A 56098-nucleotide genomic window follows, 5' to 3' on the forward strand; every position below is an offset into this window, starting at 1 on the left:
CTCAGTCGACAGTTTCTCAGCCTGCTCGCGGCTTTGCTTGTGGGTCGTTTCGCGCCCCTCCTTGCGTGTCGACTCCAGCCCGAAGCTTGCAGACACCGTGCCTTGGTAGACGCCGAATTTCACGGTATTGGTATTCGACACGCCAAGTTTGGTGCTGCTGGTGTTTTCTTCCTTAACAGCGTCGCTGAGTTCGTCCTTTGACGTCTCGCTCAGCTCGCTGCGGGTCGTGGACTCTTGGGAGATCTCGTCGGTGCGCTCGAGCACCGTCTTTCGCGTGCTGACCTCGATCAGCTCGATTGTCGTGGCTGGCGCCAGCCAGACATGTTCGACCGGTTCGCCGATGAATGTCCCGAGGTCGAAGAAGTACTGTCTGAAGAGGTGCACGAATCCGACCGGTGCCAGTGCTCCCGTGCGATCCGCGGGGTCGATGTTAGCCAGCGGGTCGGTGGGCAGCAGGATGTCGCTCAGGGGCGGTGCTTCGTCGACCGAAAAGAGCTTGCGCAACTCGTCCGGATTGACACCAGCCTGGCCTTCGGCGAGGGCTAACAGAAGGGTCGCGATCTGTGATTCGTACTGCATCGTCACCAAGAAGTCGCGCCGCGACTGTTCTATCATCGCCTTGGTTGGCGATTGCCCAGCGGACTGCAACAACTGCTGATTGGCCAAGGCGCGCGCTGCGTCGTTAGCCTTGCGCAGATCGCCCTTATCCTTGTCCAAGAGGTTGTTGATTTCAATCAGTTGGCCCCATTCCGGACCGGCGGGGAGCTTGCCAGCGTGCGCGTCGACGAAAGCTTGGACCTTGGCCAGCACGATGAGGACCAACTGGCTGCCCAGGTCCTTTGTGAGCCGCACCTTAAAGGGTGACTTACCCGCGCCGGGCTCCAGCGGGTCGGCTATGAACTCCAGTGTGGGGGAGTTGTTGACGCTCGTCGGTCCGGGTGTGATACGACCGTCGAGGATGCGCTTTACGCGCGGATCGACCAAGATCCCGCCGCGCTCGATCCACTTCTTGCTTAGCTTCGATTGCCAGCCCAGTAGCGGCTGGTACACACCGTAGTGCTCGCTGGCATAAGGTGGAATTCCGCCGTAAGTGGCAAGATCCTTGGTTAAGTCGAACATGGCTGTCTCCAGAGAGCTACCAGTTGGGTCTCAATCGAAGGGTGGGGCTGAAGGTACGATCACTTGCGTAGATACAAGAAAAATCTGGCCACAAGTAAAATCACATCGCAATCCTGCATAGCAATCCCGAGGCACTACTGTTGACCGACTGTTACCGGCCCTCGATCGCGTTTTTACGTGGCCGTGTCGTTTCACAATTCTCTATGTAACGTCGAAGGCCAGCGCGACCCTAGTGTGCTATGCGCATGGGGTTGAGCCGATCAAGCGATCTTAGATCTACTTCCAGCAACTTAATGGATACTGCTGACCGTTCCAAGTCGTCCATCCCGTAGTTTTATTACCTATAGGTTTGGGTAAATACCATCGATTACCATCAGCGTGATTGAAGTACATTCCTCCTTTATTGCCAAGGCGAGGATTGGTCAGTGCCACCCACTTCGAACCATTGTCGGAAAAACTGCCCTTCCAGCGGACGCCGGAGGTACTGGTCGCTGTGCCATCACCGTTGTCTGTCGTTTGGCTAGCCTCGACCACGGTCCACTTCATTTGAGCCGCCCGCCCATCGATAGTGCAGGACCAAGAGCCACCCCACCAGCCCGACGCCATGCCTGCGTATGCCGGGCCGGCAACGACGAGACAAAATAACGTCAGGTTGCAGGAAGCTGTAAGTAGCGAATGATACTTTGCGGTCATAAGCGCATACTCCTTGGGAAAAGATATGGACTGAATAACAGCAAAAAGTGAGCTTGGACGTTTGTTTGTTTCGGTCTCCAATGCTGGGGCATCATTACTTTGGCCAAGGACCAGATGTCGTCCTGCAATGATAGACAGTACGACGGCATTCGTCAGAGCAATTGGAAGCCAAGGCGGCGCCAGTAATCGCAATTAATCAGACTGTAGTTTGAAGGGCTAGGAAATCGCTGAAAAAATGATTCGCGTTATGCTCCTGCAATTCGACAACGTTCTCATCGCAATCGATTCGACCGAAACCCATTGGTATTAGGACAGGACCGGCCCAGCGTCGTCCAGCTTACCCCAGACTTCTTAGTTGAAAATTGCACAGATTCCACCCACGGTGTTGTCGCAGCTTTAGATTGTAAGCGGTATCTCGTGAGTGGCTGTTTCTGGCCGATTCTGTTGAAAACAGTCGGTTTTCTGAAACGGCCAGAAGATTGACCGGTGAAAGCACCTTTTTAGCACGCTGATACGTGAAATCTGAGTCCGCTAACCTTTGCCGAAAGTGAAGATTTCAATCTCAGAAGCATTCTTTTCTGCTGCGGAAACCATGGCCGACTTTTTCAACAGAATCGGCCACTCTCTGCCAATCATGGTTACAAAGCGTGCTGGTCAAATCCGATGCAATCGGAGGTCAGAACGAATGCAAATGACTGGTCAGGTCGAATGCAAACGGGCGGTCAAGTGGAGTGCAATTTCGCACGCTAATGGAAATCGCTGGGGTACTTTTCGAACCACCCGAATTAGCTTGCGAAGTCAGAATGGCGCGGATTGTCGCCAATTTACGGACTTTCATCCAATGGCTGCATTTGGCCGATTGCGGCCCCTGGCGTGAGACCGCTAACACCCCAACTCAGACATTGCGAAAGGACAAGCCCTCGGATAGCTACGTCTCCCTGAAACGGCTTGAAGCCGCCATTACAACTGCGGCTCTTCCGTGCAAGAGCAGCCACCGACCGTATTGTTTTCCCCGCTCATCCAGTGCGAGTATTTCCCTTTGTGCACCAAGCAATATGGAGGATTCGCACATGAGCGTTACTTCTTCGATCTGGTTTTTTGTCGTTCCATTCGCGATTGCAGCCGCCATTCCCGGGCCCGCCCAGGGCGCTCTTCTAGGGCAGGTGGTGTCGCGCGGGGCACGGTCTTCGATACCCTTTATCGCAGGCATGGTGCTGGGCAATGCTGTCTGGCTGTTGGTCGCAACCCTTGGTCTTGCAGCTCTGGCGCTGCAGTTTGAGCAAGTGTTCATCGCGGTGAAATGGCTCGGTATTGCCTTCATCCTGTTCATCGCATGGAACCTATGGTCGAAGAACACCGAATCACCTCAAGAACCGCCGGAACGCTCCGCCAGCCGGGGCCTTCTTGCAGGAGCCGTGCTCACCCTGAGTAATCCGAAGGCCGTGGTATTTTTCGGCGCAGTGCTGCCACATGCATTCGATCTGACGGCCCTGTCCTGGCCGGAGGTCGCCTTCATTACCGCGCTTGGCATTGGAATCGATCTCACCATCCAGTCGGCTTATCTCATCACCGCGTCCCGAATCAAACGCGCCATCCGGTCTTCGAAGGCAATGAAGCGCTTGAACAGGACGTCAGCGGGTGTAATGACCGGTTGTGCCGGCTGGATGGCCGTTTCTCGCTAATCCTTTCTCCTGTGAAGGCTTTGCGCACCTGCAACGCCTTCACTTTGTACCGTTCCGGCTACACCACCCCATCAGTATCCGGCTTGCCGCTCACGCGGGGAATTGGCTTATCCAGTGCCTGGCAATTTCTTCGCGCCGGCAGATCCACACCGCGTCGTGGCCTTGCACGTAATCGAGGAAGCGCGCCAGCGCCATCGCTCGGCCAGGGTGGCCACTGATCCGGCCAGGGTGGCCACTGATCCGCCCATGCAGGCCGACGCTCATCATCTTCGGGGATTGCGCGCCCTCCTGCCACAGCAGGTCGAAAGCATCCTTGAGCAGCTGGAAGAAGTCGTCACCGCAGGCGAAACCGTTCGGCAGCAGATAGCGGGCGTCGTTGTTGACCAAGGTGTAAGGGATCACCAGATGAGCGGGCGAGCCGGGGAGCCAATAGGGCAGATCATCGTTATAGGCGTCCGAGCTATAGAGAAACCCGCCCTCCTCGCGCAACAGGCGGCGGGTGTTCTGGCTGACCCTGCCGGTGTACCAACCTACGGGGCGTTTACCGCAGATCTTTTCGATAATGTCGCGGGTGAGCTGGATGTGGTGCCGTTCCTGGTCTTCAGGCATGTCGCGATAGTCCAGCCAACGGTAGCCATGCCCGGCAATCTCATGCCCGGCGGCGCAAAGCGCATGGCCAATCGCCGGGGTGAGTTCCAGTGCCCGGCCGACGGCGAAGGCGGTCAGCGGCAAGCCTCGGGCGTTGAACAGTTCCAGGATGCGCCACACACCTGCGCGCGATCCGTATTCGTACATGCCCTCGACGCTCAAGTCCGGTTCCCCCACACGCGGGGGGCGGCCGGGTAGCTCGTGAAGCCAGGCCTCCGACTGTGCATCGCCATTGTGGATGCATGACTCTCCGCCCTCTTCGATGTTCAGTACGAACTGGACCGCGACCCGCGCATCACCGGGCCATCGCGGGTGGGGTGGGCAGCCGCCGTAACCGATGAGGTCGCGAGTGGCCATCAGCCCAGCTCGAAGGTCGTGACGCCGAACACACGTTCGTGCGCGATCGCCGGAGGTGGCCCGAGGTACATGCGTGCGCAGCCGAAAACCTCGCTCATGCCCTGTTGGCGCACCAGCGCCATGGCGGCGGGGTTATTCTCCGGGGCATCGAGAAACAGCGGGCCACCCTGCGCAAATTCCGCCAGGCGCGCGTAAAGGGCATTGGCGGCCTGGGCGTCATCGGCGAACAAGGGGCCGATTTTGCAGCCTTCGCGGCAGCGTCTTATTACACCGTAGCCACTTAGCCTGCCCTCGCGCCGGCAACCCACGGCGAGTGCATCGCCCTGGGCTATCCACCCGCTCAGGAAGGTTTCCCGCGCGGCGGGGAAGCAGGTGCGGTCGTAATCGACAACCTGATCGAACGGCACGGAGGCCAACGGGACAATGTCCTCGGAGTCTATCGGCCAGGGCGCCCGGCGCTCGGTGAGCTCGGCACGAAAACGCAGGTTGCGATGGGAGAAGACGAAACCACCCTTGGCGTAGTAGTCCTGCATCGCAAAGACGCCGTCCATGCCGATGCTCGCGCCTGGGCGCAGGCGGGCAAGGAGCCGCTCGCGGCGTGCATGCCAGAGAGTATTGCCCAGGCCTTGACCGCGATATTCAGGCCGGACGATGAAAAAACCCATGAAGCCGAATTCGCCGTTGTAGGAGGTGATGGCACCGCCGCCGATCAATTCGTCACCCCGGGTCGCTGCGATAAAGGCTGCTGGGTCCGTAGCCCAGAACAGCTCGGCATCGTGAAAGCCGGGATTCCACCCCTCACGGGCAGCCCACTCGACGAGCCCGTCCAGCTCGGGACGGGTCATGTTGCGTATGACCAGCTCATTCGACACCGCGAAGTTCTCCTGCGCCGCTAACCGGGCATGTGGTTCATCCCCACTGCGAACCCTTTCGGTATAGCTTCAAGCCGAGTGTTGAGCCAGGGCCTCCCGTCGTACCTGGACACGACGTTCAACAGCCCTGATTGCCTTTCCATAGCGTGCGCGGAACACAGACGGCGCCGTCCAACAACAATCGGGCCGTTCTCAGCAGGCCGCAGCTCACCAGACGATCGTTGTTCAGATGCAACGCAACGGTGAACTCTCCCGTGGGGTGTTCGACCGAGAGTTGCTTGATGTCGCCCTCGACGACACAGGCCACGCCCACTGCCACGCTGCCCTCGATCAGGCAGGCAACGGCCACGCTGACCGCTCCGAACACGCCGATGCTGGTGTGGCAGCGATGCGGGATGAAGCTGCGAGTGCTTAATGCCCCTCCCCTTTGAGCCGGCGCAATCAGGCACATCTTGGGCACATTGCGCTGACTCACGTCGCCCAGGTTCATGCGCGTTCCGGCCTGCAAACGGATCGATTCAAGCCGGGCCTTCAATGGGATGTCGCCGTCCAGTTGTGCCGGGGGCTCATAGCCACTGAGCCCGAGGTCTTCGGCACGGATAAGCACGACCGGCATGCCGTTGTCGACGCAGGTGACCTCCACCCCATCGAACACATCGACCACCTTGCCGGTGGGCAGCAATGCTCCGCAGCTGGAGCCGGCGATGTCCTCGAACTCAACCACCAGTGGCGCACCGTAGCCGGGCACTCCGTCAATCCGTGCCTGACCCGAATAGCTGACGCTGCCGTCCGGTGTCGGCACCTGGGCAATCGCGATCTGCCCGGTGTTTTCCATGAAAATGCGCACCGGGGTGACATCCCCCGACGCCGCCACCAATCCGCGCTCAATCGCAAAGGGCCCGACAGCGGCGAGAATGTTGCCGCAGTTCTGGCCGTAATCGACGCGCGGTTCATCCACCAGCACCTGGGCAAACAGGTAATCCACGTCAGCATCGGCGCGGGTGCTGGGCTTGATGATTGCCACTTTGCTGGTCAGCGAGTCGCCGCCACCGAGACCGTCGATTTGCCGCGCATCCGGTGACCCCATGACCGCCAGCAGCACGCGGTCTCGAAGCGCCGGGTCGCCGGGCAGATCGCCGGCCAGAAAGTACGCGCCTTTCGACGTTCCACCACGCATCAACAAGCATGGAATACGTGTCTGGCCCATGCTCAGTCTCCGAGCTCGTCAAGGCTGTCGACATAGCGCAAGCCCTTTTCCGCGAGCCGCTGGCGCATGTTGTAGATGTCCAGCCCCAGTTCGCCCCTGGCCAGGCGCAACGCCTTCTGCTCTTCCAGATCGGCGCGTGCGCGGCTGGCCTCGACAACCTGCGGCACCTCGCCCCGACGCACGACGACCACGCCGTCGTCATCGGCGACCACCACATCGCCAGGGTTGACCAGTTGATCGCCGCACACCAGCGGCAGGTTCACCGACCCCAGGGTCTCCTTGATAGTGCCTTGCGCGCAAACGGCGCGGGACCAGACCGCAAAGCCCATCTCCCGCAGGGTATGGGTGTCACGCACGCCGGCATCGATCACCAGGCCCCGCACGCCATGGGCCTTGAGCGAAGTGGCGAGCAAGTCGCCGAAGTAACCGTCGGTGCAAGGTGAGCTGGGCGCGACCACCAGGATATCGCCGGGGCGGCATTGCTCCACCGCCACATGGAACATCCAGTTATCGCCAGGAGAAACCAGCACCGTGACCGCCGAACCACTGATAGCGGTGCCGCGCTGGATCGGTGTGATCGACGATGACAGCAGGCCCTTGCGACCCTGCGCTTCATGAATCGTGGCGACACCGAAGCTGCGCAGCTCATCGACCAATGACTGCTCGGCGCGGTCGATGTTGCGCACGACGATGCCGATTTTTCCGATCAACATGCTCATGCCAGATTCTCCGTGACGCGCGGGAAGATGCTCTGGTAGCCCTCGCCATAAATGATGTCGCGGCTGGAGGTGATACCAACGTTGCGCTTGGCCTGTACGCCGCGCTGCAAGGCAACGCGGGTGTAGTACTCCCACAGGTGTTCCTGGCCGGCCATGCACTGGATGGCGGCGTACTTCTTGTCCCACACTTGAGTGATGTCCAGCAGCACGTCTGGACGCCATTCGCATTGCTCGGGCTGGTGCGGTTCGAAGCTGTACACCGGTGGCGCGCCGACGATTTTCTCGCCCGGCTTGTAGCCTTCGGCCTGGGCAATGATGCGCGCCTCTTGCGTCAGGTTCATGGCCAGCGGGTGGTCGTAGTTATAGGGGTCTTTAAGCGAATGGCTGAGGACGAATTCCGGCTGGACCCGGCGAAACACATCGGCCAGGCGAAACAGGGTTTCCTTGTCGGCGCGCATCGGATAGTCGCCGATGTCAAAGAACTCGACGCTGGCGCCCAGGATATCGGCAGCGGCCTGGGCCTCTTCACGGCGGGCGGCTTTGACTTTCTCTTCGCTCATCTCGCCCTTGCGCCACAGCTTGGCCGACTCGCCGCGCTCGCCGAAGGACAGGCAGACGATGTGCACGTTGTAGCCCTGTTGCGCATGCAGCGCGATGGCGCCGCCTGCGCGCCAGACGAAATCGGCTGAGTGGGCGCTGACAACCAGCGCATTTTTCGGTGATTGGATCATTGCGGATACTCCTCCTGCGGTTGCAAAGAGCATCGCACCGCGACCCGCCGGCGCAGTAATGCGTTGCGTTGCTGGAGGTATGCGTTTTTTTTATTGCTACCCAACAATGGGAGATGCATAGTCCGGCCCAGACACCGATTTGCAGAGCCCCCCATGGAACCCACAGATCTCTCTAACCCAATGCTCTCGAACCTGATGAACGTGCGCGCCTTCGTCAGGGTGGCCGATCACGGCAGCGTTTCCAAAGCTTCCGTGGCTCTGTTCCGGGCGCAGTCGGTAGTGACCCGATCGATTGGCGAACTGGAAGCCCGACTCGATGTGCCGCTGTTCGAACGCCATGCCAACGGTATGCGCCTGACTGATTACGGTGAGCGCTTGCTGCCGCGGGCGCGACGGGTGCTGGCGGAGCTGGAGAGCGTGCCGCGACTGCTCGGCGGCGGGGACAAACGCGCGATTGAACCGCTCTACCTGTTCCAGGCCCGACGCCTGCAAGTGTTCGTCAAACTCTGCGAAACCCAGCACATGCAGACCGTCGCCAGCCTGCTCGGCCTGAGCCAGCCGGCGATCAGTTCGACCATCAAGGTCATGGAAAGCGGCTGCGGGCAAACACTCTTCGAGCGCACGCCCCGTGGTTTGCAGCCGACCCGCGCCAGCCAGGAGATCCTGTTCCCGATTCGCCGGGCGCTGAATGAGTTGCGCCACATCGAAACGGACATCACCGCCATCCGCGGCACCCTGCAAGGCGTGGTGCATGTCGGCGCCCTGCCCCTGGGACGCACGCGCATATTGCCCGAAGCCATCGTGCGCCTGATGGCCCAGCACCCCGCTATCCAGGTGATCACCAATGAAAGCCCGTTCGATCTGCTGGCGAGCGAGTTGCGAGCCGGCGATGTCGATTTCATTTTCGGTGCCCTGCGCGCGGACACCTACGCCAGCGACCTGACCGGCGAGGCGTTGCTCACGGAAGAAATGGTGGTGTTGGCGCGGCGCGATCATCCGCTCTGTTCAAGACAGGTCCCGCACGATGAGCTCGGCGCAGCCCGCTGGGTGTTGCCTCGTGCCGGCTCGCCAGCCCGCAGGATGCTCGACGAGTGCTTCACCCGGTTCGGCATTGCACCACCCCGGCCGGTCGTGGAAAGCGGCGACATGGCAATCATCCGTGGGCTGTTGCTGCGCTCGGACATGCTCGCGGCCGTCTCCGCCCACCAACTGGAACCGGAGATTGCCTCGGGCGAGCTGTGCATCCTGCCGCTGGAGCTGAAACAGACCACCCGGGCCATCGGCCTGACTTATCGCAATGGCTGCCTGCACTCGCCGGTGGCGCAGGCCCTGTTGGATGTGATTCGCCAGGTGATTCGCGAAGCGGCCGCGTGACTGACACGCTGCCAATCCCCTGTAGGAGCGAGCCTGCTCGCGATAAACGTCAGGGCAACGCGTTCATTCAGACAGCACGCGTTATCGTTGACGTCCATCGCGAGCAGGCTCGCTCCTACAATGGGTCTTCGATGAACACAAAAATGTGGCCAACCACGATCCCTGTGGGAGCAAGGCTTGCCCGCGATCGCGGTGTGTCAGTCACCATTGATGCTGGATGTGCCGGCCTCTTCGCGGGCAAGCCCGCTCCCACAGGGGCAGCGCCGGTAAAGTGGCCAGGCCTCAAAGCAAGCCGAAGGGATAGCTGACAATCAAACGGTTTTCGTCGAACTCGTTGCTGCTGTAGTCGCGACGGATGCTGGAGTTGCGCAGGCGCATGTTCAGGTTCTTGAAGGTGCCGCTCTGCACCGTGTAGCCCAACTCGGTCTCACGGCCCCACTCCTTGCCATCGGTGACGCTGCCGGTGTGTACGTTATCGCCGCTGATGTAGCGGTTCATCAGGGTCAGGCCGGGAATTCCCAGGGCGACGAAGTTGTAGTCGTGGCGCAGTTGCCAGGATTTTTCCCGGGCGTTGTCATAGCTGCTGTTGTAGCTGTCGTTGGCCAAGGTGCCGCCGCTGGTGCCGTTGACTCGCATCCACGCATCATCGCCGGTGAGCTTTTGCAGGCCGACGTAGAAGGTGTTGCCGCCATAACGGGCGGACAGCAGTGCCGAGATGGTGCGGTTGTCCAGGTCGCCGGCACGGGCGCTGCCATCCTCGCGGCCCCAGAAGTAGCCAAGGTTCGCGCCCAGGGTCCAGGCCCCCAGCGGTTGGCTGTGAACCAGTTGCAGGTACTGTTGCTGGTAGATGTCCTTGAGCTCGGCATTCCACAGACCGATCATCGTGCGTTTCTCGTTGAAGCTGTATTCGCCCCCGACGAAGTTGAAGCGATCGGAGGTGAACGCAGTTTTGCCCTGCATGAACATGTCGTCCATGCTCGAATCGTTGCGCGGGCTGTTCTGCCGGAACTGGCCACCGTAGAGGGTCAGGCCAGCGATATCCTGCGAAGTGACCTGGCCGCCACGAAAGGTTTGCGGCAGCGAGCGGCCATCGTCGGAACGCAGGATCGGCAGCACCGGCATCCACTCACCGACCTTCAGTTCGGTTTTCCCCACTTTCATTTTCCCGGCGACGGCCAGACGGCCGAAATCATCGGCAGGACGACCATCGCTATCCACCGGCAGCAGTTGCGTACCGCCGGTGCCCTTGCCACCGTCCAGCTTGACCGAGTAAAGCCCCAACACATCCACACCAACCCCCACCGTGCCCTGGGTGAAACCGGATTTGGCATCCAGAATGAAGTTCTGCGTCCACTCCTCGGCCTTGCCTTGCGGGTAGGCCGGGTTGGTGAAGTTGCGATTGATGTAGAAGTTGCGCAGGTTCAGGTTGGCGCTGGCGTCCTCGACAAACCCTTCGGCCTGAACGTCCAGGGGGGCCACGCAAATAACGACCAGCGAGCAAGCGATTCGAGGATTGACGGTGATTTTCATTGTTATTGTTTTCCGGTTTTTGGGTAAGGGAATGCCCTGCGCCCTCAAATGCGGGCACAGTGAGATCGAACAGAAAGGGTGAAGGCGACCCGGTCAGGGTCGCCGAAAACTGACGGAGCGGTCGCTCCCGAAGATCAGCGAGGGGCCTCGCCCGCCACCGAGTAGAGCACCTGCTGATTGCGGGTCTTCATGAACTCTTCCAGGCTCTGCCCACGCATCGCCGCGTAGACCTGCAAGTTGGGAATCCCGAGTACCGCCGCGAGTTTCTCCAGCACGAAGAAAATCGCCCCGTACTGGATCAAGCCGCGCCAGTCACGGCGTCGCAGCAGTTCGCGTTCCTCTTCGCTCAAGCCCCCCTCCTCGAACAGCGCCTCGGGCGCCTCGAGAAAACGCAGGCGCCATTGCGGCTCGATCATGCGATGCAGGAACTTGTTCAAGCGATAACCCTTGGCACTGCGCTCCAGGGTGAACGGATAGGTCCCTTCCAGTTTCTCGATACCGGCCAACTGGTGCTGCATGTGCTGCAAGTGGCGTGCGTTCACATCCGCCGGAACCGGACGATCCTGGTTTTCCAGCAGCAGCGTGGCGATGCCGGTCATGGACGGCAGGTAGTAGTCCTGATGCAGGTTTTTCACCGTGGCGGACAAGGCGCCCCGCATGATCAGCCAGGTGATCACCTCCGAGCCTTCCATCCCGCCGAGGGTGGCGTACTCGGCATGGGTCATTTCAGTCAGGCGCTGCGGGTCGTTGACCAGCAGATCGATGAACTGCTCGTCCCACTGCGGATTGTTGAAACCGCAACGCTCGCCATGCACCTGATGGGACACGCCACCGGTGGCGACAATGGCCACCTTCAGGTCTTCGGGATAGCTTTCGATCGCCCGGCGCAGGGCCTGTCCCAACTTATAGCAACGCAAGGCGCTGGGGATCGGGAACTGCAACACCCCGACCTGCAGCGGCACGATTTCCACCGGCCACTCAGGTGTGCAAGGCAACAGTGCCGACATCGGCGAGAAGAAGCCATGGTCCAGCGGCTTGTCGCGGAAGAAACTCATGTCGAACTCATCGGCCATCAGGCTCTGGCCAATGTGTCGCGACAGCGCCGCATGCCCGCCGACCGCCGGCAGCGAGCGCGGGTTGCCGCCCTCGTCCGCCACCTCGTAACGCTCATCGACCCCGAGGGAGAACGCACCATAGTGGTCGAAGAAAAACGACGTCACGTGGTCGTTGAAGATGTAGAACAGCACATCCGGTTGCTGCTCCTTCAACCACACCTTGATCGGTTCGAAGCCTTCGAAAATCGGCGCCCAGGCCGCCTCGTTCTGTTTGTCGTGATCGACGGCAAAGCCGATGGTGGGTGTGTGGGAGACAGCGAGGCCACCGATGATGCGTGCCATGTTGAGTTCCTGTGTTCGAGTGCCGATAAAAAGTGTTCGAAAAAGCTTAGTGCGCCACCAAGGTCTGGCTGACCCGGCGCCGGGCATGACCGTTGGCCAGGATGGCCAGGGCCGCGATGAAGGCCGGCACGCTCAACAGGGCGAACAGCAATGGCAGGCCCAAGCCGAGGCTGAGTACCGCACCACCGATGAGAGAGCCAAAGATAGCCCCGAATCGACCGATGCCCAGCATCCAGCTCACGCCCGTGGCGCGGAAATCCGTCGGGTAGTAGCCGGGAGCAAAAGCGTTGAGCCCGGTCTGCGCGCCGCTCATGCAGAAACCCGCGGCAATCACACCCACTGCCAGCAGGCTCGACTCCAGGCTGAACGCCCCCAGCAGCAGAATGAAGACGCCGCCCAATGCATAGCTGGTGGCAATGACCCCGTTCGGGTTGCGCCGGTCCATGATCCAGCCGACCACGATAGCCCCGACGGTACCGCCGATCTGGAACAGCCCGGTGATGGTCGCCGCCCGTTCAATGGACAGGCCACCTTCACGCAACAGGGTCGGCATCCAGCCCATGGTCAGGTAGATCACCAGCAGGCCCATGAAATAGGTCAACCACAGCGCCAGGGTGCCGGTGCGATAGCGTTCGGTGAACAGCATGCGCACCGGTGCCTTGTGCTGGGCCTGGGGTTCGGCGAGGGTGAAGTGCGTGGTCGCCGAGAAGGTGCCGCCGAGCTTGTTCAGCACTTTGGCGATCTGCGCGGCGGGTGCATTGCGCGCCGCCAGGAAGCGTGCGGACTCAGGCAACAGCATCCAGAGGAAAGGCAGCAACACCAGTGGCAGGATGCCGCCGACCAGCAACACCGATTGCCAGCCGTGCAAGGGAATCAACCAGGCCGCCAGCAAGCCGCCCAGCCCCGAGCCCATGTTGAAACCGGTGAACATGATGGTGATGAACAGCGAGCGATTGCGCTCTGGCAGGTATTCGGCCAGCAGCGTGGTGGTGTTCGGCATTGCGGCGCCCAGGGCCACACCGGTCAACAACCGCAAAGCGGCAAGCTCGTAGGGGTTACGGGCGAACGCACACGCCAGGCTGAGCACGCTGAATCCGGTCACGGCAAACAGCAGCACCTTCTTGCGCCCCAGGCGGTCGGCGTAGGGGCCGGCCGTCAGCGCACCAATGGCGAGGCCGACCATGCCCGCGCTCATGACCGGGCCGAAGGCAGCCTTGGAGAGGCCCCATTCCTGGATCAGCGAAGGCGCGATAAAACCCATCACCGCCACATCGAGGCCATCGAATAGAACAATGAAGAAGCACAGGCTCATGATGAGCCACTGATACCTGGCAACCGGGCGGTTATCGATCCACGCTTTGATGTCGACCGTTTCGTGACTCATGTTTTTCACCTTCTTATTTTTGTAGAAATTGCGACAGAGTCCGCCATGGCGTCGAGGCCGGCCCATCGTCGAACACTGGCCGTGACTCTAAAGCCGCAAGTGCCCGCCCCGCCTCTGGGAAATCCTTAAGCGGGTATCGGTTTTTCTTATCGGGTGAATGCAAGGGCGCCGTTGCCCCTGGCGCCCAGTCACAGGTAAATGCCCATAAACAAAAGCGATACCTGCTTAACGACTTCACAGACGACGCCATGCAAGCGCTGCTCTAAGGTCGATAACACCTCTGCCCGCCCCCCTGTAGGAGCGAGCCTGCTCGCGATGGGCGTTAACGATAACGCGGGCTGTTTGGATGAACGCGTTGTCCGGACGTTTTTCGCGAGCAGGCTCGCTCCTACAGGTGAATGAGTACATCCGTGAAAATAAAACAAGGGTTTGAACATGACCACGCCTGTCGCTGACACAGCTTTTTCCCGCCGCTCGCTGCTCAAAAACAGCTCCGTTGTGCTGACCGCCAGCGCCGCGCTTGGCCTGCCGATCCTGAGTCAGAACGCTTCAGGCGCTGCTCGGCAGAACGAAGACAATGCAGGTACGACCATGGATCCCCAACTGCTCAGTCTGCTGTCACAGCCCAAGATCGATTGCCACCATCATGTGATCGACCCTGCCCAGTTCCCCTACCCCGCTGACTCCACCTACCAGCCGGCAGGTCCCGAGGTCGGCCCTGCGGCGTATTACGAGCGGGTCATGCAGGCCTTTGGCATTCGCCATTCAGTGATCGTGCAGCCGACCTCGGCTTACGGCTACGACAACAGCTGCCTGCTCGACACGCTGGCGCGCAACGAAGGCCGCCATAAAGGTGTGGTGGTGGTGCCGAACGACGTCTCCAGCGAGACGCTCGCGCAATACAAGACGCAGGGTGTAATCGGTGTGGCGCTCAATGCCGCGTTGCTGGGGCCCGAGCGTTATCTGAAAATCGACAGCCTGATGGGGCGCCTGGCCGAGCTGGACCTGTATGCCCAGATCCAGGTCAAGGACGATCAGCTGCTGGCACTGCTGCCCTTGCTTGAGCGCACGCGCAGCCGTGTGTTGATCGACCACTCCGGCCGGCCCGATGCCCGTGCCGGCTTGAAGCAGCCGGCTTTCCAGGCACTGCTGTCACTGGCCGGCAACGGACGCACCTTCGTCAAACTCTCCGGGCTGTCGCAGTACTCCCGGGAAAGTTACCCCTATGCCGACGCCAAGCCCTACCAGTTGGCACTGCTGCAGGCATTCACCGCCGACAACTGCATGTGGGGCACCGACTGGCCGTTTCTGCGCGCGCGGCAAAGCATGGAATTGGGCACCGTCCTGAGCAACTTCGGCGACATGTTCCCCAATGCCAGTGACCGCCAGAAAATTCTCTGGGACACCCCGAAGCGCCTGTTTGGCTTTACCGCTTGACCCTATAAGCCACGGTTAGCCCGACGGTTGAGGTGCGGCCTCTCGCGATGCCGCCATGCCCTGCAGGCACACGGGTGTGGCAGCTGATCATTGAAAAGTGGCAAGGTTGGGTTAGAAAAACAACGCCGTTTCAATGCCTGTAATGCTGGCTTAATGCAGCTGCGGTGTCATCGCCTACCCAAGGCCCCCCGGCAGGCCGTTTATTCCATTCGCCCAATTGTATGAGCAATTTTCAGCGACTAGACTCCAGCCCATGAAACGCTATCTGCGGTTTTGTCTCATCTTCCTGATCAGCCTTGCGCTTCCCCTCAGCGGGATGGCGGGCGTCCAGGCACCGACAGAACCTTGCCCGATGAAGACCATGGGCATGGCGATGATGGATGACATGGGCATGGACTGCTGCAACGACATGAAAAGCCCCACCGAGCACGGCAAACCTTGCAAGCCGGGCCAGGAGTGCAAGTCGGGCGGCATGCTGCAAGTCTCGATCCTCAAGCCGCCTATCACCGTGTTCAGCCCCGTGGTGCTTTCCTTTTTCAGCGACTCCCTGCCCGTACAGACCCCGTCCGGGGTATGGCGACCGCCCCGCGTTTGATTCCTGTCCCACATTGAGCCTCATTCCGCATTAGCGGGATGGACTGGCTGCGCGCGTGTCTTTTGACCCGTGCAGTGAATGATTACAGGAATCGTAAGCATGAACTCCAAGTGCTATTGCACAGGTTGGTCCCTCGCGGCCGGCCTGGCGGCAAGCGTATGGGCATGGCCGAGCTTCGCGGCCGCATTGACTCTGGATGAAGCGTTGCGCCTGGCCGAGAACAATGCACCGTCGCTGGCTGCACAAGACGCGAAAATCCAGGCTGCCAGCAGCGCAGCCATTCCGGCCGGTGAACTTCCCGACCCCAAACTGCTGCTGGGTGTGCAGAACTACCCCGTTGGCGGTCCGGATCGCTGGAGCATCGACCAGGACTTCATGACCATGCAAATGGTCGGGGTCAGGCAAGAGATGCCCAACGGCGAAAAACGCAAAGCGCGCATCGAAGTGGCCGATGCGGCCGTTGACCGCGCGGCGGCAGAGCGCCAAGTCGAACGGCTGAAGGTGCGCCAGTCCACGGCGTTGGCCTGGATCAGCAGCTACTCGGTCGAGCGTAAAGATGCGCTGTTCCAGGACTTCTACAAGGAAAACCGCCTGCTGAGCGATACCGTCCGGGCCCGGATTGCCGGCGGTGGCGCTCAACCCGCCGACGCAGTGACGCCCAAACAGGAAGCGGCTCAACTGGCGGAGCAACAGGACAACCTGACGCTGCAAAGAACACAGGCACGCGCGGCCCTCAAGCGCTGGATTGGCTCCGTCGCCAACGACAAACCCGTGGGCAGCTTGCCGCAGTGGCCGGTCGATCCCTCCAGTTACGCCCACAAACTGCAACACCATCCCGAGCTGGCAGCCTTCGCACCGATGACCCGCGAAGCCCAGGCCAAGGTTCGTGAAGCCGAGTCGGAGAAACAGTCAGACTGGAGCTGGGAAGTGGATTATCAGCGTCGCGGCCGTGAGTTTGGCGACATGGTCAGCGTGCAGTTCTCATGGGACCTGCCGCTGTTTCCGGGCACTCGCCAAAACCCCAAGATCGCCGCCAGACAGGCTGAACTCAGCCAGCTTGAGGCCGAGCGCGAAGCCCTGTCCCGCGAGCACACCCAGCAACTGGAAAACGAACTGGCTGACTACGAGCGCCTCGATCGTGCGGTGCGCCGCAACCAGGAAAGCCTGTTGCCGCTGGCCAGGGAAAAGGTCGAGCTGAGCATGGCCAGTTACCGCTCCGGCCAGGGTGATTTGGACGCCGTGGTGACTGCCCGGCGTGAACTCATCGAGGCCCGGCTCAAACAGATCGATGTGGAGGAACAACGCGCGCTGAGCAGTGCGCGTTTGCATTTTGCCTATGGGGAGACCGGCCAATGAACCTTAAACACTGGAATCGGGCATGGCTGGCCGGTATCTCGTTGGCGCTGGGCATTGCCGGTGGCTACTGGTTCGCCCATCAGCGAACCGGCGCGGTTGCGACTATCGCTGCGGGGCAGCGCCTCGATTCAGCGCAGGAACGCAAGGCGCTGTATTGGTACGACCCCATGTACCCGCAGCAGAAATTCGACAAGCCGGGCAAATCCCCCTTCATGGACATGCAACTGGTTCCTCAATACGCCAGCGATGCAGGGGATCGTGCGAGCGTCAGTATCGATCCGGGCCTGACTCAGAATCTCGGGCTGCGTTTCGCAACCGTCACTCGGGGTACGCTGGAATCCAGCCTTGATGTGACAGGCATCCTGGCGTTCAACGAGCGCGATGTCGCGGTGGTCCAGGCACGTACCCCCGGTTTTGTGGAGCGGGTCTACGCCCATGCGCCCGGCGATGTGCTCAAGGCCAACGCCGCATTGGCGGATATCCTGGTGCCGGAATGGGCCGCTGCGCAGACCGAGTTTCTTGCCCTCAGACGCAACGGCGATGCCGAGCTGCTGGCTGCGGCCCGACAGCGACTGCGGCTCACCGGAATGCCGGCAGCACTGATTGCTCAAGTGGAACGCACCGGCAAGGTGCAGCCCTGGCTGACCCTCACCAGCCCCATTGGCGGTGTGCTGCAGGAATTGAACGTCCGTGCGGGCATGACCGTGGCGACGGGCGACACCCTGGCACGGGTCAATGGCTTGAGTAGCGTCTGGCTCGCGGTGGCCATTCCGGAATCGGATGCCGGATCGATCACCGAGGGACAGCCAGTCGAAGCACACCTGCCGGCTTTCCCGGGGACCACGCTCAACGGCAAGGTCAGCGCGATTTTGCCCGAGACCAATCCCGACAGCCGCACGCTGCGCGTACGTGTCGAGTTGCCCAATCCGGACGGACGCCTCAGGCCTGGGTTGACCGCGCAGGTACGCCTGAATCATTCGACCGGGCAGAACGTATTGTGGGTGCCGAGCGAGGCGGTGATTCGTACGGGCCGACGGGCCTTGGTGATGCTCGCAGAAGACGCCGGCCGCTATCGCCCGGTGGAGGTCCGACTCGGGCAGGAAAGCGACGGCAAGACCGCGATATTGAAAGGTCTGGAAGAAGGTCAGAAGGTGGTGACGTCCGGCCAGTTCCTGCTCGACTCGGAGGCCAGTCTCAAGGGCATCGTTACCAGCCAGGAGGAAGAGTCGCCCCCAAGCGCAGCAGCCTCCGGCTTGCATGAGGCGGATGGGCAGATCGTCGAGATCAACGAAAAAGAAGTCACCCTCGCCCATGGCCCCTTCAAGACACTTGGCATGCCGGGCATGACCATGACCTTCCCCCTCGCCAGTCCGACACTGATGCAAGGCTTGAAAACGGGCGACAAGGTGCGGATCGCGGTGAGCCAGACCGACGATGGCTTGCGTGTCGAGCGCCTGGATAAATCGGGGGGCCAGCCATGATTGCCAAGCTCATTCGCTGGTCGGTAGCCAACCGGTTCCTGGTGCTGCTGGCAACGCTGTTTGTCACGGCCTGGGGCATCTGGTCGGTGCAGAGCACCCCCATCGACGCCCTGCCGGACCTGTCCGATGTGCAAGTGATCATCCGCACTCCCTACCCCGGCCAGGCGCCGCAGATTGTCGAGAACCAGGTCACCTACCCGTTGGCCACCACCATGCTTTCGGTGCCGGGTGCCAGGACGGTGCGGGGTTACTCCTTCTTCGGTGACAGCTTCGTCTATGTGCTGTTCGAGGACGGGACTGACTTGTACTGGGCACGCTCGCGGGTACTGGAATACTTGAGCCAGATACAAAGCCGGTTACCGACCAACGCCAAACCGGCGTTGGGGCCGGACGCGACAGGCGTCGGCTGGATCTATCAGTACGCACTGGTGGATCGCAGTGGCGGACATGATCTGGCGCAGCTTCGTGCCCTTCAGGACTGGTTCCTCAAGTTCGAGCTCAAGACCCTGCCCAACGTGGCGGAAGTGGCCACCGTGGGTGGCATGGTCAAGCAATATCAAGTGCAGCTCGACCCGCTCAAACTGGCCAGTCTCGGCATCACCCAGGCCCAGGTAAGCGAAGCCATCGGCAAGGCCAATCAGGAAACCGGTGGCGCAGTGCTGGAGATGGCAGAGACCGAGTTCATCGTGCGGGCGTCCGGCTACCTGAAGACGCTCAATGACTTTCGGGCCATCCCGCTCAAGCTCGGTGCCGGGGGTGTGCCAGTGACTCTTGGCGATGTCGCCACGATCCAGTTGGGGCCGGAAATGCGGCGCGGCATCAGCGAGCTCGATGGCGAAGGCGAGACCGTCGGCGGCGTGGTGATCTTGCGCAGCGGCAAGAACGCTCGCGAGACCATTGCGGCGGTCAAGACCAGGCTCGACGAACTGAAAAGCAGTCTGCCGGCCGGAGTGGAAATCGTCCCCACCTACGACCGCAGCAAGCTGATCGACCGCGCGGTGGAAAACCTCAGCCACAAGCTCATCGAAGAGTTCATCGTCGTCGCGCTGGTCTGCGGGATCTTTCTCTGGCACTTGCGCTCATCACTCGTGGCGATCATTTCGTTGCCGGTCGGGGTGCTGATGGCCTTCATCGTCATGCGCTACCAGGGCATCAACGCCAACATCATGTCCCTGGGCGGGATTGCCATCGCCATCGGCGCCATGGTCGATGCCGCCGTGGTGATGATCGAGAACGCGCACAAGAAAATCGAAGCCTGGCATGCGGCCAATCCCGGAGAGACGTTGAAGGGTGAACGTCATTGGCAAGTGATGACCGAAGCGGCCGCGGAGGTAGGCCCGGCGCTGTTCTTCTGTTTGTTGATCATCACCCTGTCGTTCATTCCCGTGTTCACGCTCGAGGCCCAGGAAGGACGTCTGTTTGGTCCATTGGCGTTCACCAAGACCTACGCCATGGCCGCAGCCGCAGGGTTGTCAGTGACCCTGGTGCCGGTGCTGATGGGCTACTGGATTCGCGGACGAATACCCAGCGAACAACAGAACCCGTTGAACCGGTGCTTGATACGGATCTATCAGCCGGCCCTGGACGCTGTCTTGCGCCGGCCAAGGCTCACGCTGTTGGTGGCGCTATTGGTTTTTGCCAGTGCGCTGTGGCCGATGTCGCGCTTGGGCGGCGAGTTTCTGCCGCCGCTGGACGAGGGCGATCTGCTCTATATGCCTTCTGCCCTGCCGGGGTTGTCTGCGCAGAAAGCGGCGCAACTGCTGCAACAGACCGACCGCCTGATCAAGACCGTACCAGAGGTCGAGCATGTCTTCGGCAAAGCCGGTCGTGCCGAAACCGCCACCGACCCGGCACCGTTGGAAATGTTCGAGACCACCATCCAGTTCAAACCCCATGAGCAGTGGCGCCCAGGCATGACCCAGGAAAAGCTGGTGGAAGAACTGGATCGGGTGGTCCGCGTGCCTGGGCTGACCAACATCTGGATACCGCCGATTCGCAACCGTATCGACATGCTGGCCACCGGGATCAAGAGCCCGATCGGCGTGAAAGTCGCCGGCGCCAACCTGACGGAGATCGACGCCGCGACCCAGGCGGTCGAACGCGCGGCCAAGGGCGTACCCGGTGTCAGTTCGGCCCTGGCCGAGCGCCTGACCGGTGGCCGCTATCTGGACGTGGACATCGACCGCAAGGCCGCCGCGCGCTACGGACTGAACATCGCCGATGTGCAGGCCATCGTGGCAGGCGCCATCGGTGGTGAAAACGTCGGGGAGACCATCGAAGGGCTCGCCCGTTTTCCGATCAACGTGCGTTATCCACGGGAGTGGCGTGACTCGGTCGGCGCCCTGGAGCAATTGCCGATCTATACCCTCTCAGGCAGTCAGATCACGCTGGGCACGGTGGCGACGGTCAAGGTGAACGATGGTCCGCCGATGCTCAAAAGCGAAAACGCGCGGCCCTCGGGCTGGGTGTACATCGATGTGCGAGGTCGGGATATCGCTTCGGTGGTCAGTGACTTGCGTCGGGTCATCAACGAACAGGTCAAGCTGCAGCCCGGCATGAGCCTGAGCTACTCGGGACAGTTCGAATTTCTCGAGAGGGCCAACGCACGACTCAAACTGGTGGTGCCTGCCACGCTGCTGATCATCTTCGTGCTGCTCTACCTGACGTTCGCCCGCTTCGATGAGGCCTTGCTGATCATGGCCACCCTGCCCTTCGCACTGACGGGGGGCGCATGGTTCCTCTACCTGCTGGGCTTCAACCTGTCGGTCGCCACCGGGGTCGGCTTCATCGCACTGGCTGGGGTTTCCGCCGAGTTCGGCGTGATCATGCTGCTCTACCTGAAGAACGCCTGGGCCGAACGCGAAGACCTCGGCGACAGCTCCGAGCGCGGGCTGGTGGCGGCGATCCGTGAAGGCGCCGTGCAGCGCGTCCGCCCCAAGGCCATGACCGTGGCCGTCATCATTGCCGGCCTGCTGCCGATCCTACTGGGCAGTGGCACCGGCAGCGAGGTCATGAGCCGCATCGCCGCGCCCATGGTCGGCGGCATGGTCACCGCCCCCCTGCTCTCCCTGTTTGTCATTCCGGCAGCCTATCGCCTGATGCGTCGCCGCCATCTCTTGGTTGAACCCGTTAACCCTCAAGGAAAACCCGTATGAAACTGACCCTGATCGCAGTCGCCACTGGCGCATTCGTACTTTCACTGGCTGCCCGTGCCGAGGACATGCCGGGCATGAAAATGGACAGTATGGAAGGCATGAAGATGGAGCAGGAAACAACCCAGGCTCAAGTTGCCGAAGCCGAGGGAACGATCAAGGCGATGGATACCGCCAGGCATACCGTGACCGTCTCCCACGGCGCCGTCCCGGCCGTGCAATGGCCACCGATGACCATGGCCTTTTCGGTGACAGAGGACCAACTCAAAGGCCTGACCGTCGGCGATCGAGTCAAGTTTTCGTTTCGGCTGGAGGGTGGCAGAGCGACCATTGTGTCTATAAGGAAATAGGGGCTTGGAAGTGACCGGCGTGCTGTATTGAGGCCGGTCACTGTTGGTAGGTGTGTTGGGTGGGAAAAGAGGCGGGTCTGGAGAAGGGTTGATGGACCGGCTTGGGCTGATTGCTGCCGCTTTCGAAGGGCTGCTGTCGACCCAATGCGGACTGTTACATTCATTAGCGAATGAAGAGTGGTGCTTGTTACCTGATATGGAAGGTATCAGCTATTGCACTGAGGGCTTTCTTCCCGTCAGATTCATAAAGACCCTGCAGCAATGCCTGGTCGCTGAGACGATGCAGACGGAAATGGTTGTAGAAAGCCTGACCCAACCGCTGGTTGTCGAATTTTCCTCTCTCCCAAAGCTCAAGGAACTCATCGTAGGCCGCTCTTTCAATTTCCGGTCTTATTCTATTTTTCAATGCGGGTCTCAATTGATGGTGAGTGCCGGCAGGATCCTACGAAGCCAATGTTGCCGACGCAAGGTGGGTGACCGCTTATGGCCGTTTTCTGCCCGTCACGAGGGGCAGTAAACGACCCATTACGGACGCTGACCAATGATCAAGCTAAGGGGTGGCGGCGCGCCGTCCCAGCGAATGAAATGAGCGATTTCAGCGCCTAGCTAGACGTAACTGATATACGGCTCACCGAATACATCCTTGAATCTGAAAATATCTTTACCCACTATAAATATCCGAAATCTTGGGTCATTTTGTCCTTGATATGCAGGTATGTCATTGCGCACAAATCGAATTCCAAGATTAGAAAGCTTAGACTCCATGGATTCTGCCAAGTTTTTGTCTTTGTAAAAGCCTACGATGTGCCAATGCTCCATTTTCATAATGTGGTCATAGAAGAATCTACAAGCATCTTCTTCTGATATCGAACTGAATATTGGAGGGTGATTTACCCCGCGCTCCGTATAAAAAACTGACCAAAAACCATTTTTATTGCATAGGCAATACACGTCATTTCCATTGCTGTTGATTGCGAAGTTTTGAGTACTGCAGCCTTCGGCAATTAACTTTTCATGCGTTTCGATGGTATTCATTGCTATGCCTGACTATAAGTAGACGACACAAGTGGCATATATTCCGCCGTTTGTGCCTGATAACGTTCCTTGTCCATGCGTAACTCCTTGTTCGGCTTGAGTGTCGCGCCAGAACGCAACATGAGGTGACGAGGTAAAGCGACATGACTTGGGCACACATTACTGGCGCATCAACAGCGTGTCCATGGTCCGCTTCTGGCCGACTCTTGCCGGTTAAGTCTGTCCGGGATCGACCCAAGGCGGACAAGAGTTACTAATTATAAATAAATGTATAGTTGATGATGTAAGAGCCTATTTTGTTTTGATGAGCGGTCACCCACACTGTATTCATGCCTTGCTTTTGTTGATCGTATAAATTCGATTTATTTGTACAAAGTTTAATTTGGCGCTCAGTATTTAAGTCCTTTATCCACAGCCCTGCCTCGCAATGACTGAATCTGCCAATGGCAGGCCCCGAAAATGTTATCTCATAGTCTGACTTATAATGAATGATGTCACCAGGCAGTAAGTAGACGCACACATCATAGATGTGTAGAGAGCACGCAAACCCTAAGCAAAATCCACCAAGCAAAGAATTTATAACTTCTTCCAGAGTCTTTCCAACAGAACGGCGGATGATTGCCCTGCCTGCAAAAGCGAAGCCAGTGAGAGCGCCGACCACTAGATATGTTGTCCACTCGGGAATCGACGGCATTAGAACTGTTCGCATTCCAATGCGAGAAGCCCAAAGCATGTAAAAAATCCATACTCCAATCAATAAAAACACAAACACTATTATGGTTATTTTATTTAGTTTGTTTTCGCGTGAACCAGAATTCATTACTTGCGCGCTCTACTTTAAGGCCTGGGTAATCTTTCAAATAGCGCCATTAGATTTAATATTAGTTGCTATAGCCTTGAACGAGTTATTTTTAATAAAATTCTCCACTTTCAATCGCTGAGCCAGAACGGTCGTTTCTGGCCGATTGCTGCCCGTGACGAAGAGCCGCAATCGACCGAATGCGACCGTTGAACGTGAACGCGTGCGCATTGCCTCGACGATCCGTCATTGGTCTTTCAAATGCCTTATTTCAATGGGCACCTCATCCCCAAGCTTCTTTGAGTACGGTACGAAACAGCTCCGAAAGTAATGGTTCAACTTCTTTACGCTCGCTACGTGTCGGCTTGATGGACTCAAGTCGATTCAGTTCACGTTCAATGAACTGTTGAATGGGGGTGATCTGTGGTGATAACCCCATCTCCGGAGACGCGCGCTTGATCGCAAGCAAGTCATCTATAGCCTGCTGGAGCGTGGGCTCTCCCTCGATGACCCCGCGCAGCCTGTCAAACTCTATTGGGGCAGGTGTACCAAACTGCTCCAGCCACCGCACCGATAACAGCGGGCGCAGAACGTAGAAGTATTTTTTCAGCGGTACCTGAGGGGCTTGCAAGTATCCCCTATAGTTGGTTTTGGCCATACTGCGATAATGGTAAATTCCACTCTCCACGGAATACACCTGCGGCAATAACTCCTTTGCCCGCCCGTGGAAACAGCCAGAATGCTCGTAAATGATGGTCGACTGTATCCACTCCACAAAGCCAGGATTGGACTTCCAAAATAGCCTGAGTGCTTTTCGCAGATCCCAACCATTGATATCCATATCCTCAATGATCGGATACTCGATGACGTCGCGTTGCTCCTCAAGGCCGACAGAGAGATACCACTCAGGTTTATTTACGTAGATGAAGCGTGCGTCGTAGTCGCTGTTGGGGGAGGCAAATCCCCAGGCGCGACTACCAGACTCAATAGCTAAAAGCACTTTCACGTCATGCTCGTTCTCAGCACGGCGCAGGCGGTTTTTAACCTCTTCTTGAACAACGATAGAAACCATGTGCCAACTCTAATTAGATGATATGTCGAAGCGCGCTACTCAAACCGCGGTGGACTGTCCCGGAACCTCATCTCCTAATGACCAGGATTCATACGCGAATAGGTCGAAACCCCCATCACCAACAACATGATCAAAACCACGAAGACTTCGCGCTGCAGCAATCGCAAAAGCAATTGCCCGACATTGTGTCTGATCGCTTGTAGCGCTCGAGTCCACATCGAGACCTTCCCGCCGCGCAGTGCCATATTCGTGAAATAAAGCGTGCCCAGGAACACCACCACCGGGCTGACCCACTGCATCCATGGCACATGACCGGACCATAAGCCTGCCAGGGCTGCGGGCACGGCACTGGGGAGTATGTGGCGGAGCACCAGAAGCCCGGCGCCTTGCCTGTACCAACGGCGCGGGAGCAACCAGCGGCTGAGCTGCACATCCAGCGACCCCGCGGACACCGCCACCAGGGACCAGGCCTGGTAAGCCTTCATCCCCAACCAAATCACTACCGGAATGAACAGCGGAGCGACAAGCAGGCTGGCCAGCCCTTCCCTTTTTGCAGCTCCGGCAAGCATCGAAGGCATAACCACAACCGACAACGCGAGCCACAGGAAAAGGTAGACCCCTCGAAAGCTTTCGGGCGGCAACCAATCGCGCCAGTTGTCCAGTGGTTTTAGCCCGAGACGTTGAGGCAACTCTGGGTACTGGTAATCGATGGATTGCGCAATCTGCGCAAAACGCTGCCAGTCGAGGCTGGTGAAGTAGTCGGCCAATCCACGACGGCGGCCGTCGCTCATGGGCTTGAACAGCAAGGCGGCGGCCTGTCCATGAATTTTATCGGCGTCGAACCTGGCCAGGTCGCTGCGCACGGATTCTTCCATGACGTGCATTTCGCAGCGCCGGATCAGGCGGTCCCAGCGCCAGTATTCGCACGGTAAATCACCCTGGGTTTCGTCCCATCCCATGACCTGGCAGACGCCATCGAAAAAGGCTGGCGACCATTGCGGGGCCGATTCGAGCCAATCCAGTACGCTCTGTTCGAACTGCTGGCGGCGCTCGAAGGGCATTAGCCAGTCGCTGGCAAGCCAGTGGCGCAAAGCGTCCATTACCTGACGGTCCTTCCCCTCGGCCAACCATTGCTGCATTTGCTCAAGGGACGGTTCTGGAGGCCTGACGGTGATCGGGGTATCGATGTACTCCAGGGGGATGACCGGCGAGGAGCATTCCGGGCTCGGTGCGCTTGTGGCTAACGGGACATCAACGACCTCCTCATCAACCTGCGCACGCCAGCGGGCCTCGGCCAGCGAAGTTTCATAGGCTTCACGCAGGCGCTGAAACTCATCGGGATTTTCGTCCGGGCGATGAATTTTCAACAGCCGTGCATAGGCGCGCTTGATGCTGCGTTCGTCCGCGTCCGGGGTAAGGTCGAGCAATTGCCAATGGCTCATGGTGCCTTAACCCTCCAGTTCGAAATGAGCAAGACGCTGAGTGATGTCGCTGCGGGCTGCGCGTATCCGGTGTTCGTCCTGGGTGTCGAGCATTTGCTGGAAATAGTTCGCCAGCCCGGCAATATGCTCCCGGCCATCACCGAGGCTTTCCTGATACAAACGGTCCAGTCGGGCCAGCAGCAGGGTATTGATCTGCTGATCGCGTGGGTGCACCTTCAGCGCTTCGAGGGCGGCCAGTCGCCGGGCGATTTCTTCTGCAGGCAAGACACCAGGGTTGTTCTCGATCACTAGCCGGCGAGTGTCGCCGTTGATCGGCAAATGCACCTGAGCTTCGAGCAAGCCGTTGTTGTCGTAGGTGAAGCGCACATCCAGGGTCACTTCACCGGCCTTGCGCGGCGGCACCGGGATTTCCAGCTCACCCAGGAAAATGTTGTTACTCACCAGCCGGCTTTCGCCCTGATAGATACCCAGATTGACCACTTTCTGGTTGTCACTGAGGGTGGATACGGTACGGGACCGGCTTACCGGCACCACAGTGTTGCGCTCGATGATCGGCAAGTAGTGACCGCTTTGGAAACCGCCACCTTGATGTACCGAGGTCTCGATTCCCAACGTGTAGGGACAGACATCGGTCAGCACCACTTCTTCAAGGGAGGCATGGCGAGCCTGAAGTGCCGCCTGAATGGCCGCACCTTGCGCGACCACTTCGTCCGGATTGAGCTGCATCGCCGGGATTCGCCCGAACAGGGACGCGACCAGCTTGCGCACCAGCGGCATGCGTGTCGTGCCGCCCACCAACAATATTTCGTTCAGGTCCGCGACCTTGATCCGGGCATCACGCATTGCGCGTTCGATCGGAGCACGCAGGCGGTCCAGCAAGGGACGCACGATGTCGGCAAGCTCGCCTTGAGTCAGTTCAATGCTCCACTCACGCGTTTGCTCGCGAAGGGTAAAGCGTGCAGTCTGCGCCTGCCCCAAGGCATGGCGAACCCGTTGCGCTTCACGCCGCAACCGCTGTGCCATGGCAGGGAGGCTGGTGTCTGGCAGGTCAGCGGCGCCGATTTTAGCGATGAAATGCTCCACGAGCAGGTCATCGAAGTCTTCACCGCCGAGGAAGTTGTCCCCTGCGCTGGCACGGACTTCCATGACGCCTTCGAACAGCTCCAGAATGGACACGTCAAAGGTGCCACCGCCGAGGTCGAACACCAGAAAGGTCGCTTCGTTTCGCTGTTCAAGACCATAAGCCAAGGCTGCGGCGGTGGGTTCGTTGACCAGTTTTTCAATTTTCAGTCCGGCCAGTTCACCAGCAATGCGCGTCGCCTTGCGCTGAGCATCGCTGAAATACGCAGGTACGCTGATCACCGCTTCGTGAACAGGCTCGCCCAAGGCACGCTCGGCGTCAGCCTTGAGACTGCGCAGCAGCATCGCCGAGAGTTCTTCCGCGCGGTAGGCGCGTGCGCCGAGCAGCGTTTCCCGGGCGCTGCCCATGTAGCGCTTGAACAGGGACGCGGTAAGGTGCGGGTGGGTGTGCAACCGCTCGCGGGCGATATCCCCGACGACCAGTTGGCCATGGTCGTCGAGGCCAACGATGCTAGGCGTGAGAAGGTTACCCAGGGCATTGGGGAGTATCCGGGCATGTTCGCCGTCCCAGGCAGCCACGAGGCTGTTGGTGGTGCCCAGGTCGATACCAATGATCACAATCACTTTTCCTTAAATGACGCGGCCGGGTCGTAGTGCACTTTGGTCGCAAGGTCAGTCGTCACTGTCGTACCGGCGGTACGCAAATCCATGGATTGGGTTATCGGCAGTACTGGCGGTAGCTTTAACCCGAGTCGAGGAGAGATCGGGACCGCCAGATATCGGGAAGGATCTGTTTTCTGTGCTCTAAACGTCGGATAAGCCCGACAGATCACGCTTTACTTGGACGACTTCCTGTCGCGGCCACGTGGTGCTGGCGTCACCCCTTCCTCGCGCAGACGATGCAACAACAACTGGGTGTTATCCACGCACCCCATGCCTTCCGGCTTGCTTTCAACGCCCTCGATCACCAGTAGCAGTTGCGCTTTATTCTGGGCCAGCCGTTGCTGGAGGATTTCGATTTCCTCGACCTTGCGCTTGAGCCCGCTGAGCAACTCTTCGTGCTTCCAGCCGTTGGCATTCATCGGCAGTAATTGTCGGATTTCGTCCAATGAAAAACCCGCCGACTGGGCGCCCGTGATGATCTCCAGAACCCACTCCGTGTCAGGTGCGTAATCGCGATACCCGTTGGCCTTTCGCGCGACAGACTTGATCAGGCCGCTCGCTTCGTAGAAACGGATGCGTGAAGGCGCCAGCCCAGTGATTTTCGCCAGTTCGCCTATTCTCATATTCCGCTCCGGAAAACCATTGACCTTAAAGTTGACTTTAAACCTGAAGTGATTTGGCGGCCAAGCGACGCAGAGGTCATGCGTGGCTGAAACACCATGGAATTCCGGGGTAGGCGAAAAACAGGACCAATGCTTGTGAACCGCCTTTTGGATGGGCTGCACGTCATTAAACAAAGGCAAGACTCAACAAGGGCCACGATCAGGACACGATTGGTCATGCCCTCCATTTCATTCGGGAGATGCGAACATGGGTTATGTCACTACGCAGGACGGTGTTGAGATCTTTTATAAAGACTGGGGGCCACGCGATGCCCAGGTGATCTTTTTTCATCACGGATGGCCGCTCAGCTCGGACGACTGGGATGCGCAGATGCTGTTCTTCCTGGCCCACGGCTACCGGGTAGTTGCACACGACCGCCGCGGCCACGGGCGATCCAGCCAGGTCTGGGACGGGCACGACATGGATCACTATGCCGATGACGTCGCGGCCGTGGTCGACCATCTTGGCGTGCGGGGTGCAGTCCATGTAGGTCACTCCACCGGCGGTGGTGAAGTCATCCATTACATTGCTCGCCACGGCGAAGACCGCGTGTCGAAGGCCGTCATCATCAGTGCCGTGCCACCGTTGATGGTCCAGACCCCGAACAATCCAGGCGGCTTGCCGAAGTCGGTGTTCGATGACTTGCAGGCACAGCTCAAGGCCAACCGCGCGCAGTTCTACCATGACGTTCCCGCCGGGCCTTTCTACGGTTACAACCGCCCCGGTGCAAAACCGTCCGAGGGCACCATCCTGAATTGGTGGCGCCAGGGCATGATGGGCTGCGCCAAGGCCCATTACGACGGGATCGTCGCCTTTTCCCAGACCGACTTCACCGACGACCTGAAGAGCATCAAGATCCCCGTGCTGGTGATGCATGGTGATGACGATCAGATCGTGCCTTATGAAAACTCCGGGCTCTTGTCAGCCAGACTCTTGCAGAACAGCACGCTGAAAACCTACTCGGGCTTCCCCCATGGAATGCCCACCACGAACGCCGATACCATCAACGCCGACTTGCTCGCTTTCCTGCGAGGCTAGGCAACCGGGGCGGGTGAAAACCCCGCCCTTTCCTTCCGCGAAGTCACTGAATCGATGCGCTTCAGGGATGACCACGGCATCTTCTAGCTGAGCCACTCCGATACCAATAGACATGGCAACTTCAGATCGAATGCTGATTCACCCGCGCCATCAGCTGTTCAGCGCTTTCCTTGCGTTCCGAGTAGCGATCCACCAGAAAATCCTGGCGGTCACGCAGCAACAAGGTGAACTTCACCAATTCCTCCATCACGTCGACCACTCGATCGTAGAACGCCGAGGGTTTCATCCGGCCGGCTTCGTCGAACTCCATATAGGCCTTCGGCACCGAGGACTGATTGGGGATGGTGAACATGCGCATCCAGCGACCCAGCACACGCAGCTGATTGACCACGTTGAAGGACTGCGAACCACCGCAAACCTGCATCACCGCCAGCGTCTTGCCCTGAGTCGGGCGAATGGCGCCTAGTGCGAGGGGTATCCAGTCGATCTGCGCCTTGAACACGGCCGACATCGCGCCATGGCGTTCCGGCGAGCACCAGACCTGGCCCTCCGACCACAGCACCAGCTCGCGCAATTCCTGCACCCGCGGATGATCCACGGCGACATCGTCCGGCAGTGGCAACCCGGAGGGATTGAAGATGCGGGTTTCTGCGCCGAAGTGCTCAAGCAAGCGCGCGGCTTCTTCGACCAGCAGACGGCTGAACGAGCGCTCGCGGGTCGACCCATACATCAACAAAATGCGCGGCTTGTGATCCCCCGGCCGGGGGTCGATCTTCACGTCGTCGAACAAAGAAAGGTCAAGATTGGGTAGTTGCTCTGACATAAATCCTCCCGCTCAGAGAGCGCCAATTCGATCCAGCTCGCGTTTGAGTTCATCGCGGCTGAGACTGCTGAAAGGAAGCGCGAGGAAGGCTTTGCAGCGTTGCTCGATGTGCGCCAGCGTGGCGCGGAAAGCAGCGTCGACGACGGCTTCGTCACCCACCACGTCGGAGGGATCTTCCAGACCCCAATGGGATTTCAGCGCCGGGCCGAAATACACCGGGCAGCTTTCACCGGCCGCCTTGTCGCACACGGTAATGACGATATCCGGCAGGTTGTCCTCGAAGGCGTCATTGCCCTTGCTGCTCAAGCCCTCGATGGAAATGCCGGCCTGCTGCAGCGTGGTCAGGCTGCGCGGCAGCACTTGGCCTTTGGGAAAGCTCCCTGAACTCACCGCTTCGAACCCCTGTGGCGCCAGATGGTTGAACATGGCTTCTGAAAGAATGCTGCGGCAGCTGTTGGCCGTGCACATGAACAGGACTCGCATGGATTGCTCCTTCCGCCTTGGCGGACATCAAAGGCTCAGGCGCAGTGCCAGCGCCGAGAGGGTGATCAACAGAACCGGAAGGGTCAGCAGGATGCCGACCTTGAAGTAGTAACCCCAGGTGATGCGCATGCCCTTGCGTTCCAGCACATGCAGCCACAGCAGCGTGGCAAGGCTGCCGATGGGGGTGATTTTCGGGCCGAGGTCGCAGCCGATGACGTTGGCGTAGATCATCGCCTCGCGAACCAGCCCCTCTGCCCCGCTGGCTTGAATGGACAGCGCGCCGATCAGCACGCTGGGCATGTTGTTCATCACCGACGACAGCAGCGCGGACAACAGGCCAGTGCCAATGGCGGCGCTCCACAGACCCTGTTCGGCCAGGCGGTCGAGTGCGTGGGTGAGTACATCCGTCAGCCCGGCGTTCTTCAGGCCGTACACCACCAGGTACATACCCAGGGAGAAAACCACCACCTGCCAGGGTGCTTCGCGCAACACGCGACGCGTGGAGATCTTGTGGCCTTTGGCGGCGACCGCGAAGAGGATCGTCGCGCAAACCGCCGCGACCGCGCTGATGGGAATACCCAATGGTTCCAGGGCGAAGAGACCAACCAGCAAGACAACCAACGTCCACCAGCCAACGATAAAAGTGGCGCGGTCGTGAATCGCCGATTCAGGTTCCGGCAGTGCCTCGACGGCGTAGCGTTGCGGCAGGTCCCGTCGGAAATAAACAAACAGCACCAGCAAGGTGGCGGCAACACTGGCCAGGTTAACCGGCACCATCACCGAGGCGTACTCGGCGAAGCCAAGGCCGAAGTAGTCGGCGGACACGATGTTCACCAGATTGGACACCACCAGCGGCAGGCTGGCGGTGTCGGCGATAAAGCCGGCGGCCATGACAAAGGCCAGGGTCGCGGCCGGGGAAAAGCGCAACGCCAGCAGCATGGACATGACGATGGGCGTGAGGATCAACGCCGCGCCGTCATTGGCGAACAGTGCAGAGACAGCCGCCCCCAGCAGCACGCAGAAAGCGAACAACCGGTAGCCGCTGCCGTTGGCCCAGCGCGCCACATGCAGGGCGGCCCATTCGAAGAACCCCGCCTCATCCAGCAACAGACTGATGACGATGACGGCGATGAAAGTGGCCGTCGCGTTCCAGACAATGGCCCACACAGTGGGAATGTCCTGCAACGACACCGCGCCCACCGCCAGGGCGATGACCGCACCGACAGTGGCGCTCCAGCCCACGCCAAGGCCCTTGGGTTGCCAGATCACCAGAACGAGGGTGAACACGAAAACAGCGACAGCGACCAGCATTGAAGACTCACTCATTCAGGGGTTCAGCAACAGGCGACATCGCGGACAGGGCGTCCATCCATGTGCTGCAGGCGGGAAGTGTTGTTCTGCAGCCATACGTCGTTGGCCTGCAGCGTCACTTGCAACATCTCGTGCACCCAGGCGGGAAGATCCGGATTGAGGCGGTAGTAAACCCACTGCCCCTGGCGACGATCCAGCAACAGGCCACTGCTGCGCAACTGGGCGAGATGGCGGCTGATCTTCGGTTGGCTGTCGTCGAGAGCACACATCAGTTCGCAGACGCAAAGCTCGCCCTGGTTGGCGATCAGCAAGGTGGCGCGGGCGCGGGTTTCGTCAGCCAGGCTTTTGAAGACTTCTGGAGGCGTGATCATGACGGGCAACTCTTACATATGGATAGCCGAATATACGGATATCCATATGTATAAAGCAAACCCTTTCTGGACGAATGCCCTCTTCTGGCATCTTCTGAGGGCATACGCGGGTGATGTAGATTCGTTTCACTCGTTACGTCAGTGACTTCTCGCGAGACCAGGCCGGGCGAGCACTATGCACAGCGCCGTGGCCATCGCCCCAAAGACGGCCGGTGCCCAACCGATTGCAGCGACTCCCCAGCGATCGATGACCCACCCGCCACCAGCCCAATCGCGCTGAACAACAAGAGCGCCAAGGCAATCTGTGAGTCGCCGAGATGCAGATACCCGTTCAGCCAGGCGGCGAGAATGTTCGTACAACAGAGTAGGAACTCGCGCCTGTTTCTGCATTGGCGACTTGCCCTCCCTCTATGAGGTCGAATTCCTTTCCCTGCGCATCTGACTGACGAGGGTGAATCGATCCTGTGGGTGGGTGGTTTCCGATACCACCATCAGTGCGCCCTCCTCGTCCCGATACTGACGAAGAATGTTCAGGCCCGGCGAACCGGCTTCGGCATTGAGGCTCTTGGAAATTTCGGCGGACAGCAATACCGCGCGTACTTGCTGGTCCACCACGTCGATATGCCGACCGAAGTGCTGCTCGATCAGCGCGGCAATCAGCTCGTCCGGATGCTTCTCGGCCAGCTCAATGACTTCGGCATAGATGTCCTGGGCGTATACGTCGGTCCAGCACAGTGGTGCCCGCAGGTTCTCCTGATCGACTCGAATGCTCGATACGCAAAAGTAATGCTCGCCGGGCTCCAGCCCCAGGCGTTTGGCCTGCGCGATATCCGCCACGAAGTGATGCACGCTCTGGATGCTGCGCACCTGGGTTTCGGCCAGATGCACCAGGTCCGTCACCGAGGCCAGCGACTGCGAATAGCCGCCCTTGGGCGCCGACGCTTCGACGCGGGTCCCTACTCTTTTGCGCCGGGAGACCAGCCCCTGACTCTGCAATTGGGTGATCGCCGCGCGCACGGTATGGCGGCTCACTTCGTAGAGCTCACATAGCTCGAACTCCGTCGGCAACAAGCTGCCGACCGGATATTTCCCGCTGGCGATCCCTTCCATCAAGTCCTTTGCAACCCCGGCGTAGCGCAGCTGGCTCATACCTTTCATCAGTCCCGACCATTCTGAGAGTTGACAGTGTATCAGTGAGGACGTAAGAATTATGTACGGACATATTAAATATGTCCGATCAATAACAAACATATCAGGATCAATTCATGTCCAGCACCGTCTTCGATTCCGCCCTCTTTCGCGACATGTTCGGCACCGCCGAGATGCGCGGTGTGTTTTCCGACAAAGCCCTGATCGAACGCTACATCGAAGTGGAAGTGGCACTGGCCCGCGCCGAAGCACGCTGTGGCGTCATCCCGCGCGAGGCGGCCGAGCAAATCGCTGAACTGGCAACCTATGCTTCTCTCGACCTGGCCCTGATGCAGCACGAAACCGAAATCGTCGGTTACCCGATCCTGCCGCTGGTTGAGCAACTGTCGAAGACCTGTGGCGAAGCCGGCCGCTACGTTCACTGGGGCGCCACGACCCAGGACATCATGGACACTGCTGTAGTCCTGCAAGTGCGTGCCGCGCTGGCGATTGTCGAGCGCGACATTCAATCCGTACGCGGCTTGCTGACCGACCTCGCCAAACGCTACCGCGATACCCCAATGGCGGGTCGCACCCACCTGCAACATGCCCTGCCCATTACCTTCGGCTACAAGTGCGCGGTGTGGCTGAGCATGTTCGACCGGCATGCCGAACGCCTGGTGCAATTGCGTCCGCGGGTGGAAGTGGGTCAATTCGCCGGCGCCGCAGGCACCCTGGCCTCACTGGGTGACAAAGGCCTGGAAGTACAGGAGGCCTTGATGGCCGAACTCGGTCTGGGTGTGCCGCAAGCGACGTGGCATGTCGCCCGTGACGGCCTGGCCGAAACCCTGAACTTCCTCGGGCTGGTCACAGGCTCCCTGGGCAAGATCGCCCTGGACGTCATGATGATGATGACCAGCGAGCTGGGCGAAGTGTACGAACCCTTCGTCAAGGGACGTGGCGCCAGCAGCACCATGCCGCAGAAACGCAATCCGATTTCCTGTGAACTGATGTACGCCGCCGCCAAGGGCGTGCGCCAACAGGCGGGCTTGATGCTCGACGCAATGATTCAGGACTTTGAACGTTCTACCGGTCCATGGCAGGCCGAATGGATTGCCATTCCCGAAGCCTTCGCCTTGAGCGCCGCCTCTCTCGGTCAGGCGAAGTTCATGCTCGCCGGCCTTGAAGTGCGCACCGAGCGCATGCGCAAGAACCTCGACATGACCCAGGGCCTGATCGTCGCCGAAGCGGTGATGATGGGCCTGGCGCCGGCACTGGGTCGCCAGGTGGCACATGATGTGGTGTATGCCGCCTGCCGCATGGCCAACGATCAGGGCACCAGCCTGCTCGAAGCGTTACTGGCCCAGGGCGAAGCCACCGCGCAACTGGACATCGAGGAGCTCAAGCGCCTGACCGATCCAGCCAACTACCTCGGTCTGGCGCCGCAAATGGTCGACATCGCCCTGGCGCGCGAGGGTTCGGTCAAACGCTGACTCTCGACGGGCTCGCTCATGCGAGCCCTGCGTCACTCGCTCGCCAATAACAACAATGAGATCGTAGACATGACCACTTCCACGAAAAAGCCGTTCTACAAGGATCTGACCTTTCAAGTCATCGCCGCCATGCTGCTGGGTATTGCCTTCGGTTTCCTGGCCCCGGAGCTGGCTGCCAAATTCAAGATTCTCGGCGATATCTTTCTCAAGCTGATCAAGACTGCCGTAGCACCTCTGGTGTTTTTCACCGTCGTGCATGGCATCGCGTCCGCGGGTGATATCAAGCGCGTCGGCAAAGTCGGACTGCGCGCACTGATCTACTTCGAAATCATTTCCACCATTGCCCTGGCCATCGGCCTGCTGTGGGGCAATCTGTTGAACATCGGTTCGGGCATGCACGACGCTCATCCGAGCAGCGCCACTGCGGCGGCGGCCAGTGCGGCGGTTGCCAAGGGGCACGCCCCGGCCTCGACCCTGGATTTCATCTACGGCATTTTCCCGGACAACTTCGTGGGTGCATTTGCCGGTGGGCAGCTACTGCAGGTGCTGGTGATTTCGGTGCTGTTCGGTTTCGCTCTGCTGGCCCTCAAGCCTGAGCGCCGTAGCGTGATCGAGGACGGCTTGAGCCGGGTTTCGGAATGCTTCTTCGAGTTCATCAACCTGATCATGAAGTTCGCCCCGCTTGGCGCCTTCGGCTCCGTTGCATACGCCGTCGGCAGCAATGGCAGCGCGGTACTGATGTCGCTGGCCAACCTGGTGCTGATGTTCTACGTCGGCGTCGCATTCTTCATCTTCGTGGTGCTGGGGGCTGTCTGTCGCATTTCCGGCTTCAGCCTGTGGCGCTTCCTCAAGTACATCAAGGACGAGATTTTCATCGTGCTGGGGACGGCATCTTCGGAAAGCGCCCTGCCGCGCCTGCTGCAAAAACTGGAGAAATTCGGGTGCTCCAAGCAGAGCGTCGGCCTGGTCCTGCCCACCGGTTATGCCTTCAACCTCGACGGTACGTCCATCTACATGTCGCTCTGCGTGCTGTTCATCGCCAACGCCTACGGCGTACCCATGACCTGGGAACAGCAATTGGGGACCATCGCCATCATGCTGGTGACGTCCAAGGGTGCAGCGGCGGTTTCCGGCGGCAGTTTTGTGGTGTTCGCCGCCACGGTGACGGCCATCGGTGTGCTGCCGGTCGAAGGCCTGGCGTTGCTGTTCGGTGTCTATCGCTTCATGTCCATGGCCATCGCCACCTGCAATACCATCGGCAACAGTGTCGCGACGGTGGTGGTGTCGAAATGGTCCGGGGAATTCACCGAACAGACCGCGAAAGCCGAGTACAGCCGAGTGTTTGGGCGTAATCCGGAGGCGGCCCTTTAAGCGAATGCTCGACGGTCGCGCTCCCTTTCAGGCGTTACCTCAAAAAAATCGCAGCCTGCGGCAGCTCCTACAGGGAAACGTATTCCAAAGTAGGAACTGCCGCAGGCTGCGATCTTTCAAACTCTGCGAATCAGGCCGGCACAGCCAGAATGATATGCGACGCCTTGATCACCGCAGTCGCGCTGACGCCCGGCTTCAACCCCAGCTCTGCAACGGCATCACGGGTCACGATCGAGTAAACCTTCGAACCACCGGCCAATTCGATGACCACTTCGGCATTGACCGCCCCATCGTTGACACTCAACACCTTGCCTTGCAGGCAATTGCGCGCCGAAAGGCGAATGTCGCTGGACTCGGTCATCAGCATGACCCAGGGCGCCTTGATCAGGGCGATGGCTTCCTTGCCCACCGCCAGCGGCAGGTTGCGCACGCTTTCCAGGGTCACCACGGCGACCAGTTGTTCACCGCCCGGCAACTTCAAACTGACTTCAGCATTGACCGCGCCCTCTTGTACCTGGGTGACCTGGCCCTTGAGGACATTACGTGCACTGACTTTCATGAGCAGCTCCTGGCTGTTGTTCTGGTTAGGATTCTCGGAACAGCATCAAGCGCAGCCCAGAGTCCTGACAAGAGCAGAGCCCCTCATGGCTCATTTGACGGTTCGATCAGATGAGCAAGTCTTCATAGAACGCGCCAAACGGTCGCTCGGGGTGGGCGATCTGGATTTCCAGGATCCACAGGCCGGCGTTCGGGTACCGGTCCAGATCGCCGAGATCACCGCCCCGATAGATCGCATGGGGAAAATCACTGACCCTGTGTCCCTTGATATCGAGGTTGAGCTTCCAGCCCATGGCGCTTGCCTGGGCGGCGGCGAAATCGTAAAGCGCCACGCCGTCCACCCGTTCGCTGCGCCAGAAGCTTTCGACGCGATCGAACAGTTCCTTGGCCGCTGCGGCACAGGCGAGCATTTGCGGATCGGAGCCGGTGGTAAAGGTCGCGCCGGCATCCCCTTCGTGCCCCTGCCACACCACCCCCATGTCGATGAAGAAAATGTCCTCTTCACCCAGTACGGGATCACCGTCGGAGCGCTGCTTGAAGGTTTTCAGGGTATTGGCGCCGAAGCGCACCAGCAGCGGGTGCCAGATTCGGTCCATGCCCAGCTGCGCCAGAATCTCCTTGCCCCGCAACTGGGCTTCGGATTCGCGCATGCCGGGCGTGATGACCTGCGCAATGCGCTCGATGGCCTTCCAGGTCATCTGCTGTGCGTAACCCATGGTTTCCAGCTGGTAATGCTCACCCACCGCTTCTTTGTTGCTCAAGCGCGTATTCCTCATTCATTCCTTTGGTAAGAAAGCGCAGGCCATGCGCTATATATTTTTGTATATTGCGATACTCGATATCAAAGATAAAGCCATGCCCCTGGCTTGAACCCGACATGATGAACATTTCCAGTACCGAAACCGGCGATCCATTTGGCACGCTGGGCGAATTTCTGAAAAAGCCCGGCATCCGCCAGAGGAATCATCACCTGATCCTGAAGGCTGCCAGCGAAGCGTTTTCAGTCACCGGCTTCGACGCCACCCAGACCCGCGATATCGCGGCACGCGCAGGGATCCCCAAGGCCAACCTCTATTACTACTTTCAAACCAAGGAGAACCTCTACGCCCATGTGCTGCTGAGTTTTGTCGATCCGCTGCTCAAGGCTTCAGCGGCATTGAGAGAAAGCGACGACCCGGCGGTGGGCTTGCAGGCCTACATAAAGGCGCGGATCCGGATCATTCAGGAAAACCCGCTGAGCTCGAAAGTCTTCAGCCATGAACTGCTGTTTGGCGCAAAACACTTGCCGGACAAGTACAAGCACCTGCTGCAAGCCGAGGCCCAGCGCAATATCGATCACCTGAGCAACTGGATCGACCGCGGCCTGCTCGCCCCCGCCGATCCCGAACACCTGATGCTCTTTATCTGGTCGGCCACCCGGACCTATACCAACCTGGGTTGGCAGATGTCCCTCATCAGGGGCGCCGAAAAACCGGACGACGCCGACTATGAACGCGCGGCGACGACAATTACCCGGATGGTGCTGGGCGGTGTCGTGCCGAAAATGGAGGACGGGATTAAGGTCGCGGTGTTTGCGACTTGAACGAACAATACGCTGTCAGCACAGCCGTTTCTGGTAATAGAACCGGGTATGTCCCGGCGGATAATCTGCCAGGCGTCCAAATTCGGAGTAACCCAGTTTTTGATAAAACCCCGGGGCCTGAAAGCTGAAGGTCTCCAGCCAAATACCGATGCAGTGCTTTTTCTTCGCGACTTCTTCTGCCAGGTGCATCAGCCGTTCTCCGATACCCTGACCACGCATCGACTCGGGAACACTGACAAGATCGATGAGTAGCCATCGATAAGAGACCTTGCCATACAGTCCACCAATGACTTCATTGCTATCGGGGTCTCGTAGCAACAGCGCAAATGTTTCATGGGCATCGTCCCCACCATTGACCAGATTGTGGGTCAGCAGCGGGTTCAAAATGCCTAACCGCTCCGCTTCAGTCACATTTGTCGAAAGCTGGATGTCTAAAGTCATGGCGCTCTCCCTGAGCGATGAATAATCGAGACAACAAGGTAGCCCATTTCTGTCATTGCCATGTGAGTCAGCCAACTCTCATGTGGTTTTTATAAACCGATTGAAGGGCTGCTGTTGGCCGATTGCAGCCTGTGCGAAGGGTAGAAAACAACTCATGGAAGTAGGCTGAATCCTCTCTCATACATTCGCGACTAGAATTTCACTGCCGACTCTTCTAAAGCCAGGTCGATTTCAACCGTGCAGCGACAAGTCTCGAGCGTTGTTTCGGTCTATGGGAAACCTGTATGACAGATCCGCAAGATAAAGCCGAATCCGACGAGGATTTAGGTCAGATGGTAATAGGCCGAGGGCCCTGCACCTATCTATTGCTGCTCTTACTGGGATTGATCCTGCTGTTTCCCTTTCTTGAGGAAGGTATATTTGCTCGCACGCTGCTCGGCATTCTGTTTTCAATCGTGCTGCTCGTCGGCGCTTTTGCCACCAGGCAGACTCGGCGGGGGTTCATCCTCAAACTGGGCCTGGCGTTGCTTGGGGTTGGCCTTCAATGGTCGGCGTTGTGGGCTGAAAGTATCGCGATTCTTTTCTTTGCCGGAATATTTTACGCGGCGTCTCTCGCAGTCTCGTTCATTGGAGTGCTTCGCTACATTCTCAAGCGCGGGCCAATTACAGCCGACAAGCTGCATGGCGCGCTTGCGGGTTACATCATGCTGGCCTTCGTCTGGTCCTTCGTCTATGCCCTGCTCGAGATATCCAGCGCTGGCTCATTCGGCCCTGGCAACCTCAATTTCGGACAGCCCGGTACGTTCTTCCAACTGATCTATTTCAGCCTCACGACGCTCACAACCACCGGATACGGTGACGTTCTCCCGTTGACCAACCACGCCCGCTCACTTGTGATGGTCGAAGAATTTTCAGGGGTCTTTTACGTTGGCGTTGTGATAGCCCGGCTTGCCGGTCTTTATCCGTCGAATCAGACCAAGTGACTCCCGATTTGCCTGAGCCACGTCCGGGCATTAGTGATTGAATCGTCCTTGACTCTCGGGCAACCGATACCGACTCATCGGCTGATTTCGGCCCAAAACCGACGATGGCGACAGGCGGAAACCAGCCAATGGCTGACCTTGCAGTTCTGCCGTCAGAGGCCGCTTTTCCACTGCTATGCTGATTAGATCTGTTTCTATACCAGAGACGATCAGCATGGCAGCTCAAGGCGAGCATTCCCCCTTCATGCTCAAGGCTACGGCCTGCTCGGCTGCAATTCTCCTTGTCGCCGGGGTTGCCATAACGTTGCTCGACATTTACTTCGAGCTGAGGTTGTTGGCAGACACCACGCACTGGCTGCTGCGTTTTCGGGATTGGCTGTTGCTGGAAACATCAATGCCCAACTGGTCGCTGCTGATGATTTTCGCGATTTTAATCGGCACTCTGTGTGTAGCGATCTACTACGCCCGCATCACGGATGGAACTTACAGTGAGCTGCACGAGATAGAGCGAAAAATTTACAAGAAGAACAACCCTCAGTTCCCACAACTGACAGACAACCAAACGCTATTGATGGAAGCTTTGGCCTATCATGCAAACTTCAGAAAAGTTGCGAACTTAAACTCAGTCTGCAAGCTTGTTTCACTCAGCACGGCCGAAGTAGAGGCCGGTCTAAAGCAACTCCAGGCCAAACGACTGGTGAGGCAAAAAGTCACGAGGGGTACGTTCGGCGCTATCACTTTTGAACTTACCTTGGCAGGCAAGGATTATGCGCTAGAGCGACTTGAACTAACGTGAAATAGATACACAGGACTTTAATTGCGCAGCGTCGAAGTCCAGGCTGACCCCGATCACTGCGCGTGCTTTGTCTGATGACACTTTCAAAGAATGGACTTACGGCGAAGCGCCGATCAGGCAGTGGTCAGAGTGGTGGCGGTGCTCCCGCCCCATTCGAGGAAACGGATCTTGTGAAGCTCGCCCTGGCTGTCTGCGTAGACCAGGGTCACCGGCACCAGGCCTATCTTGTCGGTAGTGTCGGTGCGCTGCAGGACTCTCTGCACATCGATTTCCATCCCGTACTGATATTCCACGGGGGAGATATGCGCGCCGGGTTCTTGCAAGTCGCCGGGGGCAAATACACTTGGCGCGAGACTGGAAATCACGGCACTGACAATTGTGGCCATGCTCATAAGGCTTTACCTCTACTGAAGTTCGCTTGACAAGGACTTCATGTGACCCGCGGTGAAAGTGAAGTTCACTTCACCGCGACGAACGTCCCCTTCTCGCGTCCCTGTACTGGCTACAGACTTCCAGCAATTGCCCGCGCTTGACGCCTCTCGACCATTCGTCCTTTAAAGGCCGTATTCATTGGTGAAAACCCCTTCCGGATGAAGATCATGACCTGTCATGGAGGACTTGCACTCGGGGCGAATCTGCACCGGCAGGTGGCGAAGATCCGCTCAAGCAAGCGATGACAGCCTCAACGTTCCATGACATAGGTGCCAGGCGCGGGACAGATCGCCGGATACTTGCGTGAGCCGAGCTTCTTCGGCGCCGGCAGGCTGTCGCCCGAGCGCTGCCCGATCCATTCGCGCCAATGCGGCCACCAGCTGCCTTGCTGGCGCTCCCCGGCGTTCTGCAGCCAGGCTTGCGGGGTCGCGGCGGCGGCAGGCGCCGCGTAGTAGAACGACTTGGGGTTGCCCGGCGGATTCACCAGGCTCTGCAGATGGCCGGCGTTGGACAGCACATAGGTCGTGTCCTCGCCAAACAAGCGGGCGGTGCCGTAGCAGCCCTGCCAGGGGGTGATGTGATCGGTGGTGCCACCAACCACGTAGGCACCCACCTTCACTTGGGTCATGTCGATCGACTCCCCGGCAATCTCAAGGGAGCCCGGGTTGCTGTAGGGGTTCTGCTGGACCAGGTCGAGGTAGTCCGCGTGCAGTTGGGCGGGCAGCCGCGTGGTGTCGTTGTTCCAGGCCAGGATGTCGAAGGCCGGAGGCTTGTTGCCCAGCAGGTAGTTGTTGACCCAGTAGTTCCAGATCAGGTCATTGGGCCGCATCCAGGCGAACATGCGGGCCATGCCCTGCCCGCTCAGCACGCCTTTGCGCCGGGAGCTGGCCTTGGCCGCACGCAGCGCGGACGGGGTGGTGAACAACCCCAGGGTGGTGTCGTCCAGTGCCGAGGGCATGTCGAGCACGCACACCGCCCAACTGGTGTTGGCGACCTTGTCGCCTTCACCACGGGCGGCCAGCCAGCCCAGGTAAGCCGCCAGGGTAATGCCGCCCGAGCAGGAGCCCCACATGTTCACATCCGGGCTACCAGTGATCCTGCGCGCCACGTCCACCGCCTGATCGAGGCACAGCGCGTAGTCGGACAAGCCCCAGTCTCGATGCTCCCGGGTGGGATTGCGCCAGCTGATGACAAAGAGGTTCACGCCGCTGTCCTGGATCCACTTGATCAGGCTTTTCTCCGGCGACAGGTCGATGGCGTAGTACTTGTTGATTTGCGGCGGCGACATCACCAAGGGCCGGGAATAGACCTGTGGGGTGGTGGGCGCGAATTGCAGCAGCTCGAACATCTCGTTGCGAAACACAACCGCGCCCTTGGCCGTGGCGATGTTTTCCCCGACCTTGAACGGCGTGCTATCGACCTGTCTCGGCAGCCCACGATTGGTCAGCATATCCTCGCCGAAATGGCGCATGCCCCTGGCCAGGCTCATGCCACCGGTATCCACCAGCTTGCGCAGCGCCGCCGGATTGGTCAGCGGCGAATTGCTCGGTGCCATTGCATCGGCAAGGAGCGCTGCCACGAATCGGGCCCGGCTCTTTTCCAGCGGGGCAAGGTCGGTGGATTCGATGAAGCGGGTCAACTCACTTTGGCCGGCCAGGTAGCTCTGCAACAGTGCGCGCAGGAAGGCGTTGGACTGCCAGGCTGGATCGCTGAAGCGCTTGTCTTTCGGGTCCGGCGCAATGCCGGATTTGCCGCCGACGATGCCACGCAATGCCTTGAGGTAGCCACCCAGATGAGCGCCAGCCTTGAGCGGCGACTTGCCCACCGCCTTGAGCAGGTAACCGGCCGAACTGGCCAGGTCCGCCGCGCGCACGCTGACCAGCGGATTGCCTGCCAGGGTCTGGTTGGCAGCCGTGCCGATCAACTCTTGATGTTGGGTGTTGTCCGGGAGATCGCCGTCCTTGCGAACGCGACGCTTTCGGCCGGTCGCCGGGGGACGCTGGGTGGGAGTTGCGGTCTCGCTCGTTCGGGTGGATCTGCTCATGGTGGCTCTCGTGTGTCGGGGCGCGGTGTTGTTGTGCTCCGACTCTAGGGCAGCGAAGGCGGCAGCCACCGCGCATCACACGACAGCGAGTTTTCATTTGATGACAGGGAATACGTGGGGCGACGAATTGAATGGGTGGCCTGTAGGCCTGATCTCGAAGGCAGCACGTTTAAAGACGCCCCCATGCATCCGGATGGGGGCGTTTACGTTAAGGAGAGTGGACAGCCGATCAGTGATCGGTCTTGGCCGACTTGTGCGTTTCGCGAGAGGCAGGTTTCGGCCAGAAGCTGCCTATCACTACGCGACTAGTCGTTCGCGACTCTTATCAATCGAGATAGCTGGAAGTCGATGTTGCGCGAGACGATGGCGTAGTGACACCATATTCATCGCTGTCGATGACTAGCCCCGATCAGCTGTCATTACGCCTAGGCTAATTTACGCTTTTACATGGAGTTGCTAACAGAATGAAATCGCACGATCAAGCTTTGTTTTACGTCGCTACGCTGACCAGCGGCTACGGCCCTGAACGCATCCTCTTGCCTGGTCGCAGTAGGGAAGTCATTGAGACCTATTCTGCCCCCCCAAACTGTAGAGTCGAGCTTCACAAAGCAGTATGGCGCCCATTGGAGGATCTTCGAGATGAGGATGATGGCCTCACTTTCTATTTTGAACACGAGGGCGTTAACTACTGGTTTGGTCAAAGCGCTCCTGGCTATGATTACCTCTTGGAAAGGTATAGAGCTGTGGTCAATGAATATTACCGCACCATCCATCCTGATATGGATTAATACACGGCAAGCAGCTCTTATCTCATACAAAGCAAGGACTAGAGAGTGCCATTACCATATTAAAGCTTGGTGATGGAATATTGGTTCGACAGCAGTTATTCATTACTTACTGTTGTCGACCTGAAGTGGTCGACGCCAAATTAAATTATTAATATTTTTTAGAAATTAGTATTGCAAAATGAACGAACATAGAGAAACACTTCTAGCGGAAGAGCTAATTGCATTAGTTAATGACCAGGCCGAGCTAACAAAAGCGAAGCTGAACGGTCAGCTACAATGGCTTCAGCTTTCAGGCCCAGACCACAAAATAAAACCAGAAACCTGGGTCTTGAAAGCCCAACTTGGCACAATCGAAAAATTTCAGCAGATCATCACGCTCGTCGGGCTTGAGCAGGATGTTTCTGTCATTGCCATTGCGCGCAATGCATTTGAGAATTTAATTTGGCTAAAGCTATTTAACCAAGATAAATATTATGGCCTGGTATTTTATCGACAGCTTTTGCAACAGCAGCTAGACAGCCAGATGCAGGCGATTGCAAAGGCGCGCGAGGAAATCGAACTATTCAAGCAGCTTGAGTCAGAAGATGAACCGGACTTTGATTCAATTGTTGATTTGGTTGATGAAAATACAACAAAGGATGAAAGAAACGCCATTATTAGTAATTGCATAAAAGCTTGTGCGGAAAAAGTGGACTTAAAGGCAAGATCTGCATTTTCGATCTACGCTCAACAGGCAAAGCATAACGGCTATGCCTATCAAGCACTCCTCATTGAGAATGATGCTATTCCACATCATGAGGCGCGCATTAAGACACTAAACGAGCATATGGCGGAACTTTTGAGGTCAAAGCCCGTCGATATTAACCCGCTACTTGAGCCTGAGTTTTTAGAAAAAGCTCCGCGCTGGAAGTGGGCGGATCGAGCATCAAAACTAGGAATGGCGTCTCAGTATAGATTCCTTTATGCATTTACTAGCAGACTATTGCACGCCACCCCGATGAGTTTGGTAACCCCGGCAGAGCTTAGCTCACAAGAAAAGTGCTTACTTCTTGATTATCTTTGCCTATCAGTAAAAGCTTCGTACGAAGAGATAAGCAAATTCAAGTACGCCGACCAAGTAAACGTGGTCGGATTTTCTTTTGATGAAGCCCAAAAATAGGGCAATTGGCAGAAACTTGATCGTTGCCAATGATGGCCAAAAAGAATGGAGTGGGCGAAATAAAGAAAAATTTAGTTTTCGTAGAATAAGCACCCGCGTCTAGCCGATCTCCGCCGGTCATCATTGGCAACTTTTGGTCGGAGTCTGCCGATATCGACCGTCCGCTGTGGGTCTGTTTCAGCCGGTCGTGGCAGGCAGAAACCGGCCAAGAGCAGACGTACGCGGGTGGATGCTTACGACCCAAAGCGGACGGTGGCGACGGGGAAAAATCGACCAAAACAGACCAATCACGAGCCGCCGCACCTTGCCACTAGAGCGGCTGATTTTGAAGGGGAGAAGGAACTATGGATTGTGACTTAGGATCGTTTCAAATCAGCCGATATCTGGGAATCGGGATACGTTTGCAGCCTGTTTGTTTGGGAAAAGGTTGATGGATCCGGAAAATAACGTCCTTACATTTTTAAAGCGCTTTCGGTATTTGACTCTGGCATTGATGGTCGTAGCCTCATTGGTAAACGCTTTTGTGCGCTTCGCCGGAGACTGGAGTCATTTCTGGGGGGCTCTGGCAGTACAAGCATGGTTCATGCAAGCGGTCTTTGCGTACCTTCGGGGAGGCTGGGTTACCCTTGGTCCGGGTGGTTTGTCCAAAGATGCGAACCCCTTGGGGAGAGCGGCACTAGCTGCAACCGCATTTGCGTTTTACCTGCTGACATTTGCCTTTGGAGTAGAAAAACACACTGATTCGATTTACGAACGAAGAGCCTCGGATTGGACGATGCCAACCCGGGAGGAGATCGGGCATAGGACTGAGTGAAAACCAGCCTATGCCGGCAACGTGTTTGTTTTGCCTCTCTCGAAATCGATACCGGGTCATGAGCAGCTATCGACCCAAAGCTGGCGGTGGCAACAGGCAAAATTGCCCCCCCCCAGTTAATTCGACTAGCTGCTTTTGGCTGAAATGAAAAAGCCCGCATGGGCGGGCTCGGGGGGGCTCACAATAAACGGAGCTGTTCCATCAGCTGGTGGCAAGCCTAGATGACGTCTGCTAAGTCGCAAGTCGCCCCAGAGCAGCCCTTCGAGAAAGGCTGCCTGCGGCGGTGGATTCAACGGGGCGGTAATACACCGGTTCTAGTTAAACCGGCGCTAGTAGCACCTTGGGTGCTGCATTTGACGCTTGAGACCACACATTTTTGTCAGCCTGTGGAAGCGTTAAACAGATTAGCCGTTGGTGTGATCGGTCGCCTTGGCTTTGCTTTCGGCGACTGCGGCTTCAGCCTTCTGTTTCTGTGCAACCTGGAAAGCTTCCATCGAGACTTTCCGGGCCGACTCCATGCGTGCGGTGGTCCGATCGCCGCCACCTGATGCCATGGCCAGAGAAGAAGCGGTCAGAGCGGCAGCTACGAAGAGTACTTTCATGGATTTCATTTGGGTTTCCTCAAGTGAGAGTTTATTAATAGATAACAGCGGTATTTATTTGCTAAAGCAGAACTTGCTTATTCAATCTGGCTTTACCATCAAGCTATGGCGGCGTTTCGTGTTGTCCAAGTGTCTTGTTCCATGTGCCCTTCGGTATCTCTGCGTTTTGCCCAGGCGGTGAGCAGGACCATTGCCCCGAATCCACCGACGATGAGAACCGGATAGGCTGCCAGTAACTCGACCAGTGAGTATTTCCAAGCCAGCGGACGACCCACTCCCAGCATTGCGGCATAGAACCACGACACGCCAGAGAGCGCCCCCGAGAAAAGCGCCAGCATGCGCAGGCTGAAGGAAAGTTTCAGTAACGAACCGGCTTTTTTTAGCGCCGGCAATACAGCGCTATGTAACAGGAAGCCGTTAAAGGTCAACAGTACAACTATCCCGATTTTTGCTTGCAATTTTGGATTGAGGAAATACTCCATTCCCTTGCCGATATAATCTATCCCGATAATGCCAATACCCGTAATCCAAAGAGCTACAAGCGCGAGTACGACAGTTTTTTGTAGGCTTTCCATATGTGCGTCATCATGGTGATCTGACGCATCCCCCTTCAGGAGTTGTTTGACCATTGCAATATCACTGGTCAAGACAAGACTGATTGCAACACAGCATGCGATAAGGTGGAAATATACAACGCCCAAGCGTAAGTGCTCCGCGGTGGACGAAGAAAGCGTAATAAATTCCATGGCTTCCTCTGACTTCAATAGCAAATCAATAGGGCTCACGGCACGGCTCAACTGGAGTTCACCGTTGCCGATGGCAATTAAAATTCAGCAACCTCTATTTAATATATCTTGCAGTATCATGCTGCCAAGACAATAGCCTTTCTCGCGAATTGATTTTTAATCAATCGATCATGTCCACGCTCAGCTAACAAAAATATTATTCGCACTTAGTGCATATGAAGTTTGAATTCCGCTTCCGGGGTAGGCGCGGCCAGAATCCAATCGGTGAGCGGATCAGGCAATGCTGGTGGGGTTGGCAGGGCTTGCGCCCCATTCGAGGAAACGGATCTTGTGAATCTCACCTTGGCTATCTTCATAGACCAAGGTCACCGGTACCACGCCTGACTTGCTGGATGTATCGGTGCGCTTCAATACCCGCTTCACATCGATTTCCATTCCGTAGTGGTAATCGACGGATGAGACATGCGCGCCTGGCTCTTGCAGTCCGTTCTGATCGAAGACAGTTGGCGCGAGACTGGAAATCACGGCACTGACAACTGTGGCCATATTCATAAGGCTATATCTCCACTGAAGTTCGCTTAACGAGGACTTAATCTGACACGTGTTGAAAGTGAAGTTCACTTCACCGCGACGAACGCACCTGTCTGTGCCGCCTGTAGTGGCTTCAGGCTCCCGGTAATTCCCCGCGCTTGACGCCTCTCGACCATTCGTCCATTAACCCCGCATTTGCTGGGCAAAACGCCTTTTCTGAATGAGGTCATAGCATGTTGTGACGAATTCTCGCCCAAGGTTTCACGTATTGGCTGTGACAGTGCGTGGACCAAAAGCGCCTGCGAGCCAAGGGAGATATATCGGGTAGGATTCTTCACATTTGAGTTGGTCAGTTGTGTGCTTCACACGGGCCTGTACGCCACCTAAGTACTCAATAATTATGCCTGTGGTAGACCTTAGCCCACGGCGATTGGCCGGCGATTCATTTACTTTAGAGTGATTATTGGCACAAGCCTTTGATCGGCTTGAAAGCGGCTGTCGGTATGCGCTGTTGAAATGAAAGATTGAATCGAAATAACAGTTTTCACATCGATTTCAAATACGTCACTGGAGGATCGGCATTCATACCTACGCTACTTTCGGGGGACTTCCGTATTTCGGGAAGACAGCTGGAGGGAACCTCTCGAAATACTCTCGAAAATGCAAAGGAGTTCGAAATGAACCACAACATTTTCTCTGCGGTGTTCGGAGCCACAGCGCTGCTGTCGGCGATCGCACTGCCTGGATTATCCTTGGCGGACGATAAAACGGTGCCAAACATACTGGTTATCATGGGCGACGATATCGGCTGGTCGAACATCGGTGTCTACAACCAGGGCATGATGGCCGGCAGAACACCCAATCTGGACACCCTTGCCTCCGAAGGTATGCGCTTCACCGACTACTATGCCGAAGCCAGTTGCACGGCGGGCCGTGCCAACTTCATTACCGGCGAACTGCCGATCCGTACCGGCATGACTACGGTGGGCCAGGCCGGCTCACCTATCGGTATTCCCTCCCAGGCGGTGACGATTGCCACCGTGCTCAAGTCCATGGGTTATTCCACCGGTCAGTTCGGCAAGAACCATTTAGGCGACCTGAACGAATTCCTGCCCACCGTGCATGGCTTCGACGAGTTCTTCGGCTACCTCTATCACCTCGACGCCATGGAGGATCCGGCCCACCCCAACTACCCGCAGGCGCTGCTGCCCACGGTCGGTCCGCGCAATATGGTCCACAGTTGGGCGAGCACCACTGATGACGCAACCGTAATGCCGCGCTGGGGCAAAGTGGGCAAACAGAAAATCGAAGACGCGGGTACCCTCTACCCTGACCGTATGAAAACCGTCGACGACGAAATCCGTGACAAGGCATTCAATTTCATCGACAAGGCCAAGCAGGACAACAAACCTTTCTTCGTCTGGCTCAATCCGACACGCATGCACATCGTTACTCACCTCTCCGACAAGTACCAGGCCATGCGCAATGCAGAAAATGGCTGGTCCGAGCAGGAAGCCGGTATGGCGCAACTCGATGACGTCGTCGGGGACGTCATGGCCAAGTTGAAGAAAGACGGTCTGGATCAAAATACGATCGTGGTCTTCACCACGGACAACGGCGCGGAAAACTTCACTTGGCCCGATGGCGGCCAGACGCCGTTTGCCATGGGCAAGGGGACTGTCATGGAAGGTGGCTTCCGAGCTCCGGCAATCATCCGTTGGCCGAACAAGGTACCTGCGGGGCAGATCGCTAACGGCATCATGTCGGGTTTGGACTGGTTTCCGACCTTCATTGCCGCGGCAGGCAACCCGAATATCACGAGCGAACTGCTCAAAGGCAAGCAATTGGGAGACACGACATACAAGGTTCACCTGGACGGCTACGACCAAACCCCGATGATCACCGGCAAAGGTCCGTCCAATCGTCATGAAATTTTCTATTTTGGCGAAAGCAATTTGGGCGCGGTGCGTATCGACGACTACAAGTATCGTTTCATCGATCAGCCTGATGGCTGGCTCGGCGCCAAGACCAGTGTCGACGTGCCTGTTCTGACCAACTTGCGTCTGGACCCATTCGAGCGCGCCGGATGGCCGCAGAACCAGGCGGCCAATGGCTCCATGCAGTACTTCGATTGGTTTAAATTCCAGTTCTGGCGCTTCGTGTTCGTTCAGCAGGAGGTTGCAAAACTGGCTGAAACGGCCATCGAGTTCCCACCGATGCAAAAAGGTGCGAGTTTCAACCTCGACTCGGTAAAAGCCAAGATCGAGGCCGCGTGAGCAGCGATGGCCAAGTAATAAAATGCCGGCACGTTAGTGCATAGTCATGGGTGGTAGTCGGAGCCTGCCACCCATTCTCGTATGGAATAGGCAGCTGTAGCGACAATCAAGCATGCCCCTGCATCCAACGGCAGCTTTTGGCCGATTTCCGCCTTCCACAATCGGCTGAAACCGACCCAAAGCGGCCTTTCGCAAAGCCTGGCCCTGTAGCGACCTGTCGCTCAACGACGCCCTAACATACATATCGTGGTACAAACCGCGCCGAGCAAAGTTGGACAAGCCGCCCCACTGCTTGAGGGTGTGTTATCAACGACAAGGAGTCCGTTTATGAAGATGAACACGTTGGTTCCAGAGATGATTGTCTCTGACTTAAAACGAAGCCTGGATTTTTACTGCCGGATCCTGGGCTTCCAGGTTGAATACGAACGGCCAGAAAACAAATTCGCCTTCCTGTCCTTTCAAGGGAGCCAATTGATGCTGGAGCAGGATGACTTGCAAGAGTCTCCATGGCGTGTGGGCCCCCTCTTATCTCCCTATGGTCGAGGGATGAATCTTTCAATTCAGTGCTCTGATACCAAAGCTTTGGCCAGGACCCTCGAAGATGCTGGTATTGAATTGCGCAGACCCATTGAAGAGTGTTGGTACCGAGATAATGAGCGCCTGCACGGCGAGCTTAATTTCCTGGTGCTTGATCCAGATGGCTATCTGTTGCGGTTCTCTCAAAGTTTGGGTTTCAGAGCAGTCGAACGAGAGTCTGAATAAGGGAAACACTCCAGGCATTTTCTCAGTTCCCCAAGGTTCCACCTCGTGTAGGACACCTTCACTCCCCCATTAGATCACGGCGAACCGGGTGCTGGATCAGATTGATCCGCCCTGAAAGATCTGACCCCGGATCTGTAGGAGCGAGCTTGCTCGCGAAAATCGTCGGGGCAACGCGGTCATTCAGTCAGCCCGCGTTATTGTTGACGTCCATCGCGAGCAAGCTCGCTCCCACAGGGTTCTGCGCGGTCGTCAATGTCCTTAAGCAGTCACTTCATCTGTGAACGAACGTCCAGAGATCGGTATTCATTTTGTCGATGGCGGCTTTAAAGTCTTTGGTAGTGATTTTCTGACTCTCGTTCTCCAGCTGGCTGCCAAATACCTTGCGCACCACCTTGGCCATTGTCTGATTGGTTTTCGCGTCAATGAACTCGGCTTCGATGTACAGATTGGTGTCTTGATCCCGGTGACCGGTAGCGGCCTGTGTCGCTCCGACAACGGCCGCGATCGGCATCACTTCATACCATTTCATGCCTTCGTTCGAAGCGCTGACGCCAGTGATGGCCGCACGCAGGATCAGGGGACGCGACCCGGCCGGTGCGGCGGCCGCGCTGGACGCCCTTTTGTATTTGCGACCCAGCACACTTTTGGCCGTCCTGGACATGTAGTACTGCAAGTCGGCCAGCGTCTGCCGATTGACCTGCTCATTGGGTTTTGGAGCCGGATAAAACTCCAGCGTCCTGAACGCAATGGTGTCATAGGCATCCGGGTTCCATGACGGGCTCACCCAGCGCAACGACTTCTCACCTGTGGTGGTGGTCACCTCCTTCAGGTCGTTGTAGCTGGACAGGAAGCCGGAATACTGCTCGCGCTCAGTGACCTGGGAGGTACAACCGGCGAGTAGCAGGCAGGCCAGTGCGACGCCAACAAACGATTTATGGACCAAGGTCATGGCGGGTTCACTCCACAGTTGAGGCGGGTTCCGTCAACAGAGCATCAGAAACGCTGAGCCATGTTTCCAGTCACGGCTTGAATCCAGGCTTTATCGGCGCTGATCAATCCCGGATTAACGGTCAGGGATTGTCATGAAATGAAAAAGCGCTGTCGCCAAATGAAAGGTGGCCCTCCCTTCCGACTATAAACTGATCCTCAAGATCTGCACGGCACACCTCGCAGTTAGCCAGCTTGACTAACAACGCCGTGACACCGTTCGCGGCTCATTTATGACACGAAGGCCGACATGCGCACTCTCTATATACCTCTCCTCCTGACGACAACTTTTTTGGCATCGGGTTGCAGCATCAAGCAAACCGTGACACCCGTCGAACTGTCTTCTCAGATAACGCCAGAGATTTGTCTGATCCCCGCCGAAGGACTTCGAGAGGGATTCAACACGACCTATGAAAGCCTGCTCAAAAGCAAAGGATTCCACACGCGTCAGATCCCACCAGGCAGCAACCCATCTAGCTGCCCTCTTTCGACGACTTATATCGGTACTTGGTCGTGGGACTTGGCTATCTACATGAGTTATGCAGATATCCGTGTTTATCAATTCGGCAGACAAGTGGGCCACGCTGAATATGACTCGCGTAGCGGTAGCGGCCGGTTAGATAAATTCATTATTGCAGAGAAAAAAATCACAGAGCTGACCAATCAGCTATTTCCAGATGGTGCCGCAGGTTTAAAGGGAGTTACGGAGTCAAGTTCCGGAACCGCTACCACACTCCTGACAAAAGACGCTTACCAACAGCAACAGCTCAAACAACTGGAACTGCAGGGCCTCCCGTATGAGGAGTACCAGAAGCGTTACGAGCGGATCATGGCTGACTAGGCCAACGGCTCAGTTCCCTTCGTTTGCTAATTGATAATAGGCAGATGTAACTTGAACAGCATTCTGATTAAACTGGTTGATTTTATTGCCTGGATCTCAATAGTCTTTGGCACGGTGACCTGGATGGTCATCGCCATATGCATTAGTTATTTGGAATATACTGACGACTACAAATTTTTTCTCAATCACGGCATTCCACACCAGCAGTTTGCAGCGTTTGTCTTTAGCCATCCTATACTGGTTTTATTTGCCGCTGTAGTGGGCTTTTTCTTTGGCCTCGGTTCCAGCGTGTTATTTGCTGGATTCTGGGTTCTGATTTCAAACATAAACAAAAACATGACTGAACTGGTCAAATTGAACCGCGAGCAAACGAAGATACAGAGATTCATGTGCGAGCCAGTTTTCTTAGCGGAAAATAAATCACCCAATGACAAGAACCCCAACATTGACCTTGCGCCTAATATTTCTGCCAGTCGTGATAATGGGTAATATATTTTTTTTGAATTTTGACCTCTGTATATGAACAAGCTCTGGCGCATATCGAGATTCTGGCTCTATTGATTAGAAGTAAATTTAAACAGCAAAGTCGATAATACGCCCGGCGCCTTCTCAACGCCCCAAGGTTCCACTTCTTGTAATAAGCCTTCACCCACTCATTAAACATCACCCGCGAGCGCTTGTTTAAAAGCACTTGCGGTTACGGGATGAGGGCTACGAAACCTTGCGTCGCTGCCTACGGTTACGCCAGAATCCGCCGGCTTGTGCGCCTTGGGGTCGCTGGGTAACTTGATTCGCGTCACTGCCCATCAGTGATCGGGTTTAGCAGCCCGTGGTCTTCCAGTGAAGTGCACATGCTCTATCAGCAGGCATTGCCGCGTTTGATGGTAGCTGTGCGCAGGGCGCCTTCGGGCGCGCCGGATTTGCTGGGTTCCCCGGTCTGCTAACCTGCGTACAGCTGCCTCCCCTTGCGTTTAGCAGCAACAGGGGTGGCACTCCATTAAGGACCCAGCCTATGAAAAAACATTCACCCAATCCCCCAGCCACCGATCCGACTCCCTCCTCCGAACCCGATTCAAACCAACCCAACGAGGCCGCCGAACCTGCCCTCGAAATTCACGTCCCCTCGACAGCCGATATCAAAGCCACCCCACGCACACCCAGCACCCTGTTTTCCGTGAACCCGCAAACCCCCACCGAAACGCTGATGGTGTACCTGGTCGAAACCCTGGCGTCGGTCGATGTGATGGTTCATCAACTGGTGGATCATCTGGAGGGTGGCGATCGCAATGCGCTGCTGGGTATTTCCAACAGCGTCATGCTGGCGGAGATCACGGCGAACCGGGTGCTGGATCAGATTGATCCGCCCTGAAACATCTGAACCCGGACCTGTAGGAGCGAGCTTGCTCGCGAAAATCGCCGGGGCAACGCGGGCATTCAGTCAGCCCGCGTTATCGTTGACCTCCATCGCGAGCGGGCTCGCTCCCACAGGGGTAATGCCCCTGCCTCCTTCACGCAGATTTCAACGCAAACCGCGAAACCGGGCGGCTCAGGCCGTAATGCTCGCGCAGCGTAGTCCCTGCATATTCCTCGCGGAACAGCCCGCGTTTGCGCAGGATCGGCAGCACTTCATCGAGGAACACTTCAAAGCCGTCGGGGAATGCTGGTGGCATCACGTTGAAGCCATCGGCGGCGCCGCTGCGGAACCATTGCTCGATCAGGTCGGCGATCTGCACCGGCGTGCCCACCGGTACCCAATGCCCGCGAGCGCCGGCCAGGCGGTTGATCAGCTGGCGCAGGGTTGGCTTCTCGCGGTCGACGATGTCGATGACCAGCTTGAAGCGGCTGGCCTGGCTCTCGCCGCCTTCGAAGTTGACCAGATGGCGCGGGAAAGGCGCATCCAGGTCCTGACCGGACAGGTCGACACCCAGCAGGCGGCGCAGCTGGCCCAGGGCGACGTTCGGCAGTACCAGTTCGTTGAGTTCGTCGAATTTGCGCTGGGCTTCGGCTTCGGTGCTGCCGATGTAGGGGCTGATGCCCGGGAGGATTTTCAGCTGGCGAGGATCGCGTCCTACTGCCCTCGCCCGTGCGCGGATGTCGTTGGCGAATTCGGTGGCGCTTTGCAGGGTCTGGTGCGCGGTGAAGATTGCTTCGGCATGCCTTGATGCGAAATCACGGCCATCCTCGGACGAACCGGCCTGCACCTGTACCGGCCGCCCTTGCGGGGAGCGTGGCGAGTTGAACGGGCCCTTGACCCGGTAGTGCTTGCCCACGTGGTCGATCGAGTGCACTTTCGCACCGTTGGCGAACACCCCGGCGGCCTTGTCCAGCACCAGCGCATCGTCCTCCCAGCTGTCCCACAGGTCCCCCACCACCTGCACGAATTCTTCGGCCTTGGCATAGCGGTCATGGGCCGGCGGATGCTGGTCCAGACCGAAGTTGGCGGCGGCTGCCGCCAGGGATGTGGTGACGATGTTCCAGCCGGCGCGGCCCTTGCTCAGGTGATCCAGCGCGCTGAACGAACGGGCCAGGTTGTACGGCTCACTGTAGGTGGTGCTGGCCGTGGCGATCAGACCGATGCGTTGGGTCACGGCGGCAATCGCGGCCAGCCAGGTCACCGGCTCGAAACGAATGCGCAGGCCTTCACGGTCGCTCTCGGCCAGGGACGGCGAATCGGCGAAGAAGATCGCGTCGAGTTTTCCCCGTTCCGCTCTCAGTGCAAGCTGTTGGTAGTGCTCGATGTCCATGGACGCTTCCGGCACCGACTGCGGGTGACGCCAGGCGGCTTCGTGATGACCATTGGGGTAGATGAAGAGGTTGAGGCTGAGCTGGCGTTCGGACATTTCCTTTCTCCTGAAATAGAGAGCCGTAGAGGGAGAGCCTGAGTAAGCGAATCTGAAAAA

55 protein-coding genes (1 of these 55 cut by a window edge) are annotated in these 56098 nt (G+C 57.9%); 22 read left to right on the forward strand and 33 right to left on the reverse strand.

The features are described from left to right. Positions 1-1119, reverse strand: partial view of a hypothetical protein gene (locus tag ABTV29_RS19060; protein ID WP_433766241.1) — the 5' end (the start) only. Its footprint begins 1590 nt before the window's first position; only the first 1119 of its 2709 coding nucleotides appear in the window; it begins with the start codon at positions 1117-1119; the stop codon falls past the left edge of the window. A 276-nt stretch (positions 1120-1395) separates the two neighbouring features. Next, positions 1396-1812 (reverse strand): DUF6006 family protein, encoded by a 417-nt coding sequence (locus ABTV29_RS19065; RefSeq protein ID WP_077431723.1) that lies wholly within the window; start codon positions 1810-1812, stop codon positions 1396-1398. A 1070-nt stretch (positions 1813-2882) separates the two neighbouring features. Between ABTV29_RS19065 and ABTV29_RS19070 the strand changes: the two genes are divergently transcribed. Next, complete coding sequence (locus ABTV29_RS19070) at positions 2883-3494, forward strand: LysE family translocator (protein WP_433766242.1); 612 nt, start codon at positions 2883-2885, stop codon at positions 3492-3494. Between the two features lie 90 nt (positions 3495-3584). Here the strand turns inward: ABTV29_RS19070 and ABTV29_RS19075 are convergent, their stop codons facing one another. The 5 genes from ABTV29_RS19075 to galB form a co-directional block, all read right to left on the reverse strand. After that, positions 3585-4499, reverse strand: a complete 915-nt coding sequence (locus ABTV29_RS19075) for a polysaccharide deacetylase family protein (RefSeq protein WP_433766243.1) — start codon at positions 4497-4499, stop codon at positions 3585-3587. Further along, positions 4499-5371: a GNAT family N-acetyltransferase gene (locus tag ABTV29_RS19080; RefSeq protein WP_433766244.1), complete on the reverse strand. Its 873-nt coding sequence runs from the start codon at positions 5369-5371 to the stop codon at positions 4499-4501. Before ABTV29_RS19080 ends, ABTV29_RS19075 begins: the two co-directional genes overlap by 1 nt. Positions 5372-5489: 118 nt before the next feature. After that, complete coding sequence (locus ABTV29_RS19085; protein ID WP_433766245.1) at positions 5490-6578, reverse strand: 4-oxalomesaconate tautomerase; 1089 nt, start codon at positions 6576-6578, stop codon at positions 5490-5492. A 2-nt stretch (positions 6579-6580) separates the two neighbouring features. Next, positions 6581-7297, reverse strand: a complete 717-nt coding sequence (locus ABTV29_RS19090) for a 4-carboxy-4-hydroxy-2-oxoadipate aldolase/oxaloacetate decarboxylase (protein WP_433766246.1) — start codon at positions 7295-7297, stop codon at positions 6581-6583. Continuing rightward, positions 7294-8028 carry a 4-oxalmesaconate hydratase gene (gene galB, locus ABTV29_RS19095; RefSeq protein WP_433766247.1) on the reverse strand — a complete coding sequence of 245 codons (735 nt, stop codon included), beginning with the start codon at positions 8026-8028 and terminating at the stop codon, positions 7294-7296. Before galB ends, ABTV29_RS19090 begins: the two co-directional genes overlap by 4 nt. Before the next feature lie 153 nt (positions 8029-8181). On the opposite strand from galB, the gene ABTV29_RS19100 reads away from it, so the two are divergent. Then, positions 8182-9402, forward strand: a complete 1221-nt coding sequence (locus ABTV29_RS19100) for a LysR family transcriptional regulator (RefSeq protein ID WP_433766248.1) — start codon at positions 8182-8184, stop codon at positions 9400-9402. A 282-nt stretch (positions 9403-9684) separates the two neighbouring features. On the opposite strand, the gene ABTV29_RS19105 is transcribed toward ABTV29_RS19100, so the two are convergent. From ABTV29_RS19105 to ABTV29_RS19115, 3 genes are all read right to left on the reverse strand, one after another. After that, a complete protein-coding gene (locus tag ABTV29_RS19105) occupies positions 9685-10932 on the reverse strand; it encodes an OprD family porin (RefSeq protein ID WP_433766249.1) in 1248 nt (415 codons plus the stop codon). 134 nt (positions 10933-11066) lie between these two features. Then, positions 11067-12329 carry a gallate dioxygenase gene (locus ABTV29_RS19110; protein WP_433766250.1) on the reverse strand — a complete coding sequence of 421 codons (1263 nt, stop codon included), beginning with the start codon at positions 12327-12329 and terminating at the stop codon, positions 11067-11069. A 46-nt stretch (positions 12330-12375) separates the two neighbouring features. Continuing rightward, complete coding sequence (locus ABTV29_RS19115) at positions 12376-13713, reverse strand: MFS transporter (protein ID WP_433766251.1); 1338 nt, start codon at positions 13711-13713, stop codon at positions 12376-12378. Positions 13714-14148: 435 nt separating this feature from the next. Between ABTV29_RS19115 and ABTV29_RS19120 the strand changes: the two genes are divergently transcribed. From ABTV29_RS19120 to ABTV29_RS19145, 6 genes are all read left to right on the forward strand, one after another. Then, positions 14149-15150, forward strand: coding sequence for an amidohydrolase family protein (locus ABTV29_RS19120; protein ID WP_433766252.1), 1002 nt, complete (start codon positions 14149-14151; stop codon positions 15148-15150). A gap of 253 nt (positions 15151-15403) precedes the next feature. After that, positions 15404-15745 (forward strand): hypothetical protein, encoded by a 342-nt coding sequence (locus ABTV29_RS19125; RefSeq protein ID WP_433766253.1) that lies wholly within the window; start codon positions 15404-15406, stop codon positions 15743-15745. A 99-nt stretch (positions 15746-15844) separates the two neighbouring features. Continuing rightward, entirely contained in the window at positions 15845-17101 is a 1257-nt protein-coding gene (locus tag ABTV29_RS19130; RefSeq protein WP_433766254.1) for a TolC family protein, read from the forward strand. Continuing rightward, complete coding sequence (locus ABTV29_RS19135) at positions 17098-18582, forward strand: efflux RND transporter periplasmic adaptor subunit (protein WP_433766255.1); 1485 nt, start codon at positions 17098-17100, stop codon at positions 18580-18582. The genes ABTV29_RS19130 and ABTV29_RS19135 overlap by 4 nt, the downstream gene beginning before the upstream one ends. After that, positions 18579-21737, forward strand: a complete 3159-nt coding sequence (locus ABTV29_RS19140; protein WP_433766256.1) for an efflux RND transporter permease subunit — start codon at positions 18579-18581, stop codon at positions 21735-21737. Before ABTV29_RS19135 ends, ABTV29_RS19140 begins: the two co-directional genes overlap by 4 nt. After that, entirely contained in the window at positions 21734-22084 is a 351-nt protein-coding gene (locus tag ABTV29_RS19145; protein ID WP_433766257.1) for a copper-binding protein, read from the forward strand. Before ABTV29_RS19140 ends, ABTV29_RS19145 begins: the two co-directional genes overlap by 4 nt. A gap of 187 nt (positions 22085-22271) precedes the next feature. On the opposite strand, the gene ABTV29_RS19150 is transcribed toward ABTV29_RS19145, so the two are convergent. The 7 genes from ABTV29_RS19150 to ABTV29_RS19180 form a co-directional block, all read right to left on the reverse strand. Continuing rightward, positions 22272-22490, reverse strand: coding sequence for a hypothetical protein (locus ABTV29_RS19150; protein ID WP_433766258.1), 219 nt, complete (start codon positions 22488-22490; stop codon positions 22272-22274). 200 nt (positions 22491-22690) lie between these two features. Next, on the reverse strand, positions 22691-23119 hold the full coding sequence (locus tag ABTV29_RS19155; protein ID WP_433766259.1) for an SPOR domain-containing protein: 429 nt from the start codon (positions 23117-23119) through the stop codon (positions 22691-22693). Positions 23120-23372: 253 nt separating this feature from the next. Continuing rightward, positions 23373-23939: a hypothetical protein gene (locus ABTV29_RS19160; RefSeq protein ID WP_433766260.1), complete on the reverse strand. Its 567-nt coding sequence runs from the start codon at positions 23937-23939 to the stop codon at positions 23373-23375. Positions 23940-24201: 262 nt separating this feature from the next. Further along, positions 24202-24990, reverse strand: a complete 789-nt coding sequence (locus tag ABTV29_RS19165; RefSeq protein WP_433766261.1) for a nucleotidyltransferase domain-containing protein — start codon at positions 24988-24990, stop codon at positions 24202-24204. A gap of 74 nt (positions 24991-25064) precedes the next feature. Then, a complete protein-coding gene (locus ABTV29_RS19170) occupies positions 25065-26432 on the reverse strand; it encodes a J domain-containing protein (RefSeq protein WP_433766262.1) in 1368 nt (455 codons plus the stop codon). Between the two features lie 6 nt (positions 26433-26438). After that, positions 26439-28130: an Hsp70 family protein gene (locus ABTV29_RS19175; protein ID WP_433766263.1), complete on the reverse strand. Its 1692-nt coding sequence runs from the start codon at positions 28128-28130 to the stop codon at positions 26439-26441. A gap of 218 nt (positions 28131-28348) precedes the next feature. Then, on the reverse strand, positions 28349-28798 hold the full coding sequence (locus ABTV29_RS19180; RefSeq protein ID WP_433766264.1) for a MerR family transcriptional regulator: 450 nt from the start codon (positions 28796-28798) through the stop codon (positions 28349-28351). A gap of 247 nt (positions 28799-29045) precedes the next feature. Between ABTV29_RS19180 and ABTV29_RS19185 the strand changes: the two genes are divergently transcribed. Then, positions 29046-29876: an alpha/beta fold hydrolase gene (locus ABTV29_RS19185; protein ID WP_433766265.1), complete on the forward strand. Its 831-nt coding sequence runs from the start codon at positions 29046-29048 to the stop codon at positions 29874-29876. Positions 29877-29997: 121 nt separating this feature from the next. Here the strand turns inward: ABTV29_RS19185 and arsH are convergent, their stop codons facing one another. The 5 genes from arsH to ABTV29_RS19210 all read right to left on the reverse strand — a co-directional run bounded on the left by arsH (position 29998) and on the right by ABTV29_RS19210 (position 34013). Continuing rightward, positions 29998-30699 (reverse strand): arsenical resistance protein ArsH, encoded by a 702-nt coding sequence (gene arsH / locus ABTV29_RS19190; RefSeq protein WP_433766266.1) that lies wholly within the window; start codon positions 30697-30699, stop codon positions 29998-30000. A 12-nt stretch (positions 30700-30711) separates the two neighbouring features. Further along, positions 30712-31182: an arsenate reductase ArsC gene (locus ABTV29_RS19195; protein WP_433766267.1), complete on the reverse strand. Its 471-nt coding sequence runs from the start codon at positions 31180-31182 to the stop codon at positions 30712-30714. A 27-nt stretch (positions 31183-31209) separates the two neighbouring features. Further along, positions 31210-32493 carry an arsenic transporter gene (locus ABTV29_RS19200; protein ID WP_433771940.1) on the reverse strand — a complete coding sequence of 428 codons (1284 nt, stop codon included), beginning with the start codon at positions 32491-32493 and terminating at the stop codon, positions 31210-31212. A 23-nt stretch (positions 32494-32516) separates the two neighbouring features. After that, positions 32517-32864 carry a metalloregulator ArsR/SmtB family transcription factor gene (locus ABTV29_RS19205; protein ID WP_433766268.1) on the reverse strand — a complete coding sequence of 116 codons (348 nt, stop codon included), beginning with the start codon at positions 32862-32864 and terminating at the stop codon, positions 32517-32519. Positions 32865-33272: 408 nt separating this feature from the next. Next, positions 33273-34013: a GntR family transcriptional regulator gene (locus tag ABTV29_RS19210; RefSeq protein ID WP_433766269.1), complete on the reverse strand. Its 741-nt coding sequence runs from the start codon at positions 34011-34013 to the stop codon at positions 33273-33275. A 116-nt stretch (positions 34014-34129) separates the two neighbouring features. Between ABTV29_RS19210 and ABTV29_RS19215 the strand changes: the two genes are divergently transcribed. Then, the gene (locus ABTV29_RS19215; protein WP_433766270.1) at positions 34130-35485 is read left to right on the forward strand and encodes a class-II fumarase/aspartase family protein; all 1356 of its coding nucleotides are present in this window, start codon (positions 34130-34132) and stop codon (positions 35483-35485) included. Positions 35486-35554: 69 nt separating this feature from the next. After that, complete coding sequence (locus ABTV29_RS19220) at positions 35555-36856, forward strand: cation:dicarboxylate symporter family transporter (RefSeq protein WP_433766271.1); 1302 nt, start codon at positions 35555-35557, stop codon at positions 36854-36856. Between the two features lie 130 nt (positions 36857-36986). Here ABTV29_RS19220 and ABTV29_RS19225 read toward each other — a convergent pair whose 3' ends face one another. The 3 genes from ABTV29_RS19225 to ABTV29_RS19235 all read right to left on the reverse strand — a co-directional run bounded on the left by ABTV29_RS19225 (position 36987) and on the right by ABTV29_RS19235 (position 38293). Further along, complete coding sequence (locus ABTV29_RS19225) at positions 36987-37415, reverse strand: TOBE domain-containing protein (protein WP_433766272.1); 429 nt, start codon at positions 37413-37415, stop codon at positions 36987-36989. Between the two features lie 106 nt (positions 37416-37521). After that, positions 37522-38190, reverse strand: coding sequence for a M24 family metallopeptidase (locus tag ABTV29_RS19230; protein ID WP_433766273.1), 669 nt, complete (start codon positions 38188-38190; stop codon positions 37522-37524). Next, complete coding sequence (locus tag ABTV29_RS19235) at positions 38150-38293, reverse strand: hypothetical protein (protein WP_433772095.1); 144 nt, start codon at positions 38291-38293, stop codon at positions 38150-38152. Before ABTV29_RS19235 ends, ABTV29_RS19230 begins: the two co-directional genes overlap by 41 nt. A gap of 1 nt (position 38294) precedes the next feature. On the opposite strand from ABTV29_RS19235, the gene ABTV29_RS19240 reads away from it, so the two are divergent. Beyond that, positions 38295-38996 (forward strand): TetR/AcrR family transcriptional regulator, encoded by a 702-nt coding sequence (locus tag ABTV29_RS19240; protein WP_433771941.1) that lies wholly within the window; start codon positions 38295-38297, stop codon positions 38994-38996. Positions 38997-39011: 15 nt separating this feature from the next. On the opposite strand, the gene ABTV29_RS19245 is transcribed toward ABTV29_RS19240, so the two are convergent. Next, positions 39012-39437 (reverse strand): GNAT family N-acetyltransferase, encoded by a 426-nt coding sequence (locus ABTV29_RS19245; RefSeq protein ID WP_433766274.1) that lies wholly within the window; start codon positions 39435-39437, stop codon positions 39012-39014. A 284-nt stretch (positions 39438-39721) separates the two neighbouring features. Here ABTV29_RS19245 and ABTV29_RS19250 point away from each other — a divergent pair, with 284 nt between their 5' ends. Together ABTV29_RS19250 and ABTV29_RS19255 are read left to right on the forward strand one after the other, a co-directional pair. After that, positions 39722-40420, forward strand: a complete 699-nt coding sequence (locus tag ABTV29_RS19250) for an ion channel (RefSeq protein WP_433766275.1) — start codon at positions 39722-39724, stop codon at positions 40418-40420. 214 nt (positions 40421-40634) lie between these two features. Further along, positions 40635-41216: a hypothetical protein gene (locus ABTV29_RS19255; RefSeq protein ID WP_433766276.1), complete on the forward strand. Its 582-nt coding sequence runs from the start codon at positions 40635-40637 to the stop codon at positions 41214-41216. Positions 41217-41329: 113 nt separating this feature from the next. On the opposite strand, the gene ABTV29_RS19260 is transcribed toward ABTV29_RS19255, so the two are convergent. Together ABTV29_RS19260 and ABTV29_RS19265 are read right to left on the reverse strand one after the other, a co-directional pair. Then, entirely contained in the window at positions 41330-41608 is a 279-nt protein-coding gene (locus ABTV29_RS19260) for a DUF2790 domain-containing protein (RefSeq protein WP_433766277.1), read from the reverse strand. Between the two features lie 290 nt (positions 41609-41898). Then, a complete protein-coding gene (locus ABTV29_RS19265) occupies positions 41899-43692 on the reverse strand; it encodes an alpha/beta fold hydrolase (protein WP_433766278.1) in 1794 nt (597 codons plus the stop codon). A 464-nt stretch (positions 43693-44156) separates the two neighbouring features. Here ABTV29_RS19265 and ABTV29_RS19270 point away from each other — a divergent pair, with 464 nt between their 5' ends. From ABTV29_RS19270 to ABTV29_RS19280, 3 genes are all read left to right on the forward strand, one after another. Further along, positions 44157-44480 carry a hypothetical protein gene (locus ABTV29_RS19270; RefSeq protein WP_433766279.1) on the forward strand — a complete coding sequence of 108 codons (324 nt, stop codon included), beginning with the start codon at positions 44157-44159 and terminating at the stop codon, positions 44478-44480. A gap of 178 nt (positions 44481-44658) precedes the next feature. Continuing rightward, positions 44659-45639 carry a DUF5677 domain-containing protein gene (locus ABTV29_RS19275; RefSeq protein WP_433766280.1) on the forward strand — a complete coding sequence of 327 codons (981 nt, stop codon included), beginning with the start codon at positions 44659-44661 and terminating at the stop codon, positions 45637-45639. Between the two features lie 430 nt (positions 45640-46069). After that, a complete protein-coding gene (locus ABTV29_RS19280) occupies positions 46070-46453 on the forward strand; it encodes a hypothetical protein (RefSeq protein WP_433766281.1) in 384 nt (127 codons plus the stop codon). Positions 46454-46857: 404 nt separating this feature from the next. Here ABTV29_RS19280 and ABTV29_RS19285 read toward each other — a convergent pair whose 3' ends face one another. From ABTV29_RS19285 to ABTV29_RS19295, 3 genes are all read right to left on the reverse strand, one after another. Then, positions 46858-47064 (reverse strand): co-regulatory protein PtrA N-terminal domain-containing protein, encoded by a 207-nt coding sequence (locus tag ABTV29_RS19285; RefSeq protein ID WP_175391370.1) that lies wholly within the window; start codon positions 47062-47064, stop codon positions 46858-46860. An 89-nt stretch (positions 47065-47153) separates the two neighbouring features. Continuing rightward, positions 47154-47801, reverse strand: coding sequence for a hypothetical protein (locus ABTV29_RS19290; protein ID WP_433771943.1), 648 nt, complete (start codon positions 47799-47801; stop codon positions 47154-47156). Positions 47802-48074: 273 nt separating this feature from the next. Continuing rightward, positions 48075-48353 (reverse strand): DUF2790 domain-containing protein, encoded by a 279-nt coding sequence (locus ABTV29_RS19295; protein ID WP_433766282.1) that lies wholly within the window; start codon positions 48351-48353, stop codon positions 48075-48077. Positions 48354-49009: 656 nt separating this feature from the next. On the opposite strand from ABTV29_RS19295, the gene ABTV29_RS19300 reads away from it, so the two are divergent. Beyond that, positions 49010-50608, forward strand: coding sequence for an arylsulfatase (locus tag ABTV29_RS19300; protein ID WP_433766283.1), 1599 nt, complete (start codon positions 49010-49012; stop codon positions 50606-50608). 327 nt (positions 50609-50935) lie between these two features. Beyond that, positions 50936-51370 carry a bleomycin resistance protein gene (locus tag ABTV29_RS19305; protein WP_433766284.1) on the forward strand — a complete coding sequence of 145 codons (435 nt, stop codon included), beginning with the start codon at positions 50936-50938 and terminating at the stop codon, positions 51368-51370. Positions 51371-51641: 271 nt separating this feature from the next. Here the strand turns inward: ABTV29_RS19305 and ABTV29_RS19310 are convergent, their stop codons facing one another. Continuing rightward, positions 51642-52319: a DUF3313 domain-containing protein gene (locus ABTV29_RS19310; RefSeq protein ID WP_433766285.1), complete on the reverse strand. Its 678-nt coding sequence runs from the start codon at positions 52317-52319 to the stop codon at positions 51642-51644. A 288-nt stretch (positions 52320-52607) separates the two neighbouring features. Here ABTV29_RS19310 and ABTV29_RS19315 point away from each other — a divergent pair, with 288 nt between their 5' ends. The 3 genes from ABTV29_RS19315 (at position 52608) to ABTV29_RS19325 (ending at position 54567) form a co-directional block, all read left to right on the forward strand. Beyond that, the gene (locus ABTV29_RS19315) at positions 52608-53198 is read left to right on the forward strand and encodes an Sbal_3080 family lipoprotein (RefSeq protein ID WP_433766286.1); all 591 of its coding nucleotides are present in this window, start codon (positions 52608-52610) and stop codon (positions 53196-53198) included. A gap of 51 nt (positions 53199-53249) precedes the next feature. After that, positions 53250-53687 carry a hypothetical protein gene (locus ABTV29_RS19320; protein ID WP_433766287.1) on the forward strand — a complete coding sequence of 146 codons (438 nt, stop codon included), beginning with the start codon at positions 53250-53252 and terminating at the stop codon, positions 53685-53687. Positions 53688-54210: 523 nt separating this feature from the next. Further along, positions 54211-54567 carry a DUF6124 family protein gene (locus ABTV29_RS19325; RefSeq protein WP_433766288.1) on the forward strand — a complete coding sequence of 119 codons (357 nt, stop codon included), beginning with the start codon at positions 54211-54213 and terminating at the stop codon, positions 54565-54567. Between the two features lie 139 nt (positions 54568-54706). Here ABTV29_RS19325 and ABTV29_RS19330 read toward each other — a convergent pair whose 3' ends face one another. Further along, the gene (locus ABTV29_RS19330) at positions 54707-56038 is read right to left on the reverse strand and encodes an LLM class flavin-dependent oxidoreductase (protein ID WP_433766289.1); all 1332 of its coding nucleotides are present in this window, start codon (positions 56036-56038) and stop codon (positions 54707-54709) included. Positions 56039-56098: the final 60 nt, after the last annotated feature.

Origin of the sequence: Pseudomonas putida, from assembly GCF_050989985.1 — a bacterium.
Classification (GTDB): Bacteria; Pseudomonadota; Gammaproteobacteria; order Pseudomonadales; family Pseudomonadaceae; genus Aquipseudomonas; species Aquipseudomonas putida_AI.

Bases quoted from the DNA above. Each gene is read 5' to 3' on its own strand.
- ABTV29_RS19195 (WP_433766267.1), bottom strand. From the start codon at position 31,182: ATGCGAGTCCTGTTCATGTGCACGGCCAACAGCTGCCGCAGCATTCTT.
- ABTV29_RS19090 (WP_433766246.1), bottom strand. From the start codon at position 7,297: ATGAGCATGTTGATCGGAAAAATCGGCATCGTCGTGCGCAACATCGAC.
- ABTV29_RS19325 (WP_433766288.1), top strand. From the start codon at position 54,211: ATGAAAAAACATTCACCCAATCCCCCAGCCACCGATCCGACTCCCTCC.
- ABTV29_RS19210 (WP_433766269.1), bottom strand. From the start codon at position 34,013: ATGAGCCAGCTGCGCTACGCCGGGGTTGCAAAGGACTTGATGGAAGGG.
- ABTV29_RS19155 (WP_433766259.1), bottom strand. From the start codon at position 23,119: ATGAATACCATCGAAACGCATGAAAAGTTAATTGCCGAAGGCTGCAGT.
- ABTV29_RS19180 (WP_433766264.1), bottom strand. From the start codon at position 28,798: ATGAGAATAGGCGAACTGGCGAAAATCACTGGGCTGGCGCCTTCACGC.
- ABTV29_RS19145 (WP_433766257.1), top strand. From the start codon at position 21,734: ATGAAACTGACCCTGATCGCAGTCGCCACTGGCGCATTCGTACTTTCA.
- ABTV29_RS19275 (WP_433766280.1), top strand. From the start codon at position 44,659: ATGAACGAACATAGAGAAACACTTCTAGCGGAAGAGCTAATTGCATTA.
- ABTV29_RS19230 (WP_433766273.1), bottom strand. From the start codon at position 38,190: ATGAGGAATACGCGCTTGAGCAACAAAGAAGCGGTGGGTGAGCATTAC.
- ABTV29_RS19280 (WP_433766281.1), top strand. From the start codon at position 46,070: ATGGATCCGGAAAATAACGTCCTTACATTTTTAAAGCGCTTTCGGTAT.
- ABTV29_RS19270 (WP_433766279.1), top strand. From the start codon at position 44,157: ATGAAATCGCACGATCAAGCTTTGTTTTACGTCGCTACGCTGACCAGC.
- ABTV29_RS19290 (WP_433771943.1), bottom strand. From the start codon at position 47,801: ATGGAATTTATTACGCTTTCTTCGTCCACCGCGGAGCACTTACGCTTG.
- ABTV29_RS19205 (WP_433766268.1), bottom strand. From the start codon at position 32,864: ATGATCACGCCTCCAGAAGTCTTCAAAAGCCTGGCTGACGAAACCCGC.
- ABTV29_RS19235 (WP_433772095.1), bottom strand. From the start codon at position 38,293: ATGTCGGGTTCAAGCCAGGGGCATGGCTTTATCTTTGATATCGAGTAT.
- ABTV29_RS19215 (WP_433766270.1), top strand. From the start codon at position 34,130: ATGTCCAGCACCGTCTTCGATTCCGCCCTCTTTCGCGACATGTTCGGC.
- ABTV29_RS19260 (WP_433766277.1), bottom strand. From the start codon at position 41,608: ATGAGCATGGCCACAATTGTCAGTGCCGTGATTTCCAGTCTCGCGCCA.
- ABTV29_RS19100 (WP_433766248.1), top strand. From the start codon at position 8,182: ATGGAACCCACAGATCTCTCTAACCCAATGCTCTCGAACCTGATGAAC.
- ABTV29_RS19330 (WP_433766289.1), bottom strand. From the start codon at position 56,038: ATGTCCGAACGCCAGCTCAGCCTCAACCTCTTCATCTACCCCAATGGT.
- ABTV29_RS19200 (WP_433771940.1), bottom strand. From the start codon at position 32,493: ATGCTGGTCGCTGTCGCTGTTTTCGTGTTCACCCTCGTTCTGGTGATC.
- ABTV29_RS19105 (WP_433766249.1), bottom strand. From the start codon at position 10,932: ATGAAAATCACCGTCAATCCTCGAATCGCTTGCTCGCTGGTCGTTATT.
- ABTV29_RS19130 (WP_433766254.1), top strand. From the start codon at position 15,845: ATGAACTCCAAGTGCTATTGCACAGGTTGGTCCCTCGCGGCCGGCCTG.
- ABTV29_RS19250 (WP_433766275.1), top strand. From the start codon at position 39,722: ATGACAGATCCGCAAGATAAAGCCGAATCCGACGAGGATTTAGGTCAG.
- ABTV29_RS19300 (WP_433766283.1), top strand. From the start codon at position 49,010: ATGAACCACAACATTTTCTCTGCGGTGTTCGGAGCCACAGCGCTGCTG.
- ABTV29_RS19285 (WP_175391370.1), bottom strand. From the start codon at position 47,064: ATGAAATCCATGAAAGTACTCTTCGTAGCTGCCGCTCTGACCGCTTCT.
- ABTV29_RS19170 (WP_433766262.1), bottom strand. From the start codon at position 26,432: ATGAGCCATTGGCAATTGCTCGACCTTACCCCGGACGCGGACGAACGC.
- ABTV29_RS19140 (WP_433766256.1), top strand. From the start codon at position 18,579: ATGATTGCCAAGCTCATTCGCTGGTCGGTAGCCAACCGGTTCCTGGTG.
- ABTV29_RS19305 (WP_433766284.1), top strand. From the start codon at position 50,936: ATGAAGATGAACACGTTGGTTCCAGAGATGATTGTCTCTGACTTAAAA.
- ABTV29_RS19265 (WP_433766278.1), bottom strand. From the start codon at position 43,692: ATGAGCAGATCCACCCGAACGAGCGAGACCGCAACTCCCACCCAGCGT.
- ABTV29_RS19115 (WP_433766251.1), bottom strand. From the start codon at position 13,713: ATGAGTCACGAAACGGTCGACATCAAAGCGTGGATCGATAACCGCCCG.
- ABTV29_RS19110 (WP_433766250.1), bottom strand. From the start codon at position 12,329: ATGGCACGCATCATCGGTGGCCTCGCTGTCTCCCACACACCCACCATC.
- arsH (WP_433766266.1), bottom strand. From the start codon at position 30,699: ATGTCAGAGCAACTACCCAATCTTGACCTTTCTTTGTTCGACGACGTG.
- ABTV29_RS19310 (WP_433766285.1), bottom strand. From the start codon at position 52,319: ATGACCTTGGTCCATAAATCGTTTGTTGGCGTCGCACTGGCCTGCCTG.
- ABTV29_RS19120 (WP_433766252.1), top strand. From the start codon at position 14,149: ATGACCACGCCTGTCGCTGACACAGCTTTTTCCCGCCGCTCGCTGCTC.
- ABTV29_RS19295 (WP_433766282.1), bottom strand. From the start codon at position 48,353: ATGAATATGGCCACAGTTGTCAGTGCCGTGATTTCCAGTCTCGCGCCA.
- ABTV29_RS19075 (WP_433766243.1), bottom strand. From the start codon at position 4,499: ATGGCCACTCGCGACCTCATCGGTTACGGCGGCTGCCCACCCCACCCG.
- ABTV29_RS19185 (WP_433766265.1), top strand. From the start codon at position 29,046: ATGGGTTATGTCACTACGCAGGACGGTGTTGAGATCTTTTATAAAGAC.
- ABTV29_RS19240 (WP_433771941.1), top strand. From the start codon at position 38,295: ATGAACATTTCCAGTACCGAAACCGGCGATCCATTTGGCACGCTGGGC.
- ABTV29_RS19065 (WP_077431723.1), bottom strand. From the start codon at position 1,812: ATGACCGCAAAGTATCATTCGCTACTTACAGCTTCCTGCAACCTGACG.
- ABTV29_RS19165 (WP_433766261.1), bottom strand. From the start codon at position 24,990: ATGGTTTCTATCGTTGTTCAAGAAGAGGTTAAAAACCGCCTGCGCCGT.
- ABTV29_RS19070 (WP_433766242.1), top strand. From the start codon at position 2,883: ATGAGCGTTACTTCTTCGATCTGGTTTTTTGTCGTTCCATTCGCGATT.
- ABTV29_RS19315 (WP_433766286.1), top strand. From the start codon at position 52,608: ATGCGCACTCTCTATATACCTCTCCTCCTGACGACAACTTTTTTGGCA.
- ABTV29_RS19225 (WP_433766272.1), bottom strand. From the start codon at position 37,415: ATGAAAGTCAGTGCACGTAATGTCCTCAAGGGCCAGGTCACCCAGGTA.
- ABTV29_RS19085 (WP_433766245.1), bottom strand. From the start codon at position 6,578: ATGGGCCAGACACGTATTCCATGCTTGTTGATGCGTGGTGGAACGTCG.
- ABTV29_RS19160 (WP_433766260.1), bottom strand. From the start codon at position 23,939: ATGAATTCTGGTTCACGCGAAAACAAACTAAATAAAATAACCATAATA.
- ABTV29_RS19245 (WP_433766274.1), bottom strand. From the start codon at position 39,437: ATGACTTTAGACATCCAGCTTTCGACAAATGTGACTGAAGCGGAGCGG.
- ABTV29_RS19255 (WP_433766276.1), top strand. From the start codon at position 40,635: ATGGCAGCTCAAGGCGAGCATTCCCCCTTCATGCTCAAGGCTACGGCC.
- ABTV29_RS19220 (WP_433766271.1), top strand. From the start codon at position 35,555: ATGACCACTTCCACGAAAAAGCCGTTCTACAAGGATCTGACCTTTCAA.
- ABTV29_RS19135 (WP_433766255.1), top strand. From the start codon at position 17,098: ATGAACCTTAAACACTGGAATCGGGCATGGCTGGCCGGTATCTCGTTG.
- galB (WP_433766247.1), bottom strand. From the start codon at position 8,028: ATGATCCAATCACCGAAAAATGCGCTGGTTGTCAGCGCCCACTCAGCC.
- ABTV29_RS19125 (WP_433766253.1), top strand. From the start codon at position 15,404: ATGAAACGCTATCTGCGGTTTTGTCTCATCTTCCTGATCAGCCTTGCG.